This is a genomic window from Variovorax sp. F042 (genome assembly GCF_057814215.1).
In genome coordinates this window covers 1-57,671 of sequence record NZ_JBVASX010000013.1, presented here as the reverse complement: position 1 = coordinate 57,671, position 57,671 = coordinate 1, and the positions used below count along the sequence as shown (strand labels likewise).

The window sequence follows — 57,671 nt, the reverse complement described above, 5'->3', positions numbered from 1 at the left end:
GAAGACTGCCTGGCCTTCGAAGCGCGCGAGGACTCGATCCTGCCGCAGCAGCTGATGTCGTCGCTGCAGAGCGCCATCGGCGGTCGCAATGCCATCGTGTCGACCGACGTGGGCCAGCACCAGATGTGGGCCGCGCAGTACCTGCGCTTCGACAGCCCGCGCCACTGGCTCACCTCCGGCGGGGCCGGAACCATGGGCTATGGCCTGCCCGCCGCCATCGGCGCGCAGATCGGCCACCCTGAAGCGCTGACCGTGTGCGTGAGCGGCGATGCCTCGGTGCTGATGAACATCCAGGAGCTCTCCACTGCCGTGCAGCATCGCGTGCCGGTGAAGCTGGTGCTGTGCAACAACGGCTACATGGGCATGGTGCGGCAATGGCAGGAGCTGAACCACGGCAACCGCCTGAGCCACAGCTGGAACGAGGCATTGCCCGATTTCGTGGCGCTGGCCAAGGCCTTCGGCTGGGGCGCGCGGCGGGTGTCGGACCCGGCCGAGCTGGAAGACGCGCTGGCCGAATGCCTGGCGAGCCAGGGGCCGTTCTTTCTCGACGTGCAGGTGGCGGCGCAGGAGAACTGCTTTCCGATGATGCCCTCGGGGCATGGGCACCACCGGGTGATGCTGGCGAAGGACAGGTGGTACGAGGAATCCTGAGCGCAGGGTTCTAGACGCTCTGCAGGCGCACGTCGTTCGCAGGAATGGCGTTGAGCTCGGCCCAGTCCATCTCTTCTTCCAGCTGGTGGTAGGCGTCGTCCTCGATCTGCCCGCTGTGGCGCAGTGCTTCGAGCGCCTGCCGTTGCGCGCGGATCGCCACGGCGCGCAGCCGGTCGTGCGCCGTCTTCGCCTGCGGCTGGCGCTCGTCTTGCGCCAGCACGCGCGCCGCGCGGTATTCGTCGCGCACGGCGTCGGCCTCGCGGCTTTCTTCGGCTTCGAGGGCCGACAGCGCCGCATCCATCATCGCGGTGCGCGCGAGCGACACCTCCTTGTCGAGCGATGCGTCGGGCTCGATCTTCAATGCCCTGATCAGCGGCCCGATGGTGAAGCCCTGGATCACCAGCGTGCCCAGCACGACTGCGAATGCGCTGAGCACGATGAGGTCGCGCCCCGGAAAATCCGCCGGCAGCGCGAAGGCCGTGGCCATCGTCACCAGCCCGCGCATGCCCGACCAGCCGACCAGCAACCCGATGCGCCTGGACGGCACCGGAATGTCGTGCCCCTGGGCGATCAGGCGCAGCTTGTACGTGCGCATCGCGGCCCCGTAGATCTGCACCCAGACCACCCGCACCGCGATGACCAGCACCAGCACGAGGCCGGCGAACTGCAGGGCATGCACCAGCTGCGGTCCTGACAGCCTTTCGAGGATGCTGCGCGCTTGCAGCCCCATCAGGAAGAAGGCCAGCACGTTGAGCGTGAACACCACCGCGCCCCACACCGCGTAGGAGTGCACGCGGTCGCGCGGCGCATGGTGCTTTGGCGCGAACTGCCCCAGCGTCATGCCGAAGGCAACCACCGAGATGATCGGCGACAGGTGCAGCCGCTCGGCCACGATCCACGCGCCGAAGGTCATCACGAACTGGAAGATGATGGCTGAGCGCGTGCCCGCGAAGAGCGGCGAGCCGAAGTGGATGTTGAGCTTGGCGAACGCGAAGCCGACCAGCGCACCGCCCGGCACCGCGACCAGCAGCATCGGCAGCGAACTCGTCATGGACACGTGCGCGGCGCCGGCTGCCGACACCGCCACGCCGAATACCAGCAGCGCCACTGCGTCGTTGAGCAGGCTCTCGCCGTTGATGATCGAAAGCGTGCGCCGCGGAATGCGGAACTGCTGCATCACCGCAGCCGCGGCCACAGCGTCGGGCGGCGCGACGATGGCGCCGAGCGTGATCGCGGCCGCCAGCGGCAGGCCCGCGAAAGCCCAGCCGGCCCATGCGACCACCGCCGTGGTCAGCAGCACCGCCACCAGCACCAGCGAGATCAGCGGCATCCAGTTGCGCCGCAGCTCGCGTGGAGAGATGTCGAAGGCTGAATCGAGGAGGGCAGGCGCGATGAATAGCGCCAGCGCCAAGTGCGGGTCGAGGCTGATGTGCGGCACCCAGGGCATCGCGCCCAGGCACACGCCGGCCAGCGCCAGCATCGACGGATAGGGCAGTGCGAGGCGCCGCGAGAGCTGCAACAGCAGGCAGGCGGCGATCAGCATGACCAGCACGTTTTCGAAGATGTCCATCGAGGCCCTCGGTCTGGGTGTTGTTTTCCCCGAATACTAAGAGGTGGATCCATCTACGCCCGATGAAAAGAAAAGGGGCCCGGTTGCGGGCCCCTTTTCATCAGGCTGTCGGGACTATCAGGATTTCACGAACGCCAGCAGGTCGGCGTTGAACTTGTCCTTGTGCGTATCGGTCAGGCCGTGCGGTGCGCCGGGGTAGACGATCAGCTTGTTGTTCTTCACCAGCTTGGCCGAGGCCAGGCCGGCAGCGCCGATCGGCACGATCTGGTCGTCGTCGCCGTGAACGATGAGCGTGGGCACGTCGAACTTCTTCAGGTCTTCGGTGAAGTCGGTTTCCGAGAACGCCTTGATCGAGTCGTAGGTGTTCTTGTGGCCGCCCGCCATGCCTTGCACCCACCACGAGTCGATGAGGCCCTGCGACACCTTGGCGCCGGGGCGGTTGAAGCCGAAGAAGGGGCCCGAGGGCACGTCCTTGTAGAACTGCGAGCGGTTCGCGAGTTGCGCGGCGCGCAGGCCGTCGAACACTTCGATCGGCAGGCCGCCGGGGTTGGCGGCGGTCTTCAGCATCAGGGGCGGCACGGCCGAGATCAGCGCAGCCTTGGCCACCCGCTTGGTGCCGTGGCGGCCGATGTAGCGCGCCACTTCGCCGCCGCCGGTCGAGAAGCCGACCAGGATCACGTTCTTCAGGTCCAGCGTCTCGATGACGGTGGCGAGGTCGTCGGCGTAGGTGTCCATGTCGTTGCCGTTCCAGGGCTGGCTGGAGCGGCCATGGCCGCGGCGGTCATGCGCCACGGTGCGATAGCCCTGCGATGCGAGGAACAGCATCTGCGATTCCCAGCTGTCGGAGTTCAGTGGCCAGCCGTGGCTGAACACGACGGGCTGGCCGGAACCCCAGTCCTTGAAATACAGCTGCGTGCCGTCCTTGGTGACGATGGTGTTGCTCATGGTGCGTGTTCCTTTCAAAGAACGATGGATGGCGCCTTGGTTCGGCGCAGAAGTGGAGGCGGCGGACGCCGCCTGGGAAAAGCCGGTCCCCACGAGGGCCCCGGCTGCGACGGAAGCGCCACCGACCAGCAGGCTGCGGCGGGTCGGGGTGGCGGTGGGGTTCTTGCTGTTTGCGGACATGGTGCGCTCCTTGAGTGACGTGGTTGAGATGAGTTTTGTATCGTATGAATTAATATCGCATGCGATGTAATTGGCCTGAAAAAACAGGAACGGCGAAGCGGCAGCGCATCACGCGTTCCTGTCGAGGCTGGCGCGCAGACCCAGCAACTGGGTGCGCAGCGCGCCGATCTGGTCGGGAGACAACTCCATGGCCTGCGCGACGCAACCCGGCAGCCCCTGCGCCTTGGCGCGCAGCGCACGGCCACCGGCCGTGAGCGACACGATGACCTGGCGCTCGTCCCTGGGCGAACGCACGCGCTGGATCAGTCCGCGGGCTTCGAGCCGCTTGAGCAGCGGGGTGAGGGTGGTGGTCTCGAGCGACAGGCGGGTGCAGATTTCGGAGACGTTGATCTCGTCCTTTTCCCACAGCACCAGCATGACAAGGTATTGCAGGTAGGTGAGATCCAGGTCGCGCAGCAGGCCGCGGTACACCTTGTTGAGGCTCAACATCGTCGAGTAGACGGCGAAGCAGAGCTGTTCGTCCAATACCAGTGAATTGCTCGCAGGGGCGTCGACGGGTTGGGCGGTGGAGCGCTTGGCAGGCATGGGCGAATATTAAATCGCATGCGATCTAATGGCAAGCAATATTTCTCCGGCCGCGCGAACCCTTCAGTCCGGCGATCGGCGATAGGCCCCGGGCGGCGTTCCGAACTGGCTCCTGAAGCAGCGGCTGAAATGGCTCGCATCGCCAAAGCCGTTGCGATAGGCGATCTCCGAAACGCTCAGGTGGTCGAGCCGCCGGTTCTGCAGTTCGTCCTTCGCGCGCTCCAGGCGGCGCACCTTGAGGTACGTGCCGTACTGCGTGCGCTGCATCTCGAACAGGCGGTGCGTGAGCCGCTTCGAAATGCCAAGCTCCTTCGAGACCGCATCGACCGACAGCTCCGCATCGCCGAGGTGCGCCTCGATGAACGCTACCAGCCGCTGCCAGCGGTCGCGCTCGCGGCGCTTGCCGTCGGCCGCGTCTTCGGCGACCGATTCGCCCATCGATTCGCAATAGGTCGCGGCCAGCAGCGAGACGAGCGACTGCTCCGAAAAATACGCCAGCGCCGGCGCAGCCTGTGCCGTACCGGGAAACACATGCCCCATGTGCGCGCGGGCGGCCTCGGCCAGGCGCGAGTCGGCCTGCGCGATCGAGGGCACGAAGCGGTCGTGCAGGTCGGCATAGATGCCGAAGAACCGGTCGGAGGGCAAGCGCAGCATCACCAGCTTGCCGGGCGAGGTCAGTGTGCAGGTGGAGGGAAGCCGGGTGGTGCGGAAGGTGATGTCGCCCTTGCGGAAGGGCATGCGCCGGCCGCCCTGGTCGATGGTGCCTTCGCCTTCGACGGCAATCATCGCGAGCACGTCGCCCGTGCCGCCCATACCTCCGGTGGAGGCCAGCGCCGTGTCATGGCGAACCGCCAGCGGCGTCGAGGCGAAGCTGATGGCCAGCCCGCCACCCACGAGGCGGCAGGCTTCGAGGCTCATGCGCGGGTTGCTGTCCTGCACGCTCAGTTCGCCGGGGTAGACCAGCGAATCGAGTGCGTTCGAGTAGCCCTGCACGTCGCCCGGATAGAACGGGCGGAAGCAGGGCGCGAAGCTCAGGCCGGATGCTGCTGTGTCGTGGTGCATGGGTGGGGCTCCTGCCGTTGGCCCGCACGCTTCGTGCCAAGCAGGTGCAGTCGGATGCAGTCTAGGCGGCCATCCGTTGGGCAGGACTTAAGACTTTCCACTAGTTGGCACGCTGGATCAACCCGCGTGCGCCCACGCGCAAGAGCAAACCGCACACCGCTTCTTACATTGGCCGCACCCCGCCGATGCAAAGGAGCCACAGCGTGAACGATACGAGCCCAGGAACCCACGACACCCCCGCGCCGTCTCTCGACGGCCTCAGCTACGGCAACTGGAGCGAGGCCGAAAAGCTCGCGCTCAGCTGCCGCATCCTCGCCAAGGAAGGGCACTCCGAAACCCTGGCCGGACAGGTCACCGTGCGCCAGCCCGACGGCACCTTCCTGACGACACCTCTCGCGCATGCCTTCGCCGAGATCCGCCCGCAGTCGGTCATGCGCATCGACGATTCGCTGCGCGTGCTCGAAGGCCGCGGCGTGCCCAACCCCGCGGTGCGCTTCCACCTGTGGGTCTACAGGCGCAGGCCCGACGTGAACTGCGTGATCCACACGCACCCGCCGTACGTCTCGGCGCTGTCGATGACGGGCGAGCCGCTGCAGATCGCACACATGGACGCCACGCCTTTCTTCGACGACTGCGCGTTCCTGCCCGAGTGGCCCGGCCTGCCGATTGCCGACGTCGAGGGCGAGATCATCTCCGCAGCCCTGGGCAAGAAGCGCTGCGTGCTCCTGGCCAACCACGGCTTCCTGGCCGCCACGGCGACCATCGAGGAGTCTCTCTACATGTCGGTGCTCATCGAGCGCGCGGCGCGCAACCAGTTGATCGCGCAGTCGGCCTATGGGCGGCTCAAGCTGGTGGATCCTGTGCTGGCGAAGGAGTCGCACGACTTCCTTCTGCAGCGCAGCATCGTCAACGCCAGTTTCGCGATGTTCGCGCGACAGATCACGCAGGAGCAGCCATGAACAGCATCGCCTCGCCATTGCAGGCACAAGCGGCTACCACCGTGGAGAGAAAGCACCAGAGCGTGTGGAAGATCGGCGCCGCCACCATGGTCGGCACGGCCATCGAGGCCTTCGACTTCCTTGCCTACGGCACGGCCGCGGCGCTGGTGTTCAACAAGCTCTTCTTTCCCAACTTCGACCCCACCGTCGGCACGCTGGCGGCCTTCGGCACCTTTGCGAGCGGCATGCTCGCCCGGCCGCTGGGCGGCATCATCTTCGGGCACTACGGCGACCGGCTGGGCCGCAAGTCGATGCTCACGCTGAGCCTGCTGCTGATGGGTATCTGCACCGTGCTGATAGGCCTTTTGCCGACCTACGAATCGATCGGCCTGTGGGCCGCGGTGCTGCTGGTGCTGCTGCGCATCGGGCAGGGCCTGTCGTTCGGCGGCGAGCTCGGCGGCGCGATGCTGATGGCCGTGGAGCATGCGCCGCCCAAATGGAAATCGCTTGTCGGCAGCATGCCGCAGATGGGCGCACCCATCGGCGTGCTGCTGTCGTCAGGCGCCTTCGCGCTGGTCACTCAGTTGCCCGAGGCCAGCTTCCTGAGCTGGGGCTGGCGGCTGCCGTTTCTTGCGAGCGCGGTGCTGATCGTGCTGGGCGTGTTCATCCGCATGAAGGTGCAGGAGTCGCCCGAGTTCATGCAGGTCAAGGTTCAACAGAAGACGGCGGCGCTGCCGGCGCGCGAGGTCGTGGTGGCGCACCTGAAGCCCTTGCTGCTGACCATCGGCGGCAAGCTGGCCGAGGTGACGCTGATCTACACCATTCTTGTGTTCTCGATCTCGTATGCGACCAGCCGCCTGGGCTTCTCGCGCTCCGATGCGCTGCACGCGCTGATCGCCGGCTCGACCGTGATGGTCTTCACCATTCCGGCCAGCGGCTGGCTTGCCGACAAGGTCGGCGCGCGGCGGCTCTACGTGTTCGGCGGGCTGCTGCTGGCGGTCATGGCGGTGCCGCTGTTCCAGGCCATTGGCAGCGGATCGCTCACGGCGTACACCGTGGCCATGGTGGTGGCACTGTCGATCAACTACCCGCTGATGTTCGCGCCGCAGTCGAACCTGTATGCGGCGCAATTTCCGGCCGAGCTGCGCTATTCGGGCATCTCGATCGGCATCCAGTTCGCGGCGGCCATCGGCGGCGGGCTTGCGCCGATCATCGCGGCCACGCTGGTGGCGAAGTATTCGAGCATCGTGCCGGTGGGCATCTATGTCGCGGTGCTCGGTGTGGTGGCCGCCGTCTCTGCCTGGCTGATGCGCCCGACCGCGAACGAATGAGCGAAGTGACCGTCGTCAGGAGTGCCCGTCCACCCGCATCTGGAAAAGGAAGTAGGGCGGTATGCACGCGCCGCGCCCTTCGGGCTGGCCCTCGGCCTGCGCGCAGATGTAGTCGTCGCGGCAGGGCTGCTGCACCGAGCAGCTGCGCAGGTTGCCGGGCCGCGTGTGCTTCGCCAGGCATTCGCCGAAGGGCTTCTTCGCGGCGAGGCAGCTGTTGAAGTCGCTGAGGATCGCGATGCCGCCGCAGGTGCCGTTCTTGTCGCCCGGATCGCAGGGGCCCGAGCACATGCCGCCCGGAAAGCCGACCGAGGTTTTCTCGCACACGGAGAGCATGCCTTCGCAGGAGATGCGCGGCAGCTTCTCGGCACGGTCCAGCCATGGATTGGCGGATGCGGTGATGCGGGTGGGTTCGCAGCGCGCGCCGACCGTCGGCTTCTCGGCCACGGCGTTCGCATCGTCGGGCTCGGCCAGCGGGCGGAACGGATCGGGCCGCGGCGTCGACAGCGAGGCCCGCACATAGGTGCCGCGACGTGCCAGTTCGTCTTGCACATGCGGCGAGTGCGGCACCGCCAGCGCGTTGCCCGTGGTGAAGGTCCGCGATGCACCGCGCCGGTCTACTCCGAGCAGGTGAAAGCCCGCGACTGCGCGGCTCTGGTGGCAGCCCGCGCAACTCAGGTCGTCGAGGCGGCGCAGCACTGCCTGCGGTGATTGCAGCGTTCGGCTGCCCTGAACGGCCTGCCATTCGCCTGGCGCGAAGAGCTGCTCGAAGGGGCGGTTCGCCAGCCGTTCGAGCCCACGCGGCGCGACCGAGACGGCTTCGGTCGCGAGGAATTTCTCGGGAATCTGCAAGGTAGCTTCGTCCAGCGCGCGCAAATTGGCGGGCTGCTGCAGCCATTGCTGCAGTTCCCTGCGCAGAGGGGCGCTGGCCTTGAGCTTCGCGATGTCGGGTGTGTTTTCCAGCGGTGCAACGTCGAAGCGCTTCGCGCCTGCATTCCAGCGGAAGGCGCGCAGCATGTATTCGGCATGGCCGCCCAGATCGGGCCGCACCGCCGAGGGCCAGCGAACGCTCTGCAGGTTGGTCGTGACCTGCGCGATGCGCGCGAGCGCCAGGCGCTGCGGCGCTAGCGGACCATTGGCCGACACCAGCCAACGGCCCGTTGCCTCGTCGGTCATCGACGCTTGCGGCGGCTGCCAGCGCTTCGCTGTGCTCGCGCAACTGCCATCGGCATCGGGCGCATCGCCGCGCAGCTCGACGTTGACCATCATCGGCAGCCGCGACTGCATCGCGGCGGTGCGATAGGCCAGGCGGTACACCAGCCGCGTCTCACCGCATGCGTTGCTCTGGAAGGGCCGCCGGTCCATGCGGTTGGCGACGCCCACCAGTTCGAAGAAGGCATCGGGGCTCGCAAGCCAGCGCGCATCGAACAGCCGGTGCGGATATTTGGAGATACCGACGCCGGCCTGCCTGTCGCGCCGCTGGAGGCTGGAGAGGCTCGCGCTCAGCGGCTCGGCGATGGAGCGCCAGGCGGGCGAGCGCATCAGGGCCTGGTTGGTGGCGATGCCGTCGCTACCCGGCGCTTCGCCGGTCCAGTGCGCAAAACCTGCGCCGGACTTTTCCGCGGCCTGCAAGACGGCGGGCGACGTGACGAGTAGCACCGGCTCGGCCGCGGCACCAAGGGCGAACGCCAGCGCGAGGCCGGCAGTCAGGCTGTGTTTGAAGGTCGGCACGCGGGCGATTGTGCCGCGATGAGCCGCTCCGCTTGCGACCGCCGCCTCAACGGCGCGGCGAGATATTCAGCGTCTTGCAGAAGTCGTAGAAGGCTTCGAGCTGCAGTGATTTGTCGAACACCGCATCCACGCCCGCGGACAGCGCGCCTTCGCGCACCTCGGAGGTTGCGTAGTTCATGAGAACCACCGTGCGCTGCGCCGGCGACTTGTGCTCCTGCAGGTACTGCGCCACGGTGAGCCCGTTGCCTTCGGCCAGGAAGATGTCGATGACGGCCGCGTCCCAGCCTTCGGGGTTTTTCTTGAGCCAGTCGATGGCGGCGCCGGAGGTGGTGGCGGTGCCGATCACATTGCATTCGGAAAATTCTTGCAGCCCGTCGGTCAGCGTGGTGGCGATCAGGGGGTTGTCTTCAATCAGATAGATACGGGTCATCGGGGTCATCGTGCGGAGCCGGGAGCTTCTCGTTGTGTTCGTTCGGCTTGTCTCGGCCGAGGCGGTCATTGTGTCTGCCGACGGGGTGGGGCGAGTCGGACAACACCGTCATCTGTCGTAGCGGGATCACTGGCGTACAAGACGCGGCGGTGTATGCGGCCATATCGTGCGGCGGTCTTGAACTTGTCCACATCCGATGCCGCAATCTTTTACGCCTCCTTTCACATCCTCCGGCCGCAGCGCGCTTGTGCAGGCACCGCCCTGGCACTACGCCGGCTGGCTCGTCAACGTAGCCTTCGAATTCGATGCCGCGCTTGGTGCGGCGCTGGTGCCGGCCGAGCTCGGCACGGCCACCGGCAAGGGCTGCGTCCACTTCGCCGACTGGCAGGCCTGTGGTGACGATGGCCGCGAGCTGCTCGACCCCGTGTACGCGCAGTACCGCGAGACCATCGTTGTGCTCGAAATCGCGGCAAAGCCGGGCGTTGGCGATGCGCGCTTGTGCTTCTATTGCCCGCTGATCTACGTGGACCAGGACATCTCGCTGCTGCGCGGCTGGCTCCAGGGCTGGCCCAAGAAGATCGGCCAGACCTGGCTCACGCGCAGCATGCCGCTGATCCATCCGGCGGCTGCGCCGTTGTCGGCCGGCAGCCAATTGGGCGCGAGTCTCAGCGTGAAGGAGCGACGGCTCGTCGACGCTTCGGTCACGCTGTCGGGCGAGAAGGCCGGGCGCCTGGGTTTTCTGGCGGCACCGACCATCGGCGCCATCGGCTGGCCCGACCTGACGCAGCCGGGCAGCGTGGCTGTGCCGCGCTATCTGCGCGCCGACATCATCGACCGCGTCGAGTCGGGTTGGGCCGGTGGCAGTGCGACGCTGCGGTTCCACGATCACCCGGTCGAAGAGCTGGCGCTGCTCGGACCTGTGGACGCCACGACCGCCAGCGCCGGCTGGATGGGCATCACGGTGCGGGGGGCGCTACCCTTGGAGGGATGAACCCGCGTACAAGCTCACCCGCCTCGCATGTGATCGGCCTGCCGATGGAAGACGGCGCGCAGGTCGAGGCGATGTTCGCGGCCGACCCCAAGGCGCGCTTCGAGTTGCATTGGCATGCAGAGTGGAGCGTTGGCGCAATCCTTGAAGGCCGCTGCGAATTCACCTGCGCCGGCGAGCGGCAGGTGGCGCAGGCGGGCGACCTGGTGCTGATGGCGCCCTTCATGCTTCACACCGCCGGCGTGAGCGCGCAGGGCTTTCGCATGGTGATGCTGTATGTGCCGCACGTCTGGGTTGGCGCGCGCTTCGGATGGCCGCAGGGCCAGCGGGGTGTGCTGCGCCGGAGCGTCTGGCAAGACGCGGCCATGGTCGATGCACTGGCTGTCACAGCGCTGGCGGAAGACGGTGCGCAGGTCGGCCGGCTCCTGGAGCAGGTTCTTGGAGCGCAGACCAGCGGCGAACTGGTGGCGGTCGAACGGCATGCGGGCGACGCGCGCGTGGAGGCCGTCTGCGACGCGCTGGCGACCGAGGATGCCTGCCGCATCGATCCGGGCGCGCTGGCCCGGCGGCTGGGCATGTCGCGCGAGCACTTTCATCGCCTGTTCCGCGTGGCCGTCGGCGTGACGCCGGCGCACTATGCGCGGCTCGCGCGCATCGGCAGGGCCAAGGCGCTGCTGCGCGAGGGGTGCGCGGCGGCCGACGTGGCGGCGCAATGCGGCTTCACGGACCAGGCTCATTTCTCGCGCTGGTTCCGCCGCTGCTTCGGCGTGACGCCGGGCAACTACATGGCACGTACATAGCGCCCCGGCGGCATCCCGACATACCGGGTGAACGCGACGTTGAATGTGCTTGCGGAGCTGTACCCCACGCGCTGCGCAACTTCGGCAATGCCAGCTTCCTTGCGCCGCAGCAGGTTCTTTGCCATGGCCATTCGCCAGGCAAGGAGGTATTCCATCGGCGCGACACCCACTGTGCGGCTGAAGCGCTCGAAGAACGTCGAGCGCGAGAGGGCCGCCTCTTTCGCCAGCTGCAACTGTCCAGGGCCGGGTCGGGCTTTCGTGCATCTGCCGGATTGCAACCGCGAGGCGCGGATCGGCAAGCCCGCGAACGAGGCCTGGCGATGCCGCAGTTCCCGCAGTGGACCGGAGGGCTTCGATGAAAAGCACTTCGAGAAGGCGCGACAGGATGACGTCGCGCGCGGGCCGCTGCTCGCGGGACTCTCCCACCACCAATTGCACGAGGGCAGCCAGCCGGCTCTCGTCGCGAACATGGATGAGTTCCGGCAGGAGCGTTACCAGCAGGGCCGCATCCGGCGAGCCGAAGACGCAATAGCCCACCAGCAAGCGAACGTCGGGCGGACCGCCTGGATTGCCATGGCGCGTTTCACCCTCGAGGAAGGAGACGGTCGACGGATCGATCCCTTCGGATGTCGTCGGCGCCTCGAGGCTCGACATCGTGAAGCCATGCGCCGAGGGGATCAGTACAAAGTCTTTCTCCTGGAGGGTGATCGGCTCCTGGCCGTCGACCTCGAGGCGGCACGACCCCTCGACGATCACGCAGTAGAAGGGCCGCCCGGCTTCCGAACGCCGGACGGTCCAGGAGCCCGCGCCGCTGACGATCTTGGAGAGCTGGGCACCCGGTTGAAGCAGCGAGACCACCTCAGTGAGCGGATCGATCATGGTCGGACTATTGAACGATAAATGCGGACGATGGATTGTAGAAAGTCCGGCCTGCGAAGCCTAATCTTCTCGGTATTGCAACCACTGATGGAGTCCCCATTGAAGACCGTTCTGATCACCGGATGCTCGTCCGGCTTCGGCCTCGAGACCGCCAAGTACTTCCTCGAGCGCGACTGGAATGTCGTCGCCACGATGCGCACGCCACGCGAAGACGTTTTGCCCCGTTCCGATCGCCTGCGCGTGCTCGCGCTCGACGTCACCGACCCTGAAAGCATTCGCCAGGCCGTGGAGGCCGCGGGGCCAATCGACGTGCTGGTCAACAACGCAGGCATCGGATTGCTGGGCGTTCTCGAAGGCAGCTCGATGGAGCTTGCCCGCGAAATCTTCGAGACGAACACGATGGGCACGCTGATGTTGACCCAGGCGGTGCTGCCTCAGTTCAGGCAACGCAGGGCAGGTGTCATCGTGAATGTATCGTCGAGCACCACGCTGAAGCCGCTCCCGATGCTTTCCGTGTACACCGCGAGCAAGGCGGCGGTCAACGCATTCAGCGAGTCGCTCGCGCTTGAACTCCGGCAGTTCAATGTGCGGGTGAACCTGGTCCTGCCCGGGCGGTCTCCCGAGACTCCCTTCAGCAAGAACGCACAGCCCCGGATGCAGGCGGGAATTCCGCAGGCGTACGCCGAGTTTGCGCAGGGCGTATTCACGGCAATGGGGCAATCGCCAGGGCCGGTCACGCACGCGCTGGATGTGGCGCAAGCTGTATGGCGCGCGGCGAATGACCCGTCGTGCCCGATCCGGATTCCCGCCGGCGCAGACGCCGTGGCGCTGGCCGAGGCGTTGACCTGACATCGGACGCTCGCGTTGGCAGCGCAACCCGCCCGCGAGTGCCAATAAAAAACCAACACCGGCACCGATTTCAATCGGCAGGCAAGCAACGCTGCGGATCGATAAACGCGCCCGAAAACAGCAGCATCGTTACCAGCTGTTGTTCGTGAGCCTGTCGAACACATCTTGAGACCTGCCTGTGGGCATCGGCGCAAGCCGGGCGCTCGAAATGGCGCCGCCCTCGAATCTCCTGAGAACCTGAACAACGCACTGCGCCGGTCAGCCGGATCGGCCCTGCGTTGTCAATCTCCTTCACTCTAGAACCAATGTAGGAATCTGCCCCGATTCAGCGGCCGAACTGAATGGGAAGTTCGCACATCTTGTTTCTCACGGAAGCAGAACGGATTGCGGTTTAGACGTACTTTTATTGCACTGCAGCATCAAAAAAACGGGCCTCCGGGCTCGTGGTTCGACAGGGTTCTTCGGTCAAGTCCCTTTCATCAATGGGCGATGTGCCGGCACGGTTGCCGGTGCGCGCCGTCGACGTTTCAAGAGGTGGCTATGCGTGCGTCCAAACCGATTTCGTATCTGCTCTTTCGTCGCCCGGCGCGCATTGCCGGCACCATCGACCGCCGCGCCCGATCGCGGCCCGGTCGAAGTCGGCAGAGGGGTTCATTCGTTCCCAAGCTGGCGGCCTACGCGCTGCTGGCTTTCGTGCTGTGGCTCATGATCGCGACCTTGATCCAGCCGCTGCTGTCCGCGCAGGCGACGCGGGCCGTCCTGGAGGCGCCCGTGGGACTGGTCACCTCGCCGATCAACGGCGTGGTGACGCAGATGGCGGTGCATACGCGCGACGCGGTGGTGCCGGGCTCCCTGGTGGCCACGGTGCGCAATCCCACGGTCAGCCAGGAGATCCTCACCACGCTGACAACGCAGCGTCTTGCCTTGCAAAGCCAGCTGTCGCAGCTGGGCAATCAGTTCAAGGCCGACAGCCAGGAGATGAGGTCCGTCGGGCAAGAGGCCCAGGTTCACCGCCAGGCTTCCCTAGCCCAGACATGGGACGCATGGCAGATCGCCCAGCGGCAGCGCGACGTGGCGCACAGCGTGGTGGCCGAGCAGGAGAACAAGGTCCGCACCAACGAGGCATTGCTGAAAGAGGGCGCCATCAGCGAGCAGGTGATGAACGCGGCCGAGGCCCAGCTGAGCACAGCGCGCGCCAACGCGGCGGTGGCCGAGCAGGCCTTTGCCGGGCAGGCGCAGACCGTGGTGAGCGCGGGGCAGGGCGCCTTCGTGGGCACCGGGGGCAGCAACCTGTTCCAGACGCTCTCGAGCCGGCGCGAAGCATTGCGCAACAGCATCGACCGCGCCCAGCAGGACGGCACTGCCATCTTCAAGCAGCTCAAGCAGATCACACAGCTTGAAGACGATGAGCGCCGCCGCGTCGAGAAGCTCGCCGCGTACCAGGTCACGGCCACCCAGCCTGGCCTGGTGCACACCGTGCTGGCGCCCGAGGGCGCGTACGTCACTGCCGGTGCCTCGCTGGTGCGCGTCACCGATTGCAGCCGGATCGGCGTCGTCGCGGTGTTTCCCGCGCGGCTGGCCAAGCGGTTGAGCATCGGCTCCATGCTCGACGTGAAGATCGGCGAGAACAGCACCGCGTTGCCTGCACGTGTCGAGCAATTGCTGCCCGAGGCTTCCGAGGCGCTGCAGAGCACGTACAGCGTGCCCTTCCCCTATGCCGAGCAGGGCTCCATCTATGCCGTGGCACGCATCGAGGACAGCGGGGTGCAACAGGCCGAATCCCGCAGGCAGAGTCTCTGCGTGCCGGGCAAGGTGGTCTCCGCAAGCCTCAAGACCTGAGCACGGGCACGTTGCGCTTCTTCTTCAAGAGAACGACATGCCGATCTCTGTTTTTTCCCGCGCATGGATGCGGTGCATGCGGTGCGCCGTCGCATCGATGGCGCTGGCCTGCGCGGCAGCGGCGACTTCGGCGGCCCAGCCCGGCGCCACGCAGCAGGCGCTCGCACGTGACAGCTGCGACGGGTTGCGGCGCGCGGTCGCGCACGACCAGGCGGGCGTCGCGTCGGGGCCGTTGTTCCTCAACAGCTACAGGCCGACGGACGCCGGACAGGGCGAGCCGCCGTTCGAGTCCGCGCTGGCGGGCGCTGCCTTCACCTACGACAACGCATTGGCCGGCATCGCACTGCTGGCCTGCGGCGACCGTGCCGCCGCCAGGCGCATCGGCGATGCCGTGGTGCGCGCCGTTGCGCACGACCAGAACTTCACCGACGGGCGCGTGCGCAACGCCTATCGCGCCGGGCCTGTCACCGAAGAAAAGCCCGCGCTGCCCGGCCGCTGGGACGCAGGCCGCAAGCAGTGGATTGCCGACGCCTACCAGGTGAGCACCGCCACCGGCAACGTGGCCTGGGCCGCGTTGCTCATGCTGAACCTGTTCCAGGTCGAGCCGTCGCCGGCCTATCTGGCGACCGCACGCAAGCTGCTGGCCTGGACCGAGCAGAACACGCGCGCCACGAACGGCGTGGATGGCTACAACGGCGGGCGTTACGGTTGGGACAACGCGCAGCGCGCCCAGACCTGGAAGTCCACCGAGCACAACATCGACATCGCCATGGCGGCCGCCTGGGCTGCGCGTGCCGCCGGCCAGCAGGGCGGGCCGGAGCAACGACAGGCGCGCACAGCGCTCGACTTCGTGGGACGCATGTGGAATCCGTCGGAGCAGCGTTTCAACATCGGCACCAAGGAAGACGGCGCGACCATCTCCACCGAGAGCTCGGGCCTGGATGCGCAACTGTGGCCACTGCTGGCAGCGCCCGAGGGTTCCTGTGCCTGGGCCCGCGGGCTCGAATGGATGGAGAAGCACCATCGCTTCGAGGTGGGCTACGGCTTCTCGCGCAATCCCGACGGCATCTGGACCGAAGGCAGCGCGCAGGCCGCCGCCACGCTGGTGGCGCGCACAGGCTCGGCGCCCGAGGCGCTGTGGCAATTGCTCGCATCGCAACGCGCCGGCAACGGCCTGTACTACGCAACGCCGAGTTCGCGCATTTCCACCGGCCTGGCCATCGGCCCCGACTCGGCCGGCGCGGACTTCTACTACTACCGCTGGCCGCACCTGGGGGCCACTGCGTGGATCGCCCTGGCTGCCACGGGTTTCAACCCCTTCACCGGCAAGACCGCCGCACCGGGAGTCATTCCATCATGTCCAGCCTGATCGCCACACCGGAATTCCAGCTCAACGCACTCGTCGCGGGGCTCGCGTTGCTCCTGATGACCTGGGCCAGGGTCGATCGCATCACCCATCGCGCGCTGTTCGGCGCGCTGACCGCGCTGCTGCTGCTGCGGTACGCAGCCTGGCGCGTGGTCGCCACCATGCCGCCTTCGGACCTCGGCTTCGAAACACTGTTCGCCTGGGTGTTCCTTTGCTTCGAGATGACCGCCATCGTCTACACGCTGATGTCCATCCACATGCTGGTGAAGCGTCGCGACAACCAGTCATTGGCCGACCGGGGAGAGGCCCTGCTGCGTGCTCGCGGCGGGCAGGTGCCAGCGGTGGACGTCTTCATCTGCACGTACAACGAAGAGCTGGCCGTGCTGGAGAAGACCATCATTGCCGCCCAGGCCATCGACTACCCGCAGCTGAAGGTCTGGGTGCTCGACGACACCCGGCGCGACTGGCTGCGCGACTATTGCGAGCGCCGCGGCGTGCACTATGCGCGGCGGCCCGACAACAGCCACGCCAAGGCCGGCAACCTGAACAACGGGCTGCGCCTGTCGGCGGACGTGACCAATGCGCCCTACATCCTTGTGCTCGACGCAGACTTCGCGCCGCAGCGCGAGATCGTCTACCGCATGCTCGGGCTGTTCGGGGACCGCCGTGTCGGGCTGGTGCAGACGCCGCAGTTCTACTACAACGCCGATCCCATCCAGCACAACCTGCGCGCCACCGACAGCTGGGTCGACGAGCAGCGCGTGTTCTTCGACGTGCTGCAGCCGGCGAAGGACGCGGCGGATTCCGCCTTCTGCGTGGGCACGTCGTTCATCGTGCGGCGCGACCTGATCACTGCCGCGGGCGGCTTTCCGGTCGGCAGCGTGTGCGAAGACATCCACACCACCTACCTGCTGCTGCGGCACGGCCACGTCACGCGCTGGCTGGGCGAGCGGCTGTCGAACGGGTTGTCGGCCGAGAGCATCGTCGACTACATCAACCAGCGCAGCCGCTGGTGCCTGGGCACGGTGCAGCTCGCGTTGCTGCCCGAAGGGCCGTTGCGCGGCAGCGGCTACAGCCTCTCGGCGCGGCTGCATTTTCTGCACGGGGTGCTGCATTGGCTCGGCAAGCCTTTCATGGCGTTGATCGTGCTGGCGCCGGTGCTGTACTGGTATGCCGGCGTCTCGGTCTTTCACGCCACGCCGCAGGCCTTCGCCGCCTACGGGCTGCCGCCGCTCATGATGTTCTGGGCCTACAGCTACTGGATCAGCCAGCGGCGCTGTCTGCCCGTGTTCAGCGAGGTGAGCCAGCTCGTGGCGGCGATGGCCGTCACCGGCACGCTGGCCAGCGCGATGCTGCGGCCCTTCGGTCGCCCGTTCAAGGTGACGGCCAAGGGGCTCGATCGCACCAGGACCGTCGTGCACTGGAAGCTGGTCGCCGTGTTCGGCGGGCTGCTGGTTGCGCTGCAGGGCGGGGGCGCATCGGCTGTGATGCGCGGTGCGGCGCTCACGCCCGGCGACGAGCTCAATCTCGTGTGGACCGGCATTGCGCTGATCCTCTGCCTGGGTGCGCTCATCGCCTGCATCGACCTGCCCCGGCCGGAGCAGGAGGAGCGCTTCCCCTGGCGCGCTCGCACCCGTATCCGCACCGCGGCGGGAGAGGGCGATTCGCGCTTCGTCAACATCGCTTCGGACGGCGCACTGATGGAGGGGGGGGGCTTGTTCAAGCGCCTGCACATCGGACAGCTGCTGGAGGTCTACATCGACCCCGTCGGCTGGCTACCGGCCCGCCTTGCTGGCCGCAGCCGTGCCGGCGCCGAACTGCGGTTTGCCGGCACCGAGGCGCAGCGCGAGCACCTGGTGAGCCACGTGTTCAATGTGCCTCCGAGCCACGTTGCCGTTCAGGTGCGGCCATGGCGGGCCGCGTCGGCGCTGCTCGCGAGCGCGGGCTTCCGGTCGCCCGAAGCAGGGTTCGTGCGCCTGAGCCTGCGGCTGTTCCTGCTGGTGCTGGCGGTGTGCATCCTGCTGGTGGTGAGCGGATGCAATTTCACGCCGCCGCTCAAGCAGCCCGACCTGTCGATGCCTTCGCAATGGCCGGCCGGCGCGACGCGGCCGGCCGCGGATCCCGTGGACTGGCGCGGCTTCGTGCAGGACGACGAGCTGCGGGGGCTGATAGCAACCGCGCTGGATCGCAACCGCGACCTGCGCGTCTATGCCGCGAAGGCACGCGAAGCGCGGGCCGTGTATGCCGGAAGCCGCGCCTCGCTGTTCCCGCCACTGGGACTGTCGGCCCATGCCCAGCGGGCGCAGACCACGCCGCAGGGCTCGCTCAGCCCGGTCGGCAACCTGCCGTCCGACGGGAGCGTTTCCAACAGCTTCGACATCCAGGCCGGCGTGACCTCGTACGAGCTCGACTTCTTCGGCCGCCAGCAGAGCAGCGCGCAGCAAAGCGGCTCCCTGGCCGAGGCCGGCGACAAGGACTACGCGGCAGCGCGCATGAACCTGGTGGGCGAGGTGTCGAATGCCTACCTCACGTTGCGCGCAGACCGCGCCTTGCTGAGTCTGGCCGATACCAACGAGGCCGCGCTGAACGCCAATGCCGACATGATCGGACGCGCCAAGGCGGTCGGCGGTGCTGCGCAGCTGGACGTCTATCGTGCGCAATCGCTGTTGCAGAACGCCCGCGTGCGGCAGGAAGAGTTCCGCATGCGCGTCGCCCAGGATCTGCAGGGGCTGAACGTGCTGGTAGGCCAACCCGTGCCGCCGGACACGGGCGCCGCCCGGCCCTGGCCGCAGCGTTCCACCGCGCAGGTCGCGCCCGGGTTGCCCTCCAGCCTGCTGCAGCGTCGGCCCGACCTGCTGGCGGCCTATGCGCGCGTCGAAGCCGCCAATTCGGGCGTGGGCGCGGCCAAGGCCGCCATGCTGCCGACCATCTCGCTGACGGCCCTCACGGGCGGCGTCAGCCGGGAGCTGTCGACGCTGCTGAATGGCAGCAACAGCAGCTGGGCCGGTGTGCTGGGCGTGTCGTTGCCCCTGTTCGACTGGGGGAGCCGGTCGGCCAACGTCAAGGGCAACGAAGCGCGGCTCGCGGCAGCAATGGCCTCTTACGAATCCGCGGCGCAAGTGGCTTTTCGCGAAACTGCCAACGCCCTGATTGCCGACGACCATCTGCTCCCGCAACTCGAGGCGCAGCAGGCACGCGTGCAGGCGCTCGAGAAGGTGGCCAGCATTTCGCGCACGCGCTTTCGCAGCGGCATGGAGGACTACTTCTCCAGCCAGGACGCGCAGCGCGAACTCTATGCCGAGCAGCAGCAGCTGATCGAACTGCAACTCAAGGCGGCCGTGAACACGGTCAATCTGTACAAGGCCCTTGGAGGCGGATGGGGCAGTGCTGCTTAGGCGGGGGCTTGGCCGGGGGCGTCAGTAAGCCGCCCCGCCGCCCAGCAAGGCTCGCCGGGCGAGCAGGAAGGTCGCGGCATTCCAGCTCTGCCCGGCCATGCCCATGGGCGCCAGCGTCCGGCCGTGGAACCACTCGGTGAAACGCCAGTCGTCGAGCGCGTTGACCTGCGCCAGCTGAACGAGCTCGGACCAGGCCTGTTCATGCAAGCCCAGCCTGGCGAGCGCCATCACCCAGAAGCCGCCCACGAAGGGCCAGATGCCACCGTTGTGGTACTGGTGCACGATGTTCTGCTGATGGCGCCCCATGTAGGCCCGCCACAGCGGGTGCTGGCGCGACAGCGGATGCAGCACCACGCGCACGGGGTAGGGCTCGCCGGCATGCGCCTGCGTGATGGTGTCGACGATGCGATGTGCCATGGCCGGATCGGCCAGCCCGCTTTGAATGGCCAGCACGTTGCCGAACACGTCCCCTTCGTCGCCGACCACGGCCAGGTTGACGAAGCTGAGGTACAGGCCCGGGTCGCGCCGGCCGCGGCGCGCATAGTGCTGCAGCAGCCGGGCCCGGTGGTATTCGGGCAGGTCGCGCTGGAACGGATTGAACAGGTGGTTGAAATGGTGCTGCGTCTCCTCGGCATGATCGAGCGCATAGCGGCGCTTGACCTCATACCAGAGCGCGTTGCTGTACAGCACGTAGCCCGAGCGCGGCATGATGTCGGCCCAGTCGCTGGCTTCGTTCTGCTGCAGCAGCCGGAAGTGCTGGTGCTCCTGCGCCAGCAGCCAGTCGACCGCGCGGCTCACCTCGCGGGCCCAGTGCGACGGGCCGACCTGCCCATGGCGGCGCACGTGGTCCACGGCAATCAGCCACCACAGGGTGGCGTCGATGCAGCCCAGGTACCAGAAGTCGGCATCGCGCCCTTCGGGGTCGACGTATTTGGGAATCTGCCCGTTGGCCGCCTGTTGCGCCGCGAGCGCGTCGAGGCTGGCCACCGCACCTTGTTCCAGCGCGGGCACGCCGCTGCCGCACATCGCGATCACGCATATCGCAGCGTCGCGTCCGAAGATTCGCGTGTAGCGCCGGGCCTCGGCGGCCTCGGTCCGAAGCGCCGCGAGGATGCCGTGCGGCGTCAGGTTTCGTTCGAGAAGCGCGAGAGAAGCCTGCGAGCAGGTGTCGAGCAATGCGAGCGCGGGGGCATCAAGGTCGGTCATGAACACACATCGTGGCCTGGGGCTGTCTTTTTATCACCCGCCGGCGTGCGCACCGGCGGGCGACTCGGGCAACTCTCCGACACGGCGAGGCGGCGCAGACCGTAACCGCGGCGTGCCGCACGCCTGCAAATTGGCACAGGCCATGCGAGAACCGAAGTCGGTCTTCGAACAACAGTTCCGCAGGCCTTCAACAGGAGCGCCGGTGCAGTCGAACCATTCACTCCAGAGCGAGCGAGACGCTTATCTTTTCCGCGAGGGAACCCACTCCCGCCTGTACGACCTGCTGGGTTGCCACCCTCTGGAAGAGGGCGGCGCCCGGTTCGCGGTGTGGGCGCCGAACGCGGAGTCCGTCTCGGTGGTCGGCGACTGGAACTACTGGTCCGGCGACGCCGACCCGCTGGCACCGAGTCCCGACGGCACGGGCATATGGCAAGGGCAGGTTTCCCATGCCGCGATCGGCCAGGCGTACAAGTACCGCATCCGTTCCCGCCATGGCAGCTACACGGTCGACAAGGCCGACCCTGTCGCCTTCAGCGCGGAGCCGCCGCCCGCCACTGCATCGCGCATCTGCGAACTTTCTTACGAATGGGGTGACGCCGAGTGGATGGCCACGCGCGGGCCGCGCAATGCGCTGGACGCCCCCATGTCGGTCTACGAGGTGCACCTGGGCTCGTGGCGGCGCCGCGATGGCCTGTTTCTCGACTATCGCGAGATGGCGCACCAGCTTGCCGCCTACGTGAACGAGATGGGCTTCACGCACGTGGAGCTCATGCCCGTGACCGAGCATCCCTTCTACGGTTCGTGGGGCTACCAGACCACCGGCTACTTCGCGCCCACCGCGCGTTTCGGGGCGCCGCAGGACTTCATGTACCTCGTCGACCACCTGCACCAGCAGGGCATTGGCGTGTTGCTCGACTGGGTGCCTTCGCACTTTCCGACCGACGAGCACGGGCTCGGGTACTTCGACGGCACGCACCTCTACGAACACGCCGATCCGCGCCAGGGCTTTCACCCGGAGTGGAACTCCAGCATCTTCAACTACGGCCGGCCCGAGGTGCGCAGCTTCCTGGTGTCGTCGGGGCTGTTCTGGCTGAACGTGTACCACCTCGACGGGCTGCGCGTGGACGCCGTCGCGTCGATGCTGTACCTCGACTACGCGCGAGAGCACGGCGAGTGGATTCCCAACCGCCACGGCGGCCGCGAGAACCTGGAGGCCATCGACTTCCTCCAGACGCTGAACCGTGCCGTGTACCGCGAGCACCCCGACACGATCACGGTGGCCGAGGAATCGACCGCGTGGCCGCGCGTGTCACGGCCCACCGACATGGACGGCCTGGGCTTCGGCGAGAAATGGAACATGGGCTGGATGCACGACGTGCTGGCCTACATGAAGCAGGAGCCGGTCCACCGCAAGTACCACCATCACAAGCTGACCTTTGCGCTGGTGTACGCCTTCCACGAGAACTTCGTGCTGCCGCTCTCGCACGACGAGGTGGTGCATGGCAAGGGCTCGCTGCTCAACAAGATGCCCGGGGACGCCTGGCAGCAGTTCGCCAACCTGCGCGCGTTGTACGGCTTCATGTGGGCGCATCCGGGCAAGAAGCTGCTCTTCATGGGCGGCGAGTTCGGCCAGCGACGCGAGTGGACACACGACGGCGAACTCGAATGGTGGGTCTGCGAGCAGGAAGGGCACCGCGGCCTGCAGCGCCTTGTGGCCCAGCTCAACCGCGTCTACCGCGGTGCGCCCGCGCTCCACCAGGTCGACTTTTCGTCCTCGGGGTTCGAGTGGGTCGCGGCCGACGACACCGACACGAGCGTGTTCGCCTTCCTGCGCAAGGCGAGCGACGGCAGTCCGCCCTTGCTGGCGGTGAGCAACATGACCCCGGTGCCGCGCACCAACTACCTGCTCGGCGTGCCGCTGGGCGGCCACTGGCGCGAGCTGATCAACACCGACGCGGCGGAGTTCGGCGGGGCGGGCTGGGGCAATTTCGGGGGCGTCGAAGCGGCGCCCGTGCGTTCCCATGGCCGCAGGCAATCGGTGTGCATCACCTTGCCGCCGCTGTCCACGCTGATCCTGGAGCACCGTCCCTGATGAAGAACATTTTCTCGACCAAGCCCGCCCCCACAGCGGCCGGAACCGACATCGGCTTCGACGACGGCGCGGTCCGCGCGGTCATCGACGCCGTGCTGCCGTGCGTGGACAACGGCCGCTTCCCGGTGAAATGCGTGGCCGGCGAGCGGGTGCGGGTTCGCGCCCATTGCTTCACCGACGGGCACGATGTGCTGCGCGTGCAGCTGTGCTGGCGCGCGCACGACCAAGCCCAGGCCGCATTCCGCGAAGTGCCGATGAAGTCGCTCGGCAACGACGTGTGGGAGGCCGTGTTCTCGCCGCCATCGATCGGGCGCTACGTCTACACCGCAGTCGCCTGGGTGGACCCGTTCGAGTCGTGGCGCAGCGAGATGACGCGGCGCGTCGACCCCGATGACGTGCGCATTGCCGCGCAGGTCGGTGCGCTGGAAATCGCTGCCGCCGCCGCGCGCGCCGAAGGCGCCGACCGCACCGCGTTGAACCGCTGGGCCACCGAGCTCGATGCCGTGGCGGCCAGCCCCGCGTACGACGTCGTCTCGCTGAAGGCGCTGGCGCTCGACGACGAGTACGCCGAGCTGGCGCGCCGCCATCCCGACCGCCGACATCAGGTGCGCCACCCGGTCGAGCTGCCGCTGGTCGCCGACCGCGAGCGCGCGCGCTTCAGTACCTGGTACGAGCTGTTCCCGCGCTCGACCGGCCCCGCGCCCGGCGTGCACGGCACCTTCAGGGACGTGGAGGCGCGCCTGCCGGCCATTGCCGCGATGGGCTTCGACGTGCTGTACTTTCCGCCGATCCACCCCGTCGGCCGCGAGCAGCGCAAGGGCCCCAACAACGCGCTCGAAGCCGCTCCCGGCGACGTGGGAAGCCCGTGGGCCATCGGTGCGGCCGAAGGCGGGCACAAGTCGATCCTTCCGGAGCTTGGCACCGAAGAAGACTTCAGGCACCTGCTCGCACGCGCGGCGGAGCACGGCCTGGAGATCGCGCTGGACATCGCCTTCCAGTGCGCGCCCGACCACCCCTACGTGAAGGCGCACCCCGACTGGTTCCGCTGGCGCCCCGACGGCAGCGTGCAGTACGCCGAGAACCCGCCCAAGAAGTACCAGGACATCTATCCCTTCAACTTCGAGTGCGAAGACTGGCGCGGCCTCTGGGCCGAACTCAAGAGCGTGTTCGACCACTGGATCGCGCAGGGCGTGCGCATCTTCCGCGTGGACAACCCCCACACCAAGGCCTTTCCGTTCTGGGAGTGGGCCATCGGCGAGGTGAAGCGCGTGCACCCCGACGTGATCTTCCTGGCCGAGGCCTTCACGCGGCCGAAAGTGATGCACCGGCTCGCGAAGCTGGGCTTCTCGCAGTCGTACACCTACTTCACCTGGCGCAACACGAAGGAGGAGTTGCAGGAGTACTTCACCGAACTCTCGAGCGGCCCCGGCGTCGACTACTTCCGACCCAACGCGTGGCCCAACACGCCCGACATCCTGCACGAGCAGCTGCAGGCCGGCGAGCCCGCCATGTTCATGTCGCGGCTGGTGCTGGCCGCCACGCTCGCAGCCAACTACGGCATGTACGGGCCGGCCTATGAGCTGCTCGAGCACCTGCCGCGCGGACCCGGCAGCGAGGAATACCTTGATTCCGAGAAATACCAGCTGCGCCACTGGAACCACGACGACCCCGCAAGCCTCGCCCCCTTCATCGCGCGGGTGAACCACATCCGCCGCGAGAACCCGGCGCTGCACCGGGACAGGGGCCTGCGCTTCCTGCACATCGACAACGACCAGTTGCTGGCCTATGCCAAGGAATCGCCCGACGGCGACAACGTGATCGTCACCGTGGTCAACCTCGATCCGCACAACATGCAGTCGGGCTGGCTCGGGCTGGAACCCGGCAGCGTGGGCGTGCCGGCCGGGCGCAGCTTCCAGATGCACGACCTGCTCAGCGGCCAGCGCTTCACCTGGCAGGGCGACTGGCACTACGTGCGGCTCGATCCCCACAGCGTGCCCGCGCACATCTTCGTGGTCCGTCGCCGCCACGGCGACGAGCGCGACTTCGATTACTTCCTGTGAGGTCGCCTGCCCATGAACGCACCCGTCTCCCACATCGCACTAGAGACCGTCGAGATCGACACCAGCGACGATCCGCTGTGGTATCGCGACGCGGTGATCTACCAGCTCAACGTCAAGGCCTTCTTCGACTCCAACAACGACGGCATGGGCGACTTCAAGGGTGTCACCGCCAAGCTCGACTACGTGAAGGAGCTGGGCGTCAACACCATCTGGCTGATGCCGTTCTATCCCTCGCCGCTGCGCGACGACGGCTACGACATCTCCGGCTACGAAGATGTGCACCCGCAGTACGGCACGCTCGACGACTTCCGCGAGATGCTGGCCGAGGCGCACAAGCGGGGCCTGCGCGTGATCACCGAACTGGTCATCAACCACACATCGAACGAGCACCCGTGGTTCAAGGCCGCGCGTCTTGCGCCGCCCGGTTCGCCCGAGCGTGACTTCTATGTGTGGAGCGACACCGACCAGCTCTACCAGGGCACGCGGATCATCTTCACCGACACCGAGACCTCGAACTGGACCTGGGACCCGGTGGCCAAGCAGTACTTCTGGCACCGCTTCTTCAGCCACCAGCCCGACCTGAACTTCGACAACCCGAAGCTGATGGAGGCGATCCTGAAGACCATGCGCTTCTGGCTCGACATGGGCGTGGACGGCTTCCGGCTCGACGCCATTCCCTACCTGGTCGAGCGCGACGGCACCAGCAACGAGAACCTGCCCGAGACCCACGCGGTGATCAAGCAGCTGCGCGCGGCCATCGACGCCGAGTACAAGAACCGCTTCCTGCTGGCCGAAGCCAACATGTGGCCGGAAGACGTGCGCGAGTATTTCGGCGATGGCGACGAGTGCCACATGGCGTATCACTTCCCGTTGATGCCGCGCATGTACATGGCCATCGCGCAGGAAGACCGGCACCCCATCGTCGAGATCATGGCGCAGACGCCCGACATTCCCGAGGGCTGCCAGTGGGCCATCTTCCTGCGCAACCACGACGAGCTCACGCTCGAGATGGTGACCAGCAAGGAGCGCGACTACATGTACACCATGTACGCGGCCGACATGCGCGCGCGCATCAACCTGGGCATTCGCCGGCGCCTGGCGCCGCTGATGGAGAACGACCTCGACCGCGTGAAGCTCATGAACGGCATGCTGCTGTCGATGCCGGGCTCGCCGATCATCTACTACGGCGACGAGATCGGCATGGGCGACAACGTGTTCGTGGGCGACCGCAACGGCGTGCGCACGCCCATGCAATGGAGTCCCGACCGCAACGCCGGCTTCTCGCGTGCCGACCCGCAGCGCCTGTACCTGCAGCCGATCATGGACCCGATGTTCGGCTACGAGGCGCTCAACGTCGAGACGCAGGCGCGCGACAGCAGCTCGCTGCTGAACTGGACCAAGCGCATGCTCGCCGTGCGCAAGACCAGCCACGCATTCGGGCGCGGCAGGCGGCGCTTCCTGAAGCCGGGCAACCGAAAGATCCTGGCCTACCTGAGCGAGTACGACGGCGACGTGATCCTCACGGTGTTCAACCTGTCGCGCGCCGCGCAGCCGGTGGAACTCGACCTGTCGGAGTTCAAGGGCTTCGTGCCGATCGAGATGCTGGGCCGCGCGCCGTTCCCGCCCATCGGCGAGCTGCCATACCTGCTCACGCTGGCCTCGTACGGCTTCTACTGGTTCAAGCTCACAGCAGAGGCCGACGCGCCGAGCTGGCACGAGCAGGGCGTGGCGCTGCAGGAGTGGCCCACGCTGGTGCTCTTCGACGGCTGGACCAGCTTCTTCCGCGACCGCGTGATGCCGTGGCGCATCGGCATGTCCGAGCGCATGCGCAACCAGTTCGAGCTGGAGACGCTGCCGCGCCACATCGAGATCCAGCGCTGGTACGCCTCCAAGGGAACAGCCATCCAGCGCGCACGGCTGTTCGACCACGCCGTGTGGGACGTGAATGGCCTGAGCTGGATGCTGTCGCTGCTCGACCTCGAAGGCCCGGCCGGGGGCGCCACCTACTTCATGCCGCTTGCGCTGGCCTGGGAAGAGCGTGACGAGGAGCGCATGGCCGGCGTGGCGCAGGCCGCGCTCGCCAAGGTGCGGCAGCAGGCGCAGGTGGGCCTGATGGGCGATGCCTTCTACGACGAGGCCTTCTGTCGCGCGCTGGTGCACGCCATCGCAAGCGGCACCGAGCTGCCGACGCTGAACGGCAAGCTGGTCTTCAGGCCGACGGCCGCCTTCGCGGAGATCGCCGCCGACATCGACATAGACGCGCTGCCCGTCGGCCGTCCGAGCGGCGTGAGCAGCAACACCGTGGTCACGCTGGACGAGACCCTGTTCCTCAAGGGCTACCGCCACGTGCGCGAAGGCATCAACCCCGAGCTGGAGATGGGCCGCTTCCTGACCGAGGTGGCGCGCTACCCGCACTGCGTGCCGGTGCTCGGCGCGCTCGAGTACATGACCAACGACGGGCGCACGATGACGCTCGCGATGGTGCAGAGCTACATGGCCAACCAGGGCGACGGCTGGGACTACACGCTCGGCTACCTGGAACGCTTCCTGCGCGATGTGGCCACCACCGACGGTGACATGCCCGACGTGTCCGCGGTGCACGGCGGTTTCCTCGCACTCATGGCCACGCTGGGGCGGCGCACTGCCGAGCTGCACCGCGCGCTCGCGATGCGCACCGGCTCGGCCGCCTTCGACCCCGAGCCGCTGGCCGCAGCCGACTTCGCCAGCTTCAAGACGCACGCTGCGAACGACGCCACGACCACGCTCGCGCTGTTGCGCGAACGGCTCGAACTGCTGCCGTCCACCGCGCAGGCCGATGCGCGCAACCTGCTGGAAGCGGCCGATGCGCTGCACGCCGGCATCCAGGCGCGCCACCCGGTGGAAGGCGGCGGCATCAAGAGCCGCTACCACGGCGACTACCACCTGGGCCAGGTGCTGGTGAAGGACAACGACTTCGTCATCATCGACTTCGAGGGCGAGCCTGCCCGCAGCTTCGAGGAGCGCCGCGCCAAGAGCTCGCCCCTGCGCGACGTGGCGAGCATGCTGCGCTCGTTCAACTACGCCCGCTGGTCGGCGCTGCGCCGGGTGGCGCAGAGCACTGACGAAGCCGAGCGGCTGGCCGCGCCGGCCATCGCCTGGGAGCGGGCGACGCGCGCCGCCTTCCTGTCCGGCTACGGCGCCACATTGGCGCCACCCGACGGCGCGCCGCTCGATGCCGAACTGCTCTCGCTGTTCGAGCTCGACAAGGCCCTCTACGAGCTGCGCTACGAGCTCGGCAACCGCATCGAATGGGCGCAGGTTCCGCTGCACGGCGTGCTCGCGCTGATCCAGCCGGCCCGCGCCTGACACCACCGACGCCACCCCTTCAACGGAAGACACACCATGGAAAATTTCGGCATTCACCTGGAGCCGCTGCGCGCCATCCTCTACCAGGTCGGCGCCTTCATTCCGCGCCTGCTGATCGGGCTGGTGGTGGTATTCGTCGGCTGGCTGGTCGCCAAGGCGGCCCGCTTCGCGGTGACGAAGGCGCTGCGCGCAATCAACTTCAACGTGCTCACCGAACGCGCCGGCCTCGACAACTTCCTGCGCCAGGGCGGGCTGGCGGGGGACACCAGCAGCCTGTTCGGCATCCTGACGTACTGGCTGGTGATCCTGGCTTCGCTGCTCATCGCCTTCAATGGCATGGGGCTGAGCTACATCGCCGATCTGCTGGGGCGCATCGTCTGGTTCGTGCCGAACGTGTTCGTGGCGCTGCTGGTGCTGGCCTTCGGCTCCTACTTCGCGCGCTTCGTTGGCGAAGCGGTGGGCAGCTACTTCCGCGGCGTGAAGATGCAGGACGCGGTGCTCTTCGGCAAGGTCGCGCAGTACGCGGTGATGGCCTTCGTGATTCTCATCGCACTCGACCAGATCAAGGTGGGCGGCGACATCGTGCGCGAGAGCTTCCTCGTGATTCTGGCGGGCGTGGTTTTTGCGTTGGCCCTGGCATTCGGGCTGGCCGGCAAGGATTGGGCAAAGGCCCAGATCGAGCGCTGGTGGCCGCGGCAGATCAAGGACGCCAAGGCACCGCCGAGCGTGACCACCGTCGGCAGCAGCAGTCCCACGCGTTTCGACAACGACCGTCCACCCCGCTGAACCCCGCTGAACCCCGCTGAACGCACCCGAATGACACGAAAAACCAATCCGACGATCAACGCCGTGTGGCCCGGCCGGCCCTATCCCCGTGGTGCGACCTGGGACGGGGAGGGCGTCAACTTCGCCTTGTTCTCGCAGCACTCGGACAAGGTCGAGCTCTGCCTGTTCGACGAGCGCGGCCGCCAGGAGCTGCAGCGCATCCTGATGCGCGAGCGCACGGACGGCGTATGGCACTGCTACCTGCCCGAGGCGCGCCCCGGGCAGGCCTACGGCTACCGCGTGCATGGGCCCTACAAGCCCGAGGAGGGGCATCGCTTCAACGCCCACAAGCTGCTGGTCGACCCGTACGCCAAGGACCTGGTGGGCGACCTGCGCTGGGGCGATGCGCTCTACGGCTACACCGTGGGCAGCAAGCGTGAAGACCTCTCCTTCGACCGACGCGACAGCGCACCGCTGATGCCCAAGGGCCGCGTGCTCGAAACCGCGTTCACCTGGGGCGACGACCGCCGCCCCTCGGTGCCGTGGCAGGACATGGTGATCTACGAGATGCACGTGCGCGGCTTCACCATGACGCACCCCGACGTGCCGCCCGGGCTGCGCGGCACTTATGCCGCACTCGGCTGCGCGCCGGTGGTCGACTACCTCAAGCGCCTGGGCGTGACCACGGTCGAGCTGCTGCCCGTGCACAGCTTCCTCAACGACCGGCACCTGGCCGAGAAGGGCCTGCAGAACTACTGGGGCTACAACACGCTGGCCTACTTTGCTCCCGAGATGCGCTACAGCGCCTCGGGCAAAGTGAAGGAGTTCAAGACCATGGTGAAGACGCTGCACTCGGCGGGCATCGAGGTGATCCTCGACGTGGTCTACAACCACACCTGCGAAGGCAACCAGCTCGGGCCCACGCTGTCGATGCGCGGCGTGGACAACGCCTCGTACTACATCGCCAACGCCGAGAACCGCCGCTACTACGACGACTTCACGGGCTGCGGCAACACCGTGAACCTGGAGCATCCGCACGCGCTGCAGCTGGTGATGGACTCGCTGCGCTACTGGGCCGAGGAGATGCACGTCGACGGCTTCCGCTTCGACCTGGCCTCGGCGCTGGCGCGCGAGGCCGGCAAGGTCGAGAACCTCGGCGGCTTCTTCGATGCGATCCGCCAGGACCCCACGCTCAACCGCGTGAAGCTCATCGCCGAGCCCTGGGACCTGGGCCACGGCGGCTATCAGGTCGGCAACTTTCCGCTGGGCTGGGCGGAGTGGAATGACCAGTACCGCGACGGCCTGCGCGGCTTCTGGAAAGGCGACGGCGGGCTCATTGGCGAAGTGGCCAAGCGCGTCACCGGTTCCGAGGACCTGTACGGCTGGTCGGGCAAGCGGCCCAGCGCCAGCATCAACTTCATCACGGCGCACGACGGCTTCACGCTGCACGACCTGGTCTCCTACAACGACAAGCACAACGAAGCCAACGGCGAGGACAACCGCGACGGCAACAGCCACAACGTCTCATGGAACTGCGGCGTCGAGGGCCCCACCGACGACCCTGAAGTTGTGGCCCTGCGCGAGCGCCAGAAGCGCAACCTGCTGGCCACGCTGCTGCTGTCGCAGGGCGTTCCGATGCTGCTGGCGGGCGACGAGCGCGGCCACACGCAGCAGGGCAACAACAACGTCTACTGCCAGGACAACGAGCTCGGCTGGATCGACTGGACCTCCACGCCCGAGCGGCTGGCGCTCGCGACTTTCGTCGAGCGCATGGTGGCGTTGCGCCGTGCGCACCCTTCGTTCCGGCGCCGCACCTTCTTCGCCGGCAGGCCCGCCGAAGGCGAGACCGTGACCGACGTTCACTGGCTCAAGCCCGACGGCCAGGAGATGCGGCCGGAAGACTGGAACGACGCGAACGCACGCTGCATTGCGATGTATATCCCCGGTGGCGGCATTGCCGACCGCGGGCCGCGTGGCGAGGTGCAGCACGACGACGACTTTCTCGTGCTGCTCAATGCACACCACGACGAGATCGCCTTCACGCTGCCGCCGATGCCGCACGGCGCGTGGCGGTTGCTGGTCGATACGGCCAGCAGCACGCCGCCGCTCGCCACCGAGGACGCAGCCGCGCTCGCCCCGGCATGGGCGCAGCCCAGCTATCCACTTCAATGCCGCTCGCTCGTGGTGCTGAGCCGGCCGGATGTGCGGCCATGAGCGCAGCGCCGGGCCGCCCCAAGCAAGCTCGCACCGCAGTGCGAAGCACGGAGGTTCGCCAATGAGCACGCATGTACATCGCATGCCGTTCGGCGCCACGGTGCATGCCGATGGCGCGGACTTCGCGCTCTGGGCCCCGTCGGCGGAAATCGTCATGCTCGAACACCACGCGGTGGCCGGCGAAACCTCGTCGCAGCCGATGACGCGCGACGGCAAGGGCTGGCATCGCCTGGCCGTGCCCGGGGTGGGGCATGGCGACAGCTACCGCTACCGGCTGCCCGACGGCACGCGCGTGCCCGACCCGGCGTCGCGCTTCAACCCCGAGGACGTGCACGGCCCGAGCGTGGTCATCGACCCGCAGCGCTTCGAGTGGACCGACGGCGCATGGCGCGGCCGCCCCTGGGAAGAAGCGGTGGTCTACGAGCTGCACGTCGGCACCTTCACCGAAGAGGGGAGCTTCAGCGCCGCGCGCGAACGGCTGGGCGAACTTGCCGAGCTCGGCATCACCGCCATCGAACTCATGCCGCTCGCAGACTTTCCCGGGCAGCGCAACTGGGGCTACGACGGCGTGCTGCCGTTTGCGCCCGACGCCTCGTACGGCGCACCCGACGAACTCAAGGCGCTGGTCGACGCGGCGCATTCGCTGGGGCTGATGGTGCTGATCGACGTGGTCTACAACCACTTCGGGCCGGAAGGCAACTACCTGCATGCGTACTGCCCCGAGTTCTTCAACCCCGGACACCAGACGCCGTGGGGCGCTGCGATCAACTTCGACGGGCCGGGCTCGCGCGCGGTGCGCGACTTTTTCATTCACAACGCGCTCTACTGGGTGGAGGAGTTTCGCTTCGACGGCCTGCGCATGGATGCGATTCATGCCATTCACGACGAGACGCGGCCGCACATCGTGAACGAGATCCGCGAGGCGCTCGATGCCGGGCCGGCCCGCGAGCGCCACGTTCACCTGGTGCTGGAGAACGACGCCAACCAGGCCTCGATGCTGATGCGCGACGGCCGCGGCATGCCCGTGGCCGGCACGGCGCAGTGGAACGACGACCTGCACCACGCGGTGCACGTGCTGGCCACCGGCGAGCGCGATGGCTACTACGCCGACTATGCCGACGACCCGGTGTGCCGCTTCGCCTGCGCGCTGGCCGAGGGCTTCATCTACCAGGGGCAGCCGTCGGCTTTCAGGCATGGCGAGCGGCGCGGCGAGCCGAGCACGCGGTTGCCGCCGCAGGCGTTCGTGTCCTTCCTGCAGACGCACGACCAGGTCGGCAACCGCGCCTTCGGCGAGCGCATTCACGCGCTCGGCGATCCGGTGCTGGTGCGCGCGGCGCTGGCCTGCCTGCTGCTGTCGCCGCACGTGCCGATGCTGTTCATGGGCGACGAGTTCGCGGCCTCCACGCCTTTCCAGTATTTCTGCGACTTCGGGCCGGAGCTTGCGGCGGCGGTGTCCGAAGGGCGGCGAGCGGAATTCGGCGGGTTCGCGATGTTCGCGGACGAAGCCGCTCGCGCGCGCATTCCGGACCCGAATGACGAAGCGACCTTCCTGGCGTCGAAGCTGCGCTGGCGCGAGCGCGGGACACGCGCGCATTTTTCGAGGCTCAGCGAGGTGCAGCAGCTGCTGGACCTGCGTCATCGCCTGATCGTGCCGCGCCTGGCCGGCATGGCGGGCGCGGGTGTCTACCGGTGCGAGAACGACATGCTCCAGGTGCAGTGGGACATGGAGTCGGCGCGCTTGCATCTGCTCGCTCATTTCGGGGCGCAGCCTGTGGAGGGCGCTACGGCGCCACCCGGCGAGGTGGTCTACAGCGACGGGGCGACGACCGGCCGTGAGGGCGCGTTGCACCACCTGGCGCGCGGCGCAGTGCGCGTGACGCTGGAAGCGCTGCATGGCGGATGAAGCAGGCCGCGGCCCTGTGACGGGCGATCTCGGGCGGCTGTGCGCGCACTTCGGCATCGCCACCGGTTATTTCGATGCCTTCGGCGCGCGGCGCGAGGCTTCCGCTGAAAGCCTGATCGCGCTGCTGGCCGAGTTCGGCGTGCGGCTCGATGGCGCGGCCGACGCGGGGCGCGCATTGGAGGCCGCACACCGCGCGCGCTGGGCACAGGCGCTGCCGCCGGTGCGGGTCGTGCAGGCCGGCAGCGCTGCGTGGTCTGTGTCGTTGCGGCTGCCGGCGTCCATGCGGCGGCTGCGCTGGCAGCTCGGTGAAGAGCAGGGGCGTGAACTGCAAGGCGAGGCCGATGCCGAGGAGTTGCCCGAGACCGGCCGCATCGACATCGACGGCATCTGGCTGTGCGAGCGCGTTCTGCCAATGCCGCTGGCGCTCGAAGCGGGCTACCACCGGTTGCGCATCGAAGGCCTGCGTGGCGAGACGCTGGTTCTTGCAACGCCCGGCCGCTGCTACCGGCCGCCCGCAGTGCGCGATGGCGGTCGCGTCTGGGGCGCGGCAGTGCAGCTCTACAGCCTGCGCTCGCCGCGAAACTGGGGCATCGGCGACTTCAGCGATCTGGAAGAACTCGCCGTGCGCATGGCAGCGCAGGGCGCGGACATCATCGGCCTGAACCCACTACACGCGCTGTTCGCGAGCACGCCGTCGAATGCGAGCCCGTACAGCCCGTCGTCGCGCCAGCAGCTCGACGTGCTCTACATCGACGTGGAAGCGGTGGATGGCTTTGCAGACTGCGACCCGGCCCGCGAGCGGGTGCATTCGCCCGACTTCCAGGCGCGGCTCGCCGCGCTGCGTGCAACGCAGCTGGTGGATTACGCGGGCGTGGCCGCGGCGAAGTTCGAAGTGCTCGAATTGCTCTTCGGCCACTTCTGCGCGCGGCACCTGCCTCCGGAGGGCGCGCCCGACGAGGCGGGCAGGGAGTTTCTGGCCTTCGTCGCGGAGCGCGGCGAGGCGTTGCGGCAGCACGCTCTTTTCGAAGCACTGCAGGCGCACTTTCTTGCAGCCGAAGGCGGCGCGTGGGACTGGCATGCATGGCCGGTCGCCTACAGGAATCCGGATTCCGCCGAGGTGACCGCATTCGCCGTGGCGCACGCGCAGCGCGTGCAGTTCCACCAGTACCTCCAGTGGCTGGCCACCCGGCAACTGGCACGGGCGGCCGCGCGCTGCGATGCGCTCGGCATGGGTGTCGGCCTGTACGTGGACCTGGCGGTGTCGGTCGACCGCGCCGGCTCCGACACCTGGGGCGCGCAGGAGGTGTTTGCGGAAGGCGCCAGCGTCGGCGCGCCGCCGGACGAGTTCAACCCCGCCGGGCAAGGCTGGGGCCTGCCGCCGCTGCGCCCTGACCGCCTGCGCACCGATGGCTATCGCTTCTTCATCGAAACGCTGCGCGCGGGCATGCGCGGCGCCGGTGCGCTGCGCATCGACCACGTGATGGGCCTCATGCGCCTGTTCTGGATTCCGCAGGGCCGCGGTGCGCGCGAGGGTGCGTACGTCTACTACCCGCTCGACGAGATGCTCGCCATCGTGGCGATCGAGAGCCACCGCCACCGCTGCATGGTCGTGGGCGAGGATCTCGGCACGGTCGAAGATACGGTGCGCGATGCGCTGGCGCAGGCCGACGTGCTGTCTTACCGGCTGCTGTATTTCGAGAAGCAGCGCGATGGCCGTTTCACGCAGCCCGCAGCCTATCCGCCGGCCGCCCTGGTCGCGATCAGCACGCACGACCTCGCGACCTTCGCTGGCTGGTGGACGGCCGACGACCTGCGCGAGCGGCTCGCGCTGGGCCTGTTTCCCGATCCGGCGATTTTCGACAAGCAGCTGATGGACCGGGCGCAGGAGCGCATCGAGTTGATGCAGGCCTTGCAGCAGGCGGGCCTGCTGTTGCGCGAGGAAGTGGCGCAGGCGGCCGGGCTCGCAATGCCGTCCGCGCGCATCGTGGAGGCGGCGCACGCCTTTCTGGCGGCTGCACCGTCGGCGCTGATGATGGTGCAGCTGGAGGACGTGGCGGGCGTGGTGGCGCAGGCCAACATGCCCGGCACGGTGGACGAGCATCCGAACTGGCGGCGCAAGCTGCCTGAGCCGGTTGCGGCGCTGGCCGGCGGCGAGCGCATGCGCGGGCTGGGCGAGGCCCTGCGTGCGGCGCGGCCGCGCCAGGTCGAATCGGCCGGGCGGAGTGCATCGCCGGGTCTGACGACTCGCGTGCCTCGCGCCACCTACCGGCTGCAGTTCCACAAGGACTTCGGCTTCGACGACGCGATCCGTGTGCTGCCGTATCTCGCGAAGCTCGGCGTGAGCCATGTGTACTGCTCGCCGATCCAGCGCGCCCGCGCGGGCAGCATGCACGGCTACGACGTGGTGGCGCATGCGGAGATCAACCCCGAACTCGGTGGCGAGGAAGGCTTTGCGCGCTTCGTCGCGGCGCTGAAGGCCAACGGCCTCGGGCAGCTGCTGGACATGGTGCCCAACCACATGGGCGTGTTCGGCGCCGACAACGCGTGGTGGATGGACGTGCTGGAGAACGGACCCGCATCGCTGTTCGCGCAGCACTTCGACATCGACTGGCAGCCACTCAACGTCGAGCTGACCGGCAAGGTGCTGCTGCCCGTGCTGGGCGTGCACTACGGCGAGGCGCTGGAGAACGGCGAACTGATCTTGCGCTTCGAGGACGCGAGCGGCAGCTTTGCCATCGGCTACTACGACCACCGGTTTCCGCTGGCGCCCGAGAGCTATCCCATGGTGCTCGAACGGGCGCTGGCGCGGCTGGGCGATGCAGCGGCGTCGGGGCGGCTGGCGAGCCTGTCGACGGCTTTCGGTCATCTGCCGGGGCGCGGCACGGCCTCTGCGCAAGAACAGGCAGAACGCGTACGCGACAAGGAATTGCTCAAGGCCCGGCTGGCGCGGCTGGCACAGCGCCATCCTTCGGTGGCACAGGCGCTCGTGGCGTCGGTGGCGGAACTGAACCTCGCATTGCCGGAAGCGCGCGACGCACTGCACAAGCTCATCGAGCTGCAGGCGTACCGGCTCGCGCACTGGCGGGTGGCGGCGGACGAGATCAACTATCGGCGCTTCTTCGACATCAACGATCTCGCGGCCGTGCGCATGGAGCGCGAGGAGGTGTTCGAGGCCACGCAGTCGTTCGCGCTGGACCTCGCCGCATCCGGCGTGGTGGACGGCCTGCGCATCGACCACCCCGACGGGCTCTACGACCCGGCCGAGTACTTCCGCAAGCTGCAGGAAGGCTATGCGCGACGCGCCGGACTGGTGCTGCCCACGCACGACGCGCAGGGGCGGCCCGCGCGGCCCCTGTACGTGGTGGCCGAGAAGATCGCCGGCGCGCACGAGGAAGTGCCCGAGAGCTGGCATGTGCACGGCACCACCGGCTATCGCTTTGCGAACGTGGCAAACGGCGTGCTGGTCGACACCGCGGCCGAGGCGAGCGTGGTGCACGCGTGGCAACGCTTCACCGGCGAGATGGAAGACTTCGCCTCGGTGTCGCGTGCCGGCCGGCGCGAGGTGATGCGCAATGCGCTCGCGTCGGAGCTGAACGTGCTGTCGACCGAGCTGCTGCGCATCGCAAGGGCCCACCGCAGCACGCGCGACTACACGCTCAATGCGCTGCGCCGCGCGCTGGCGGATGTCGGTGCGTGCATGCCGGTCTACCGGACCTACATCGTCGAACGGCCGTCGGAACAGGACGCGCGCTTCATCGACGAGGCCGTCGACGAAGCCGCCCGGCAGAGCGGGGATGCCGACCGGTCGATCTTCGATTTCGTGCGGTGTGCGCTGCGGGGGGAGGCGGTTGCCTCCGCTTCGCCGGCGCTGGGCGAACGGGTGCGCCGCTTCGCATTGCGCTTCCAGCAGTTCAGCGCGCCGGTGGCGGCGAAGGGCGTGGAAGACACGGCTTTCTACCGCTACTTTCCGCTCAGCTCGCTCAACGAGGTGGGCGGCGAGCCGGACCTGTTCGGCATCGAGGTCGACGCATTCCACGCGGCGAGCGCCGACCGCGCGCTGCGCTGGCCCCACACCATGCTGGCGACTTCGACGCACGACAACAAGCGGTCGGAAGACGTTCGCAACCGGATCGACGTGCTGTCCGAAATGCCCAACGAGTGGGTGCTGGCGCTGACGCGCTGGCATGGCCTGTGCCGCGGCACGCGGAAGAAGCTGGCCGGCGGCGAGGCGCCGTCGCGTGCCGACGAATACCTGCTGTACCAGACGCTGCTCGGCACCCTGCCTCTGGGTGGGCTCGACGCCGGCACCGCGCCGGGCTACAGCGGCCGCATCTGGCAATACATGCAGAAGGCCGCCCGCGAGGCCAAGTTGCGCACGCGATGGTCCCAGCCCGATGCGGACTACGAGGCCGCGCTCGAGCGTTTCGTGCGCGAGCTGCTGGCCGATCCGGAAAAGGGCGAGTGCCTTGCGGACATCCAGCGGCTGGCTGACACGCTGTCATGGTTCGGCGCATGGAACAGCCTCACGCTCACGCTGCTGAAATACAGCTCGCCCGGTGTGCCCGATCTCTACCAGGGCAGCGAGCTCATCGAGCTGAGCCTGGTCGATCCGGACAACCGGCGCCCGGTGGACTACGCCCTGCGCCAGCGGCGGCTGGCCGCGCTGAGGGCAATGGTTGGCCAGGAAGGGGTTGGCCTGGCATCGCGGGTGCGCTCGATGGTCGAGGCGCCGCACGACGGCCGCGCCAAGCTCTGGTTCATCTGGCGCCTGCTGTCGTTGCGGCGGGAGCAGCCTTTGCTGTTCAGCGAAGGAAGCTACGAGCCGCTGGCGGTCGAGGGGCCGCTGTCGAGGCACGTCGTGGCCTTTGCGCGCAGGCATGAGGATCAGGTGCTCGTGGTTGTGGCGGGGCGGTTGTTCGTCGATCTCTCGCGCCGCAGCGCGGATGAGGATGCGATTCCGGCGCTTCCTGAGGCGACGAGATGGAAGGGCACGACGGTGTGTCTTCCCGCAGGCGTTCGCTCAGTGATGCTCGAGAACCTGCTGACTGGAGAGTCGCTGTCGGTCGGGGAGGGGGCTATTCGCCTGGACGACGCACTGCGATGGATGCCATGGGCTGTCTTCAGCCGTACAGCGCCGCGGGAGAAATACGCATGATCTGCACCTGCTGGGCGGCGTCGATGACGCGAGCGACCGGCTCCCAGACGCTCGCATAGTCCGGCAAGGCGTCAGGCGCGAAGCTCGTGTGCGGCCAGTCGGAGCCCCACACTGTGCGGCCGGAGAGCCAGCCCTGACTCGCCTCGCGCCATCAACTTGGCAGCGCCGGTGGCCTACCGCATTTACATGTCACCGATATCACTATTTCGGGTGATGCCTAGAGAGAAGTAAATCGATTCAATCAAATCTGTGCACTTTTGCGTGCACAGCCAAGCTGCCGTAGCTGATCGACCGACGTCGATCTCCTCCATCTGGCGGTGTCGGGACGAATGCTTTTCGCCCAGATGTCTTTGATTACGTGAGGCCTGATTGCTGTTGCATTTCCGGGCTCGCGTGATCACGTCTGATCGGCAAGGCCCGAAATCCGGAAGCCGAGGACTGCTTGGGACATTCCAAAAAATCACCTAGGAAAAGTAATGGACCGTAGAAAGTTTTCGCTCACGATGGTGGGCGCGGCAGTGTTGGCCGGGTGCGGAGGAGGCGGGGGAAGCAGTGGTGGGTTTGCGTTTCCCCCGATTGCGAGTGCGCCGCCCGCTCCTGCACCCGAGGTGGCGCCTCCTGTGCCAGCGCCGGTGCCCGATCCCGGCCCTGTCGTACCTACGGCACCCGAGCTTGCAACGCCGACGTCCCTGCCGGCCGGCACGGCGTTCCTGCAAACCGTTGCCGCGACCGATGGTGATCGTTCCATCGCGCCCGGACAGGCCAATATCTGGGACCTGAATGAGGACTTCTCGATCGAGGATGGAGGTGACGACCAGTTCGACGGGACCTTGCATCTGCTCGTGGACGTCGGCGGCGTGCAGGCCGGATTCCCTTCAGACCAGACCTACGCGGAACTGACCGCACTGGGCCCGGAGATGGGGCCTTCGGACGGCGTCAAGGCGGTGACCTTCACCTCGGATACCAATTTCCTGCAAACCACAGGTGGGTACGCCTATCTGCACGCGGGCGCCGAGGTTCGTCTCCAGCAGACCTTGAACCTTGGCAGTGCCGTCGGACCCGGGATCTCGCTGGTCTGGGATGGAGTTCCCAGTCCAGGCAATGCCGCTGCTCCGATGTCGGATCCGGGCCAGTTCGGCCAGGTGGTTGTGCGCGATACGGCGGGCGCGCTGTTGGCGACGCTCTTCAAGGTCGATCTCAATGGGGTTTCCGGAACGTGGGGCTCGGCCTCGCTGGCAGCGTTTGTCGGCCAGACCGTGGTGCTGTCGTTCGAGCAGCGGGTATGGGTTAGCGGTTCGGCCATTGACAACGTGTCCGTCAAGGACGGTGCCAACACGGAATTCGTCGTCAATGGCGACTTCGAAGCCGCAGGCACGGGCTGGACGGTTTCGGCCTCGAAGATCGTGCAGAACGTGCGCACTGGCGTGAGAACCTTCAACGGACTCGAGGTGCAGCGCACGTTCTATACGCAACCCAACCTGCTGTGGGCGCGCATGACCGATGTCTTCCGCAATACCACCGCCGCGCCTATCGATGCCGTGGTGTCCTACGCGACCAACCTCGGCTCCGACAGCTTGGGCATCATCTACCCCACGCCGGGCGCAACCCAGAAAGCGCTGAGCACGTGGGACTACAAGTCGAACAGTGGAAATGTCGGAGATCGGGATGTCGGTTTTGCATTCGGCACTGCGGATGTCGTCAACTACAGGTCCGACACGGCACTTGGCGTTGGAGCCGGGACCGATGACGTGCTATTCCAGTTCAACATTTCGGTCCCGGCAGGCGGCAGCGTCACGCTGATGAACTTCCTGGTGATGTCGGGCACGGACACGGGCCTCGTTGCCACGGACATCACGGCAAGGGCGACCGAAGTGGATACGCAGCTTGCGGACATTGCCAATAATTTCCGGACCAACTTCGCGTACCAGCGGGGCCTGACCCAGGCTCAACTGGACACGGTGAAGAACTTCTAGCCGGTCGGCGGGCAGGCGGACTACTTCATCCGCCTGCCCGAGGGCAGCGATCTCCTGTCGCGCACGAATCCCCTGAATCGTTGCCGCGTGAGAAACTACCGGCTTGATGTAGCCGATGCCCGTGCAGATGCTGACAGGACCGGCGAGCGAGGTCGGATCCCTGGTCTTCGAACGGTTGGCGGGGTTCCAAGTGTATGAGTGACAACGCTAAGCCATTGAATTTAAAAGAGAAAACCATCTCGGTCGCCCCGATGATGGATAAATCGGAAACCTGAGAAAAATCAAATACTTAGAGATGCTCGTGTGCACTTTGTGTGCACCGGATTTGACAGATTCGATCTTTTTTCCAATGAGCCAGGTTCGGCGACTACGAGTACGGGTGCAGGAGGTTGAAGGTGGCCGTCGCCTCCCTGAACACGGATTCGTTTTCGTCAAACGAAGCTGCGACGATGGATTGCAGCTTCCCCTCGCCGCTCAGCAACTGCAGCAGCGTGTGCTGGCTGCTTGAGCATATGGAGACCTTCTCCTCTCGCATCGGCACACGGATCACGCGCCTTGAGTGGCGGGCGCAACTGCGTGACAGCGGCGAGGTTCAATGGTGGGCCCCTCCACCGAGGCCGAGTTCACTGCTATAGAGAATTCGCTCGGCGTCTGCATCCGCGGATCGCTTCGGGACGTCATCTTGCGCACCGGCCGTAGCTTGCAACGCGGGTTCCATTCACGCCCCGAGTGCCTGCCCTTAGGCCACCACCGACGGAACAATCCGATTGCGCATGTGACGCGCCATGAAATCCCGTGCCTCGTCGGCAGGCACTGGCTTGCACAGCCAGTAGCCCTGTGCTTCGTCGCATCCGCGGCTGTGCAGGTAGTTGAACTGGACGGGCGTCTCCACGCCCTCGGCCACCACCTTCATCCGCAGCCCGTGGGCGAGCGTGATGATCCCGTCGATGAGCGCGCGCGCGTCCGCATCCTGCGAAAGGTCGTTGATGAAGGCTCGGTCGATTTTGACCGTCGACAGCGGAAAGTGCTTCAGGTACGACAGCGAGGAGTATCCCGTCCCGAAGTCGTCGATGGCGAGGCCCACGCCCATGTCGCGGATGGTCCGCAGCAACGTCACCGCGTGTTCGGGGTCTGCCATCATCGCGCTCTCAGTGATCTCCAACTCCAGCAGCGACGGATCGAGGCCCGAGGACTCCAGAACGGCCTTTATGTCGGCGATGAGTGTGCGACTTTCGAACTGGCGCGGCGACAGGTTGACGCTGGTCAACACCTCCGGCAGGCCGTGCTTCTGCCATGCGAGCGCGTCGGCGCAGGCTTTCTCCAGCGCCCATTTGCCCATCGACACGATCAGGCCGAGCTCCTCGGCGATCGGGATGAACTGCACCGGCGGAATCATCCCCAGAATCGGATGGTGCCAGCGCATCAGCGCCTCGACGCCGACGATGCGCTGAGTCTGCAGGTTCATCTTCGGCTGGTAGTACATCTCCAACTCGCCACGATCCAGGGCATGGCGCAGCGCGCTTTCCAGCATCAGCTGTTCGGTGCTCTGCGCATTCATCTTCGCCGCGTAGAAGCGGTAGGTGTTGCGACCCTTCTCCTTGGCGCGGTACATCGCGGTGTCGGCGTTCTTCAAAAGCGTTTCGGCATCCCCGCCGTTCTCCGGATAGATGCTCACGCCCACGCTGGCGGTGACCTGCAACTCGCGCCCCTCGATGACGAAGGGCTCGGCGCACCGCTCGAGAACCCGTTCGGCGACCACGGCGGCGCCGTTCGCGCTGTCCAGGTCCTCCAGCAACAGGACGAACTCGTCGCCGCCGAAGCGCGTCACGACATCGGTATTGCGCAGCAGCGCCATGAGGCGCCGGCCGCAGCCCTTGATCATCTCGTCGCCCACGCTGTGGCCCAGCGTGTCGTTGATGTGCTTGAAGCGGTCCAGGTCGACGAACATCACGGCGAACTGCTTCTGGCTGCGGTTGCTGCGCTTGATGGCGCGATCGAGCTCGCTTTGCAGCGCGGAGCGATTGAGCAGCCCCGTCAGTTCGTCGTGGCTGGCCATGAAGCGAAGGCTGTGCTCGGCCAGCTTGCGCTGCCTGTACTGAGCGATCTGCAAGGCGATCACACGCAGCGACTCCAACGTCTCCGTGTCGGCAACGGACGGATCGGAGCCAAAGAGTTCCAGCGCTGTGGTCGCATCGGCAGAGGCCATCGGCACGATGAGGCCAGTGATCAGCCCCGCCTCACGGGCCATCGCATCGCGAGCGAAATGGGCTGGCGAGGCCTGCGTATCGATGCGCACGACGCCGCCGATGCCCAAGGCGCGACCCAACGAACCTTCGTCGGGCCGGTATTGGCGCGACCGGCTGTCGCCGGCGAACTGCGTCAGCGCAGGCCCCTTGTCTTCCGCATGCCAGACGGCGTCGCAACGAACCAGGCCGTCCTCGCTGGCACTCCACAGCGCGCCGCAGTCCCAGCGCAGCTCGGTGCATATCGCCTCCAGCGCCAGCGCGATCACCGTCTCGGTCCTGCCGTCGCCGGCCAGCAGCCGCGCGACCTTGTATTCGAGCTTCTGCCGCAACGCATCCTTGCGCGGCCGCGTGGCATCGCGCACCGTGCCGCGCACCAGCTTCTTTCCCCCGTGTTCTCCCGACTGCGCGATGACGTGGAGCCAGCGCTCGGTGCCGTCCGGCAGACGCAGGCGGTGCTCGAATTCGCTTCGCTGCGTAGACTCGCAGGCCCATGTGATCTGCTGGTGGACTGCGGCGCGCTCCGAGGCCGGCACACGCGAGAGCAGCGCGTACAGGTTCGGTGGCGAGGGATCGTCCGCGAAGCCCAGGATGCGCCGGGCTTCCTCGGAGCATTCGAGGGCGCCGGTCTCGGGATCGAGGGTCCAGCCGCCCAGGTTGGCCAGGTGCTGAGCGTCCTTCCACTGCCGTTCGCTGACGCGCAGGTGGCCGGTCATCTCGGTTGCAAGGACCTGGGCCCGGCTGCGCGAGGTGGTCAGCGAAAAGACGATGGCCGCGAGCAGCGTGCTGGTGGCCAGGCCGCCGAGAACGACGAACCACGGGATGGCCTTGTCGAGCGGGCCGAAGACCTCGCTTTCGTCTTGCTCGACCTCGACAAGCCAGGAATGGCCACCCAACTCGAAGCCGAGCATGCGCCTGAGGCTGTGCCCGGGCGTGGCGAGCGCAACTGCGGGCTTCACCAGGGCGGCGCTGTCGAACAGCAACTGCTGCTCGTCGAAAGCCGTGGGCGTCACAAACCTGACCTCGACGCGCGTTCCGATCGCCGCTTTGCCCGGTCCGGCATCGGCAAGGCGCAATCGCAGCATCCGGGAGCGATCGGGGCTGACCACATCGCGCAGCATCCCGGCGATGCTCAGGCCTGTACCCACCGAGCCCATGTAGGCGCGGCGCCGCTGCTCGAGCGTATCGAGCGGCGTTTGTGGGCGATAGACCGGCAGCCGCATCGCCAATCCGATGTCAGCCTCGCGCCCCGGAATGCGGACCTTGCGACCCGAGGTGACGAGCCCGCCAGTGTCGCGCCCCTGCTCGAGCGCATTCCCCCGATCAGGCATTGCGCCCAGGTCGTTGCCCAGCAGCATCTCGTTGCCGGCCTGGGGTTCGATATAGAGCAGCGGATAGTAGATGTCCCGCTCGCCGGATGGCTTGATGGCAAAAGTGGAGGCCACGCCGACTCCGAGGCTCGCATCGCGGCGGACCTGCGCCTCGAAAGCGCCCTTCTCGTCGGCACTAACGAGGGGTGCATAGGTGGCAGCCTGAAACCCGGGGTACGCGCTCGCCAGGTTCAGCCCCGCGACGTAATTCCTGAAATCGCTTCGCGTCACGGCCTCAGGGGTATTGAACCGCGCCCGCAGCCCGGTCAGGACGGCGACATAGTCGTCGAAGCGGTCCTCGATTTTTCTCGCCAAGTCGAGGGCGTTGGCGTCGAAGCGCATCCGTGCGCTGCGCCCAATCTCCTGATGGACAGAGACACCGAGCGCGATCGAGATCGCGACGCCCAGCACAAGAATCGCCAACGGCAGGCGAACCTTGACCCAGATGGACACTGACATTGGACTTGCCCCAGTTGTTGGCTCAGGCCATTACATCGTTGCCGCAATATATAGAGGCAGCGCAGGAGCGTCACGGAATTCGTCACGAGGATGCCAAGGTCTGACTCGGACGATTCATTCAGAATTAAGTAATAAGGATTGATTCAAACAGGGTGATGCTTGCGCTCCAGGGAACAAACGGCAAGCGGTTCCTCCTGGAGGGGACCATCATCGGCTCTGATCGGTTCGCGCGAAGGCGTTCCAACTCGCAGGTGCGCTATTCAGGAAGCTGGCGGATGCGCCGCAGCACACACGCGATCACGACCTTCGATCTTGGCCTGATAGAGGGCCTTGTCGGCCGCTTCGATCAGTTCCTTCGACTGTCCGCTCGACGTGGAAGGCCTGAGCGCCTCCACACCAGCGCTGAGCGTCACGAAGCCGTTCGCCACACCCGCATGCGCGATCTTCAGATCGCGCACTGCATTGCGAATCCGCTCCGCCAGGAGGACCGCGCTCTGTACGTCGGTGTCAGGCAGCAGTACCGCCAGTTCCTCTCCGCCGTAGCGAGCCGCCAGATCCCCTGGGCGCTTGGCAGCGACAGCGGCAACCGTACGCCCGATGACTTGCAAGCATTCATCACCCGCCGCGTGGCCGTAGATGTCGTTGTACTGCTTGAAGCAATCCACATCGATCATGATCAGCGCCAGAGTACTCGCCTCCCGGATTGCACGACTGAATTCCGTATCCAAAGTGACGTCAAACTTTCGGCGATTTGCAAGCCCGGTCAGCCCGTCTTCCATCGCGAGCGCATTGAGGGTCTGGTTCAGCGTCTCCAACGCATCTCGCGCCCGCCGCAGCTGCGCCTCCGTTTGAATCTGCAGCTCGAACTGCTTGACCAGCCGCCACCCGACGGCACCGACGACCAACACCAGAAGAACGACGCCTCCCGAATGCCAAAGCGTTTCGCGCCACCAGTCGGCCAGGATCTCCTCCTTGGAAAGGGAAGCGGCGACGAACAGCGGATAGTGGGAAAGGCGTCGGAAGCTGTTGAGTCGCAGGACCCCATCTTGCGCAGACCGGATATAGGCTGTTCCAACCGGTCCTTGCGAACGGTAGGCTTGAAAGAGGTCGCTGCCGCGCATGTCGCGCCCGACCACGCTGGGGTTGTAAGGCCGACGGGTGATCATCGTTCCGTCTTCGCGTATCAGCCCCAAGGCGCCGGCCTGCCCGATATCGAGGCTGTCGTAAAACTTCCCAAAGAAATCGACCCTCATCGTTGCGAGTGCAACCCCGGCAAAGCTGCCGTCGGCATGGTTGATGCGCCGCGAAATGGGAATCAGCGACCGGCCGTTGGTTCGACTCGTCACCGGCACACCGACGTGGGGCCCGCGGCTCACATTGGCGCGATGGAACTGGAAATACTCTCTGTCGGCGTTGTTCAGGTTTTGCGGCCAGATCTGCCGGGAGTTCGCAACCCAGTTGCCGGCCTCGTCGTAAATATGAAGCCCGTCCAGCTGCGGAAGCTGCGCGACGCGTAGCGCGAGAAAGTCGCGAAGCCTCGCGACCTCGGCAGGCCCTGTCCCATCCGATTCGATGCGCTCGACGAGGCCGACCAGCACCGTGTCGGCCATCTGGATCTGATCGTCTGCCTGCTGCGCCATGGCTTGTGCGAGGTTCGATGTCGCCACACCCATCTGGCGCAGGTGGAGCAGGCGAGACTGCCAACTGTTCCAGCCATCTATCGCGACCAAGCCCAAACACACGATGGCCACGAAGACCACCGTCCTGGATGTGATGGATGGTCGTCGCAGCACTGCTTACTTTTGCGGTGAGAAGGCCATGAACGGACTTTGACACATTCACGGCAATTTGGAGTCCCGTGAATGAAGGAGTCTCGCGCCTGCTGGTCCACCGTTCAGAACGAGGGCGGGGCGTAAGTGGATGGCACTACTTTCCCGAGCCACAGCTCGCTAGCAGTCCCTACCCCCCAGGGCCGCACGTGGCCGTCGACATCGGCGGACCCGGCATGCAGGTGCTGCGGTGAGGATTGCAGCACGGCAGCAGCGCACAGAAATCGCTGCTTCCGAGTTTGCGCAGGCCAGTGAACGCTCGGCGCGCGGGCAAACCTTCCTCATGAAATCCGGAGGGAAGCACAGACGCATCGGCGGGGTGCCTCATCAATCTCATGCAAGGGCACGCACCGCGTGAGGATCGCCACTGGCGGGCACTTATGTAGGGTCGACGCGCATCGGCCGCTGTACAGTTGGCTGGCTCGAGGACGTCGAAGAAGGAGAATGAAGTGCAGCACCTCGCCAGGAATTCCAGTGAATCGATCTTCGTTCAAGCGCCGACCACCTCACCAAGAATGGAAGTGCACGCGTTCGAACAGCAATTGCTGCGCCTGAAACGGATGCTAGGCGTTTCCGCCGACGGAGAGGTCGCCAAGGCCCTCGGCATGAGCAAGGCTGCTTTTTCCGAGCGAAAGCGGCGCAACGCATTTCCCAAGGACAAGCTGCTGGCCCTCGCCGGCCTTCAGCCGGAGTTGAAGCTGGATGCGATTTATGTGCTGACCGGAATACCAACGTCGGCTCCGACGACACCGGAATCCGGCAGAGCCGCAGTGCAGAAGGCGGTGTTCGAACAACTGCGACAGGATCTGTCGGTTGATGAGCAACTGCTACTAGAAGCATATCGCGCATTGGACGATCGAGCCAAGAAGCGGTTGCTCAGCCAAGTGATTTCCGCTTGGTCCCACTCCTCGAAGTGTTTTCACACAGCCTCCGCCCGAAGCGGTCGTTAAGCGAGCTTTCGCTGGTCACTTCCAAGTAGCGACATGAAAAATGGCGAAGGCACGGGCAACCTTCTACTTAATCGACAGTTCAGAGTAGTTCAATGAAGTGTCTCCGTCTCTGGCAGTGCAGTTGACGCCAGACCAAGGGCGTGGCGAGACGAATCTGCAGCCCTGTCTGTGCATGCGCGACTCGTCGCTATTCTCCCCAGCGGCCGGGGTTCCTGCCTGAAGGGTGGACATGCTGGCTGGAACTGAAGCAGGCGCCCGACGGGACGTTCTCCGGGAAGGCCGACCACCGTACACGATGCGCGCCTGTCCTAACGCAGTGCCCTACACGAGAAGCCGCGTTGGACGAACTGCAAGCTAGCCTACCTCAGGCGTCCCGCAACGTAGCAATCCCATGCAGGTCGATCACGAGAATCCCGTCCTCGCAACGATGTGACTGCACCGCGCGCACGAACGCGGCGATATCCAAAGTCACGGTGGTGATGCGATGATTCGCATCTGACGATGGGGGTGCGAAACGCATCGTTGTGGGCGTCACGAACAGTTCGCAGCGCTGCGTTCTCGGAACATCACCGATACCCCGCGAGCCCCAACGTACCGCTGTCGTCTCCGTGCGCATCTCGCACAGCAAGGCGTTCACGCACAGGCGCTGCATTCGCAAGAGCGTGGCAACAAACTCGGGGTTGACCTGAAGCGTTGCAAACGACGGGTCCAGGTCAAGCGCCGTCGGCATCCCGATGAAAACCTCCATTGTCTGGATCCCAGCCGCTTCAGGACGCCTCGACTGCTCAGTACGCGAGTACAGCACCTGGGACGCCAGCCACGAGCATTTGTGCGTGGGCGCCTTACTGCGCAGCGCTTGCAAAACCTCTGGAGGATGGTCTGTCGCGCGCCGGTGGAACACCAATGCCGACGCGGGGTCCTTGTCCCATGCTGGGATGCCGGGTTGCGAACTGTGACTCAGATACAGCATCTCTTCCTCTTCGGCGCAGGCCACGCATTGCAGATCGAAGATCGTGCCGCCCCGCTGTAAGCGACGGCCTGTGCTCCATGACTGCGCCATGATGGCGCTCGCATAGTCTACCGCCTCGAGACAACTGGAAAAATCCGCAACGCGCGTGACCCCTGCGGCGTTCAGCCGCAGAAACACCGAGTACACGACAGCGGCATCACGGTGAGAGGTCACGACCCGCATGGGCCAACTTTCCTCATCGCCGCGTGTCGCTGCCATGGCAGGCGTCAGTGCTTCGATTTCTATCCCGACGCATTCGTTGGCATCGAAGTCGGCAATGACCGGATATCGCCGCGCGGTCGCCCGTGGTTCGGTGCCGATCGCCTCGCACAGCGGCCAATGCAAATTGGTATGGCCTTCGCTCTCACCATGGTTTCGAAGGTTGAATCCGCGCTCGTCAAATTTGAGCAGGAAGAGCGATTCGTACGCTTCGCCGCAAAGAACTGACGCGGGCTGGACGATCTGCGGTGGGAACACGGTTGCTGTTTGTTATGCGACGGGTTTGTGCTTACGATCCTAAGCTCCGTACTGCAGTACGCAGTCAACAGTGATGAGCAGTAAAAGCGACAATCTCAGCATCGGCGGCTTTGCCGCGTCGGCGGGCGTGAATGTGGAGACGATCCGGTTCTACCAACGCAAGGGACTGCTGCCGACGCCGGACAAGCTCGGTAGCGGCAGCATCCGCCGCTACGGCGAAGCGGACGTTGCGCGCGTGCGATTCATCAAGTCCGCGCAGCGCTTGGGATTCAGCCTCGGCGAGGTGGCTCACCTGCTCGAACTGGAGGATGGCACGCACTGCCGTGACGTGCGTGACCTGGCGCAACAGAAACTGGTCGATGTCAGGACCAAGCTGGCGGACCTGCGCCGTATCGAGGCGACATTGGCCGCGTTGGTCCGGGATTGCGGCGAAAGGCGCGAAGCAGCGCCATGTCCCCTGATCGTGTCCCTGCAGCGATAGCAGCGCCGGTCGCGTGATGTCTCGGGCCCGAACCGGGACGGGCGACTGGTGCAACCGGATGCTGCATTCGGATGAGATTCGATGGCCGCACACTCAGTATGCCGTGCCCACACTCGGAGCTCCATGTGATCGGACGGCGCTCCAGGATGCATTTGCTTGGGATCAGGTGCCAGCACTGCCTGCCGATCTTGTGATGAGGAGGTTCTGGTCGGGCGTGCTCACTGTGATGGTTTCCTTGAGCGTGTTTTTGCGGCGGGATATCCGGCGATCAAGCTCGGCGCCAGTGATTTAAAATAAAAGTGTTAATAAAAGCGGGTGCATGCAATCCGGTTTCTGAGAGGCTGGGATGGATCGAACAGAGGTTTTGGCGACGACGGTCAGCATGGCACGCGCGGGTGTCGGATTTACGCCGGCCGCTGCGCTGGACTGCATCGCCGCCATGATCGGTGAGGAAGATCCGCGCAGCATCTCCTACGATGCTCGCGTCGAGAGACTGCTGCGCGTGGCCGCGTGCATCTGGATGCTGAGACACGAAAAGTACCTGCCGGCTGTATCGCAGGCGACGAGTTCCCGAGATCCCGATCCACAGTCCTGACCCACAGTCCCAAGCTTATTCCGTTCGCATCTGGTCCACGGTTCCCTGGGCTCATCAATACATTCCATTCCCAGAGCGACCAAGGCCTTCGCAGCAACTTGGATCAGCGCACGACCCGTAATCGTTCGTTGGCCTGAATCACCATCAAAAAGGCGATGGCCCCTCGCGCATGTGTCTTGAGGGTGCCAAAACTCAAGCGCTGCTCGCTTTTCCGATTGCACCACTTTGTAGCAGAATTAAACGAACTACAACGAGGGAAGAGGTGCGTCAGATGCGTCTTTCGGGCGAGAACTATGGCTGTTCCTCGATCACCGCGAGCGGGCCACGGCCACGGGCAGCGGCGGACGAAGGTGCGTTCGGTGGTTGGATTCCTAGGGATGGTCTGCAAAACAGGCCTGAGCCTTGCATGATCTGAACCCATGATTGCCAAACGCGTAATGCCGCCGAGCCAGCTCGGCTTGGGTCTGAACCTGTCGACGAAGAAGACGCGCAAGCGCGAGTTCCTCGATGAAATGGATCGGGTGGTTCCATGGAGCGCGCTGGTGCAGATCGTCGAGCCACACAGCCCGCGAGCCAAGACTGGCCGCCCGCCTGTCGCCATCGAGACGATGCTGCGCATTCACTATCTGCAGCAATGGTTCGGACTGAGCGACCCGGCCATGGAAGAGGCGCTGCACGACGTGCCCCTGTATCGGGAGTTTGCTGGCCTGGGTGATGGCGCGAGCCGTCTGCCCGACGAGACCACCATCCTGCGATTCCGTCACCTGCTGGAAGCTCATGACTTGGCCGTCGACATGCTGCGCGTGGTCAATGACATCCTGCAGGCCAAGGGCCTGATGCTGCGCACGGGAACGGCGGTGGACGCCACGCTGATCGCGGCACCCAGCTCGACCAAGAATGCTGAAGGTGAACGTGACCCGGAGATGCATCAGGTCAAGAAGGGCAACCAGTGGTACTTCGGCATGAAGGCGCACATTGGCGTCGATGCCGCATCAGGCCTGGTGCATACGGTGGTGGGTACAGCGGCGGACGTCAGCGACATCAACGTCGCCGGTGTGCTCCTGCATGGCGAGGAACACGCAGCATTCGGTGACTCGGGCTACCAGGGCGTGCACAAGCGAGCGGAGGCCGCGGGGCCGACCTGGCACGTGGCGATGCGCCCAGGCAAACGCAGGCGGCTGAATCCGTTCATCGAACCCGAGTTCGTGGCCGAGCGAGTGGAGAAGATGAAGGCCAGCATCCGAGCCAAGGTCGAGCACCCGTTCCGAGTGATCAAGCAGCAGTTCGGGTTCACGAAGGTTCGCTACCGAGGTTTGATGAAGAACACCGCGCAGATCGTCACGCTGTTTGCGCTGTCGAACCTGTGGATGGCGCGCAGGCGGTTGATGCAGACCGAGGGGTGAGTGCGTCTGCAGCACTCGAATCGGGCCCACCAAGCCCACGTGATGGGTGTCAGGCGCAGAAGATCGATGCCGGGGCTGATCGTCTGAATGGCTCGCCATCACGCGATTCATTTAGCCGCGATCGAAAATCGCGTTCTGCAGACCATCCTTAGTGCGTCGTCTCGGACTTCAATGCGCTGTCTCAGACACTAATGGCAAAGAACACCCGGAGTGGAAATGGTTGAAATATGCCCGGACTCACTAGCCGGAGTTACGCATCGTCGACTTTGGCAATGCGTGTGGCACTTTGGTAGGTCACGAATGGATCCGCTACTACAAGATGGATCGAATCAAATTCGGGACAGGAGGATTGCGTCCTGTCGACTACCGGACGAAGTACGCTGCTGCGCTGGCATGACCTAAAACAGTGTCCAAGGCCTGGGGGGACGGTTCATTCCCTGGGGCACCTGCTGCGCTGGAGCACGAGCAGCAGTTGCGGCCCCACCGACTTCAGAAGCTGGGTCGGCAACGCGCTCGTGAACCGATAGCGAGCGGCATAGGGCTCGTGCACGTAGGCCATGATGGTGCCGAAGTAGCGGTCGCCGATCATGAACACGAAGGTGGCCGAGCGGTCGATCTTGCGTTCCGAGATCACCCGTCCGCCGCGGCCGGTTTGCTCGTAGCGATGGTCGCCGGTGCCGGTCTTGCCGCCGATCTCGATCGCGCGGCCGTTCTCGTCCACCAGTGCGCCCTTCAGACGCCGTGCCGTGCCGTCGTTCACCACCCCGACCAGCGCGCGCCGCAGCGTCGCGGTCAGCTCGGCGGGCAGCACCCGTTCAGCGCTCGCGTTGTGTGGCTCCAGCCGTGTCTCGTAGGGCGTGTCGCGCCCGAAGTGCAGTGCACCGACCCGTTGCGTGGGCAGCCGCACGCCGTCGTTCGCGATGATGCCCATCAGCTCCGCCAGCGCGGCCGGCCGGTCGCCCGAAGCGCCGATCGCGCTCGCGTACGACGGCGTCAGCGATGCGAATGGGTAACCCACGCGCTGCCACGAGCGATGAATCTGCGCGAAGGCGTCGAGCTCGATCAGCTCGCGCACGCGCTTGTCCTGCGCGCTCTTGTGGCGCGTCTTGAAGAGCCAGGCGTAGACCTCCTGGCGTTCGCTCGCGCTCGCGGCCAGCACCTCGGTCAGCGAGGCGCCCGGGTGGCGCCGCAGGTAACCGACCAGCCAGAGCTCCAGCGGATGCACGCGCGCGACATAGCCGCGATCGGCGAGCGACAGGCCGGCGTAGGTTTTGCGCAGCGCTCCCAGTGCGCGCGGCGAGTCGGCGCCGCGGCCCAGCCGCTGCACCAGAAGCGCGTCGAGCCGTTCGTCGCTGGCCTCGGGCTCGATCGTGAACAGCACGCTCGCCAGGCGCGGCGCCGACGGCCTCAGGCCGCGCAACAGCAGCGCTTCGGCGCCCGCGGTCGACTGGCGCTGGTACTTGCGGTGGAAGCGGATGAGAAAGGCCGAGCCTTCGCGGTCCGCAAAGCGTGCGAGCAACTCGCGCCGGCCCGGCGCGGAGGGGTCCTTCAGCAGGCGCTCGGCGTCAGACGCGCCGCCGAACATGCGGTGGCGCACCAGGTCGCGCATCAGGCGGATGAACACCAGGTTGACCGAATGCTTGAAGCCCTCCCGCACCGTCATCGAACTGCCGTTGCTCGAGCGCTCGAAGTTCGCGAACTGATGCATGCCGCCGCCGGTAAAAAAAGACTCGCCCGGGTTCGCCGAATACTTGCGCTCCATCGCCGCTTCGAGCATCGGGGCAAGGCTGCGATCCTTGGCGCGCAGGAGGTACTGCTTCGCCCACGCGCCCAGCGGGTCGCGCGGGCTCGGCGCCAGCGCCGACAACTGGGCCGTGCTCAAGTCAGCCCAGCCCGCGTGCAGCTCAGCCACCAGCTCGAGGTAGCTCACCAGCGTGCGCAGCTTGGCCGTCGAGCCCAGGTCCAGCCGCGCGCCCTGGTTCACGTCGAACGGCTGGTCGATGTTGTCGGCCTGAACGCGCAGCAAGTTCGCTCCGGCGCTGCGCTCGAACAGCGTGAAGCTGTAGATCAACGGGCTCGGGTCCGCACCAGGGTCGAGCAGGTGGGAGCCGTACAGCCCTGCCGCCTTCGCCGCGGCGGGCGTCCGCAGGCCGGCCAGCACCCGCGCCACCAGCGCCTGCGCCTCTCCGTCCAGGCTGGTTTCGGCGTCGAGGTCCAGGCGCTCCAGGTCGTAGGCACGCGGCACGTCGAGCAGCGTGGAGATGTGGGTGCGCAGCGCGCTCGCGGCCTTGCGCTGCACGAAGTCCGGGCGGGGCGTGGGCGGCAGTGGGGGCTGCAGGTGCAAGGGCAGCGGCAGCGCCGCATCGCGCAGCGCGGGCGTGATCAGGCCCGCCTCGGCCATCAGCCGCAGGTAGCTCTCGGTCAGCCGCGCCAGGCCTGCGCCGTCGCCGAGCAGGTGCTGCGATGGGCGGCGCTGCGCGATCATCAGCGACAGCGCCTGCTTGAAGGCCTCGGCCTGCTGTCGGAGCGCTTCGTCGGTGGGCGCTGCTGCTTCTTCCGCGTTGTCGGCGAGCAGGCGGTTGACCTCGCCGAAATCGCGCCCGTACCAGGCCCACAGGCCGTCGCCCAGGCCGTGCACCTCGCCCATGCCCGGGCGTGCGGCCAAGGGCACCGTGTCGAGGTAGTCGACGACGATCTGGCGGCGCCGCGCCTGCGTGTCCTCGCCGTCCTGGTAGGCGCGCAGCGAGGCCGATGCCATCTGGCGCAGCTTGTCGCCTACCGACCCGGTGCGGCCTTGCGGCGAATGTCGGTACTTCTCGATCTGCGTGGCCAGCGTGCTGCCGCCCGTTGCCGACTGGCCCAGGCTGACCGCCCGCAACGCCTGCTCGAGCGCCGCCTTGGCAAAGCGTTCCGGATCGAGCGCGGGGTTGCGCTGCGGCGGCTCCGCGTCCAGCAGGTGGCGGTCTTCGACGAACAGCAGGGCGCTCACCAGCAGCGGCGGCACCTCCTCGAAGCGCTCGTACGCCCGCTTGGGCACCCGCGAGTGCAGCAGCGCCGCATTGCGGCAGTCGCGCACCGTCAGGCCGGCCTGGTTTTTCTCGCGGTAGGGCGCGTAGAGCCCGTACTCCTGCAGCTCGATCAGCCGCGGCGACATGCGGGCTTGGCGGGTGACGACATAGCCCTGGGGCTGCAGGCGCTCGATGTAGTGGGGCAGATCGTGGTAGCCCAGCCGCTCGTCATAAGGCCCGGTGTGAGGGAAGCGGATGGCATCGCTGGCACCGGCGTCGACGCTGAAGCGGGCATCGTTGGCGAGGTCGCGCCACAGGGCCGATTGCAGCCGGGAGGTCTTCAATTCGTCCACCACGAATACGGCAAACGCACCCCCCACGGCGAGACCAGCGCCGACCCAGAAAAGCTTCTTGAACCATGCCATGCTCTGCCTCGCGAACAGTCTGCACCGTGGGTTCGTCCACCACGATGATGCACCTTTCGCGGCCGTTTGGGTTGGGCATGACGAGGCCGGGAGGCCGCCCGGCGATCCAGCCTCAGGGCACCGCGTGGCCCGGGGTGGCCAACGCCGAGGTGATCGAGCTCTACTGGCGCATCGACCAGTGTTGGCGCCGACCGGAAACTGAGCCAATGGGGGTGCGGACGAAAACTTGGACTACCTGGAGGTAGTTCATGTATTCATACGAAGACCGCATCCGAGCGGTCACGCTCTACATCAAGCTGGGCAAGCGCACCGGGGCGACTATCCGCCAGTTGGGCTATCCAACGAAGAACTCTTTGAAGAGCTGGCATGAGGAGTACGAGGGGCGCCTGGACCTGTCGTCCGGCTACGTGCGCTCGAAGCCGAAGTATTCTCAAATTCAGAAGGAGCAGGCTGTCAAACACTACGCCGAGCACGGGCGCTGCATCGCCTTCACGGTCAAGGCGTTGGGCTATCCGTGCCGCGATTTGCTGCGTGCCTGGATTGATGAACTGGACCCCGACTCCCGGCAGCGCGTTGTCGGCAGGGCCGTCAGTGCACCTCGGCCGCCGCAACTGAAGAAGCTGGCGGTCCTCGAACTGTGCACTCGTGAGGGAAGTGCGCAGGTGGTTGCTCAGAAGCTTGGCGTGAGCAGGCCGACGTTGTACAACTGGAAGAACCAGCTTCTGGGACGTGAGGCACCCGCATCCATGAAACACACCAATCAGTCCCCGCGGGCTCAAGAGCGCGACGAGCTCGAGCGCGAGGTTGAGGCGTTGCGCCGCGAAGTCAGGCAACTGCGCCTTGAGCAGGACCTCTTGAACAAGGCCAATGAACTGTTAAAAAAAGGCCTGGGCGTCGATCTGCAGCTCCTGTCCAACCGGGAGAAGACACTGCTGATTGACGCCCTCAAGGAGCACTATGACTTGCCAGAGCTCCTTGGACAGTTGGGTCTTGCACGTAGCTCGTACTTCTACCATCGGGCCCGCGCAGCGGTGGGTGACAAGTACCTCGAAGTGCGTCAGTCCATCACCGAGATCTTCGAGTCGAACCACCGTTGCTACGGCTACCGCAGGCTGCAGGCCTCTTTGACCAGGCAGCAGGTCAACATCTCGGAGAAGGTGGTGCAGCGGCTGATGAAGCAGGAGCGCCTGGTTGTTCCAATGCACAAGAAGCGCAGATACGCCTCGTACCTGGGGGAGATCAGTCCAGCACCAGAGAACATCATCAACCGCGACTTCCAGGCTGCGGCACCCAATGAGAAGTGGCTCACGGACATCACAGAGTTCCAGATCCCCGCCGGCAAGGTTTACCTGTCGCCGATCATCGATTGCTTCGACGGGATGGTAGTGAGCTGGACCATTGGCACGAGCCCGGATGCTGAGCTGGTTAACACCATGCTGGATGCAGCCATCGAGACGGTGACGGACACCGCTGACCGGCCTGTGGTCCACTCCGACCGCGGCGGCCACTACCGCTGGCCAGGCTGGCTATCGAGAATGAGCGATGCCAACCTCATCCGCTCGATGTCCCGCAAGGCCTGTTCTCCGGACAATGCGGCTCGCGAAGGCTTCTTCGGTCGCCTCAAGAACGAACTGTTCTATCCTCGGGACTGGAAGGGCACGACCATCGAGCAGTTCATTGAAATGGTCGACTCGTACATCCGCTGGTACAACGAGAAGCGGATCAAGATCTCCCTGGGGGCCCTCAGCCCGATCGAATACAGGGTGAGTCTTGGACTTGCGGCATAAAACCAGTCCAAGTTTTTATCCGCACCCCCGGTGGCTCAGTTCTACTTCGGCGCGGACAATCATGGACGCTGCATTGCATTCACCATCAAGGCGTTGGGCTATCCGGTACGCGAATCGCTGCGTTCCTGGATTCACGAATCGCACCCCGAGCTGCACGTGCGCATTGTCGGTCGATCTAACGCGATAGCGCGGCCGCCAGCGATGAAGCAGGCAGCTGTCATCGGGTTGTGCACGCGCCAGGAGAGTGCACAAGCCGTGGCCCAAGAGCTGGGCGTGTGCAGGCCAACGTTGTACTGGAAGAACCAGCTAGTCGACCGTGAGGTCCCAGCATCCATGAAGCGCCAACACGATCTACCGCCAGGCCCGGAACGGGAGGACCTGGAGCGCCAACTCGAAGCCCTGCGACGCGACATCCGACGATTGATGTTGCTGGTTGATGCCCTGAGACATACACCCTCGTGGAACTGCTCGACGGAGTGGGCCTGGCACGCAGTTCCTATTTCTACCAGCGAGCCCGGCTCGATGCTGCGGACAAGTACGCCGAGGTGCGTCGAACCCTCACCGACATCTTCGAGCGCAACCACCGTTGCTATGGCTACCGCCGGCTGCAGGCTTCGCTGGCCAGGCTGTGAGTTTCCGCACTCGATTGATCCGAGTTTCCATCGAGGGCTGACCCGCCGCAATGTCTTTCGGCCGTTGTTCATCAGGCAGGTTGCGTGCTGCATGCAGATCAAGGACTCATGGAAAATTGGGGCACTTCGAAGGGGAGATCAACAGTACTGGGGGGTTGCGAGAACGATGAAGGCGATGTGGCTGGCGGAGGCGTGAGCCTCTTTAAGCTCTCGTTCGCGCCTCGATGACGCGAGGCGATTGCCATGGAAAATGAGCGAGTGAATTCCATTTTCAAGGCCAATAAAAGCAAACAAATGTGAACGAGTTGGCGTTCATGGCCGAAATCGAATTGCGCCGGGCATTCGCGAACTTTTGTTTAGCGAATTTGCAATCAGTTGCACTAGAGTCCGCCCCCGGGTCGGGCAGGCACACAGCACCAGCCACACCCGTGCCGCGCACGCAGTTCATGCCAGTGCGCCATTCGCTCTCGACCATCAGGACTCACGATATGAATAAGGTATTCCGCGTCGTTTGGAACGACGCACTCGCTCTCTGGACCGTTGCATCCGAACTGGGGCGCGGTCATTCGAAAGCACACGCCGTTGCCGGCGCGGCAGGCGCAGCGGTGACACTGGCTCTGGCCACGATGTCAATGCCGGCCGCGGCGGATTGCGTGGCCACGGGTGCGGCCATCGCCTGCAGTTCGGCGGGAGGAACGCAAGGCACGACCGTCGGGACGGGACCGGCCACGGCTGACAACACCTCGGTGGATGT

At 66.0% G+C, this 57,671-nt stretch carries 35 protein-coding genes and 2 pseudogenes (1 of these 37 running past the window's edge); 24 read left to right on the top strand and 13 right to left on the bottom strand.

Annotation, left to right across the window (positions count from 1 at the left end; translation table 11 throughout):
- A protein-coding gene (gene ilvB, locus ACZYSP_RS28560) for a biosynthetic-type acetolactate synthase large subunit (RefSeq protein ID WP_093080404.1) crosses the window boundary here: on the top strand, window positions 1-651 show its final stretch. Its footprint begins 1,131 nt before the window's first position; the window shows 651 of its 1,782 coding nt (coding positions 1,132-1,782); its start codon lies beyond the left edge, outside the window; its stop codon occupies window positions 649-651.
- Between the two features lie 10 nt (window positions 652-661).
- Here the strand turns inward: ilvB and ACZYSP_RS28555 are convergent, their stop codons facing one another.
- From ACZYSP_RS28555 to ACZYSP_RS28540, 4 genes are all read right to left on the bottom strand, one after another.
- The gene (locus ACZYSP_RS28555; RefSeq protein WP_093080407.1) at window positions 662-2,221 is read right to left on the bottom strand and encodes a cation:proton antiporter; all 1,560 of its coding nucleotides are present in this window, start codon (window positions 2,219-2,221) and stop codon (window positions 662-664) included.
- 117 nt (window positions 2,222-2,338) lie between these two features.
- Window positions 2,339-3,166 (bottom strand): alpha/beta fold hydrolase, encoded by an 828-nt coding sequence (locus ACZYSP_RS28550; RefSeq protein ID WP_093052466.1) that lies wholly within the window; start codon window positions 3,164-3,166, stop codon window positions 2,339-2,341.
- 288 nt (window positions 3,167-3,454) lie between these two features.
- Entirely contained in the window at window positions 3,455-3,931 is a 477-nt protein-coding gene (locus tag ACZYSP_RS28545; protein ID WP_093080409.1) for a MarR family winged helix-turn-helix transcriptional regulator, read from the bottom strand.
- Between the two features lie 63 nt (window positions 3,932-3,994).
- Window positions 3,995-4,993, bottom strand: a complete 999-nt coding sequence (locus tag ACZYSP_RS28540; protein WP_093080412.1) for an AraC family transcriptional regulator — start codon at window positions 4,991-4,993, stop codon at window positions 3,995-3,997.
- 203 nt (window positions 4,994-5,196) lie between these two features.
- Here ACZYSP_RS28540 and ACZYSP_RS28535 point away from each other — a divergent pair, with 203 nt between their 5' ends.
- Both ACZYSP_RS28535 and ACZYSP_RS28530 read left to right on the top strand, forming a co-directional pair.
- Window positions 5,197-5,952, top strand: a complete 756-nt coding sequence (locus ACZYSP_RS28535; protein ID WP_256216937.1) for an aldolase — start codon at window positions 5,197-5,199, stop codon at window positions 5,950-5,952.
- The gene (locus tag ACZYSP_RS28530) at window positions 5,949-7,262 is read left to right on the top strand and encodes an MFS transporter (RefSeq protein ID WP_093080414.1); all 1,314 of its coding nucleotides are present in this window, start codon (window positions 5,949-5,951) and stop codon (window positions 7,260-7,262) included. Before ACZYSP_RS28535 ends, ACZYSP_RS28530 begins: the two co-directional genes overlap by 4 nt.
- Window positions 7,263-7,277: 15 nt before the next feature.
- Here ACZYSP_RS28530 and ACZYSP_RS28525 read toward each other — a convergent pair whose 3' ends face one another.
- Together ACZYSP_RS28525 and ACZYSP_RS28520 are read right to left on the bottom strand one after the other, a co-directional pair.
- Complete coding sequence (locus ACZYSP_RS28525; protein WP_256216938.1) at window positions 7,278-8,990, bottom strand: hypothetical protein; 1,713 nt, start codon at window positions 8,988-8,990, stop codon at window positions 7,278-7,280.
- Window positions 8,991-9,036: 46 nt separating this feature from the next.
- Window positions 9,037-9,420, bottom strand: coding sequence for a response regulator (locus ACZYSP_RS28520; RefSeq protein ID WP_093052451.1), 384 nt, complete (start codon window positions 9,418-9,420; stop codon window positions 9,037-9,039).
- A 196-nt stretch (window positions 9,421-9,616) separates the two neighbouring features.
- On the opposite strand from ACZYSP_RS28520, the gene ACZYSP_RS28515 reads away from it, so the two are divergent.
- Both ACZYSP_RS28515 and ACZYSP_RS28510 read left to right on the top strand, forming a co-directional pair.
- Entirely contained in the window at window positions 9,617-10,411 is a 795-nt protein-coding gene (locus ACZYSP_RS28515; RefSeq protein ID WP_093080419.1) for an acetoacetate decarboxylase family protein, read from the top strand.
- Window positions 10,408-11,208 carry a helix-turn-helix transcriptional regulator gene (locus ACZYSP_RS28510; protein ID WP_093080422.1) on the top strand — a complete coding sequence of 267 codons (801 nt, stop codon included), beginning with the start codon at window positions 10,408-10,410 and terminating at the stop codon, window positions 11,206-11,208. Before ACZYSP_RS28515 ends, ACZYSP_RS28510 begins: the two co-directional genes overlap by 4 nt.
- Here ACZYSP_RS28510 and ACZYSP_RS28505 read toward each other — a convergent pair.
- Window positions 11,190-12,087: pseudogene (locus ACZYSP_RS28505) on the bottom strand (AraC family transcriptional regulator). The gene ACZYSP_RS28510 and the pseudogene ACZYSP_RS28505 sit on opposite strands and share 19 nt — an antisense overlap.
- A gap of 99 nt (window positions 12,088-12,186) precedes the next feature.
- Between ACZYSP_RS28505 and ACZYSP_RS28500 the strand changes: the two are divergent.
- From ACZYSP_RS28500 to ACZYSP_RS28485, 4 genes are all read left to right on the top strand, one after another.
- Window positions 12,187-12,936, top strand: a complete 750-nt coding sequence (locus ACZYSP_RS28500; RefSeq protein ID WP_093080428.1) for an SDR family oxidoreductase — start codon at window positions 12,187-12,189, stop codon at window positions 12,934-12,936.
- Between the two features lie 540 nt (window positions 12,937-13,476).
- Window positions 13,477-14,775: an HlyD family secretion protein gene (locus ACZYSP_RS28495; RefSeq protein WP_093052436.1), complete on the top strand. Its 1,299-nt coding sequence runs from the start codon at window positions 13,477-13,479 to the stop codon at window positions 14,773-14,775.
- Window positions 14,776-14,851: 76 nt separating this feature from the next.
- The gene (locus ACZYSP_RS28490) at window positions 14,852-16,144 is read left to right on the top strand and encodes a hypothetical protein (RefSeq protein ID WP_489017877.1); all 1,293 of its coding nucleotides are present in this window, start codon (window positions 14,852-14,854) and stop codon (window positions 16,142-16,144) included.
- Window positions 16,132-19,536 carry an efflux transporter outer membrane subunit gene (locus ACZYSP_RS28485; protein WP_093080433.1) on the top strand — a complete coding sequence of 1,135 codons (3,405 nt, stop codon included), beginning with the start codon at window positions 16,132-16,134 and terminating at the stop codon, window positions 19,534-19,536. Before ACZYSP_RS28490 ends, ACZYSP_RS28485 begins: the two co-directional genes overlap by 13 nt.
- 21 nt (window positions 19,537-19,557) lie before the next feature.
- On the opposite strand, the gene ACZYSP_RS28480 is transcribed toward ACZYSP_RS28485, so the two are convergent.
- On the bottom strand, window positions 19,558-20,742 hold the full coding sequence (locus ACZYSP_RS28480) for an amylo-alpha-1,6-glucosidase (RefSeq protein ID WP_093080435.1): 1,185 nt from the start codon (window positions 20,740-20,742) through the stop codon (window positions 19,558-19,560).
- 142 nt (window positions 20,743-20,884) lie between these two features.
- Between ACZYSP_RS28480 and glgB the strand changes: the two genes are divergently transcribed.
- From glgB to ACZYSP_RS28445, 7 genes are all read left to right on the top strand, one after another.
- On the top strand, window positions 20,885-22,834 hold the full coding sequence (glgB, locus tag ACZYSP_RS28475) for a 1,4-alpha-glucan branching protein GlgB (RefSeq protein ID WP_489017874.1): 1,950 nt from the start codon (window positions 20,885-20,887) through the stop codon (window positions 22,832-22,834).
- A complete protein-coding gene (locus tag ACZYSP_RS28470; RefSeq protein ID WP_093080441.1) occupies window positions 22,834-24,894 on the top strand; it encodes an alpha-1,4-glucan--maltose-1-phosphate maltosyltransferase in 2,061 nt (686 codons plus the stop codon). The genes glgB and ACZYSP_RS28470 overlap by 1 nt, the downstream gene beginning before the upstream one ends.
- Before the next feature lie 12 nt (window positions 24,895-24,906).
- Entirely contained in the window at window positions 24,907-28,239 is a 3,333-nt protein-coding gene (gene treS / locus ACZYSP_RS28465; RefSeq protein WP_093080443.1) for a maltose alpha-D-glucosyltransferase, read from the top strand.
- A 36-nt stretch (window positions 28,240-28,275) separates the two neighbouring features.
- Complete coding sequence (locus ACZYSP_RS28460) at window positions 28,276-29,025, top strand: mechanosensitive ion channel family protein (protein ID WP_093080446.1); 750 nt, start codon at window positions 28,276-28,278, stop codon at window positions 29,023-29,025.
- A gap of 30 nt (window positions 29,026-29,055) precedes the next feature.
- Window positions 29,056-31,218 (top strand): glycogen debranching protein GlgX, encoded by a 2,163-nt coding sequence (gene glgX, locus ACZYSP_RS28455; protein WP_093052412.1) that lies wholly within the window; start codon window positions 29,056-29,058, stop codon window positions 31,216-31,218.
- Window positions 31,219-31,279: 61 nt separating this feature from the next.
- A complete protein-coding gene (treZ, locus tag ACZYSP_RS28450) occupies window positions 31,280-33,121 on the top strand; it encodes a malto-oligosyltrehalose trehalohydrolase (protein WP_489017870.1) in 1,842 nt (613 codons plus the stop codon).
- Complete coding sequence (locus tag ACZYSP_RS28445; protein ID WP_093080451.1) at window positions 33,111-38,276, top strand: malto-oligosyltrehalose synthase; 5,166 nt, start codon at window positions 33,111-33,113, stop codon at window positions 38,274-38,276. Before treZ ends, ACZYSP_RS28445 begins: the two co-directional genes overlap by 11 nt.
- Here ACZYSP_RS28445 and ACZYSP_RS28440 read toward each other — a convergent pair.
- Window positions 38,242-38,388, bottom strand: a complete 147-nt coding sequence (locus ACZYSP_RS28440; protein WP_256216939.1) for a hypothetical protein — start codon at window positions 38,386-38,388, stop codon at window positions 38,242-38,244. The two genes, ACZYSP_RS28445 and ACZYSP_RS28440, sit on opposite strands and share 35 nt — an antisense overlap.
- A gap of 520 nt (window positions 38,389-38,908) precedes the next feature.
- Here ACZYSP_RS28440 and ACZYSP_RS28435 point away from each other — a divergent pair.
- Entirely contained in the window at window positions 38,909-40,249 is a 1,341-nt protein-coding gene (locus ACZYSP_RS28435) for a hypothetical protein (protein WP_093080454.1), read from the top strand.
- 739 nt (window positions 40,250-40,988) lie between these two features.
- Here the strand turns inward: ACZYSP_RS28435 and ACZYSP_RS28430 are convergent.
- Together ACZYSP_RS28430 and ACZYSP_RS28425 are read right to left on the bottom strand one after the other, a co-directional pair.
- Complete coding sequence (locus ACZYSP_RS28430) at window positions 40,989-44,321, bottom strand: bifunctional diguanylate cyclase/phosphodiesterase (protein WP_489017867.1); 3,333 nt, start codon at window positions 44,319-44,321, stop codon at window positions 40,989-40,991.
- Between the two features lie 260 nt (window positions 44,322-44,581).
- Window positions 44,582-46,072, bottom strand: coding sequence for a sensor domain-containing diguanylate cyclase (locus tag ACZYSP_RS28425; protein ID WP_256217039.1), 1,491 nt, complete (start codon window positions 46,070-46,072; stop codon window positions 44,582-44,584).
- Between the two features lie 527 nt (window positions 46,073-46,599).
- Here ACZYSP_RS28425 and ACZYSP_RS28420 point away from each other — a divergent pair.
- On the top strand, window positions 46,600-47,100 hold the full coding sequence (locus tag ACZYSP_RS28420; RefSeq protein WP_218149818.1) for a helix-turn-helix domain-containing protein: 501 nt from the start codon (window positions 46,600-46,602) through the stop codon (window positions 47,098-47,100).
- Window positions 47,101-47,464: 364 nt separating this feature from the next.
- On the opposite strand, the gene ACZYSP_RS28415 is transcribed toward ACZYSP_RS28420, so the two are convergent.
- A complete protein-coding gene (locus ACZYSP_RS28415) occupies window positions 47,465-48,586 on the bottom strand; it encodes a hypothetical protein (RefSeq protein ID WP_143062671.1) in 1,122 nt (373 codons plus the stop codon).
- 73 nt (window positions 48,587-48,659) lie between these two features.
- Between ACZYSP_RS28415 and merR the strand changes: the two genes are divergently transcribed.
- The 3 genes from merR (at window position 48,660) to ACZYSP_RS28400 (ending at window position 51,065) form a co-directional block, all read left to right on the top strand.
- Entirely contained in the window at window positions 48,660-49,067 is a 408-nt protein-coding gene (gene merR, locus ACZYSP_RS28410) for a mercury resistance transcriptional regulator MerR (RefSeq protein ID WP_093082938.1), read from the top strand.
- A gap of 346 nt (window positions 49,068-49,413) precedes the next feature.
- Window positions 49,414-49,662, top strand: a complete 249-nt coding sequence (locus tag ACZYSP_RS28405; protein WP_093082936.1) for a hypothetical protein — start codon at window positions 49,414-49,416, stop codon at window positions 49,660-49,662.
- Between the two features lie 437 nt (window positions 49,663-50,099).
- Window positions 50,100-51,065 carry an IS5 family transposase gene (locus tag ACZYSP_RS28400; protein ID WP_143062672.1) on the top strand — a complete coding sequence of 322 codons (966 nt, stop codon included), beginning with the start codon at window positions 50,100-50,102 and terminating at the stop codon, window positions 51,063-51,065.
- A gap of 430 nt (window positions 51,066-51,495) precedes the next feature.
- Here ACZYSP_RS28400 and ACZYSP_RS28395 read toward each other — a convergent pair whose 3' ends face one another.
- Entirely contained in the window at window positions 51,496-54,498 is a 3,003-nt protein-coding gene (locus ACZYSP_RS28395; protein ID WP_093082930.1) for a transglycosylase domain-containing protein, read from the bottom strand.
- A gap of 248 nt (window positions 54,499-54,746) precedes the next feature.
- Here ACZYSP_RS28395 and ACZYSP_RS28390 point away from each other — a divergent pair, with 248 nt between their 5' ends.
- The 3 genes and pseudogenes from ACZYSP_RS28390 to ACZYSP_RS28380 all read left to right on the top strand — a co-directional run.
- Entirely contained in the window at window positions 54,747-56,285 is a 1,539-nt protein-coding gene (locus ACZYSP_RS28390) for an IS3 family transposase (protein WP_093082927.1), read from the top strand.
- Between the two features lie 57 nt (window positions 56,286-56,342).
- Window positions 56,343-56,911, top strand: a pseudogene (locus ACZYSP_RS28385) (IS3 family transposase); the annotation flags it as partial.
- Between the two features lie 320 nt (window positions 56,912-57,231).
- Window positions 57,232-57,671 (top strand): ESPR domain-containing protein (locus tag ACZYSP_RS28380; RefSeq protein WP_489017863.1); only part of this gene is annotated, 440 nt, incomplete at its 3' end.

Bases quoted from the DNA above. Each gene is read 5' to 3' on its own strand.
- ACZYSP_RS28555 (WP_093080407.1), bottom strand. From the start codon at position 2,221: ATGGACATCTTCGAAAACGTGCTGGTCATGCTGATCGCCGCCTGCCTG.
- ACZYSP_RS28550 (WP_093052466.1), bottom strand. From the start codon at position 3,166: ATGAGCAACACCATCGTCACCAAGGACGGCACGCAGCTGTATTTCAAG.
- ACZYSP_RS28545 (WP_093080409.1), bottom strand. From the start codon at position 3,931: ATGCCTGCCAAGCGCTCCACCGCCCAACCCGTCGACGCCCCTGCGAGC.
- ACZYSP_RS28540 (WP_093080412.1), bottom strand. From the start codon at position 4,993: ATGCACCACGACACAGCAGCATCCGGCCTGAGCTTCGCGCCCTGCTTC.
- ACZYSP_RS28530 (WP_093080414.1), top strand. From the start codon at position 5,949: ATGAACAGCATCGCCTCGCCATTGCAGGCACAAGCGGCTACCACCGTG.
- ACZYSP_RS28520 (WP_093052451.1), bottom strand. From the start codon at position 9,420: ATGACCCGTATCTATCTGATTGAAGACAACCCCCTGATCGCCACCACG.
- ACZYSP_RS28515 (WP_093080419.1), top strand. From the start codon at position 9,617: ATGCCGCAATCTTTTACGCCTCCTTTCACATCCTCCGGCCGCAGCGCG.
- ACZYSP_RS28510 (WP_093080422.1), top strand. From the start codon at position 10,408: ATGAACCCGCGTACAAGCTCACCCGCCTCGCATGTGATCGGCCTGCCG.
- ACZYSP_RS28495 (WP_093052436.1), top strand. From the start codon at position 13,477: ATGCGTGCGTCCAAACCGATTTCGTATCTGCTCTTTCGTCGCCCGGCG.
- ACZYSP_RS28490 (WP_489017877.1), top strand. From the start codon at position 14,852: ATGCGGTGCGCCGTCGCATCGATGGCGCTGGCCTGCGCGGCAGCGGCG.
- ACZYSP_RS28485 (WP_093080433.1), top strand. From the start codon at position 16,132: ATGTCCAGCCTGATCGCCACACCGGAATTCCAGCTCAACGCACTCGTC.
- ACZYSP_RS28480 (WP_093080435.1), bottom strand. From the start codon at position 20,742: ATGACCGACCTTGATGCCCCCGCGCTCGCATTGCTCGACACCTGCTCG.
- glgB (WP_489017874.1), top strand. From the start codon at position 20,885: ATGCGAGAACCGAAGTCGGTCTTCGAACAACAGTTCCGCAGGCCTTCA.
- ACZYSP_RS28470 (WP_093080441.1), top strand. From the start codon at position 22,834: ATGAAGAACATTTTCTCGACCAAGCCCGCCCCCACAGCGGCCGGAACC.
- treS (WP_093080443.1), top strand. From the start codon at position 24,907: ATGAACGCACCCGTCTCCCACATCGCACTAGAGACCGTCGAGATCGAC.
- ACZYSP_RS28460 (WP_093080446.1), top strand. From the start codon at position 28,276: ATGGAAAATTTCGGCATTCACCTGGAGCCGCTGCGCGCCATCCTCTAC.
- glgX (WP_093052412.1), top strand. From the start codon at position 29,056: ATGACACGAAAAACCAATCCGACGATCAACGCCGTGTGGCCCGGCCGG.
- treZ (WP_489017870.1), top strand. From the start codon at position 31,280: ATGAGCACGCATGTACATCGCATGCCGTTCGGCGCCACGGTGCATGCC.
- ACZYSP_RS28445 (WP_093080451.1), top strand. From the start codon at position 33,111: ATGGCGGATGAAGCAGGCCGCGGCCCTGTGACGGGCGATCTCGGGCGG.
- ACZYSP_RS28430 (WP_489017867.1), bottom strand. From the start codon at position 44,321: ATGTCAGTGTCCATCTGGGTCAAGGTTCGCCTGCCGTTGGCGATTCTT.
- merR (WP_093082938.1), top strand. From the start codon at position 48,660: ATGAGCAGTAAAAGCGACAATCTCAGCATCGGCGGCTTTGCCGCGTCG.
- ACZYSP_RS28405 (WP_093082936.1), top strand. From the start codon at position 49,414: ATGGATCGAACAGAGGTTTTGGCGACGACGGTCAGCATGGCACGCGCG.
- ACZYSP_RS28400 (WP_143062672.1), top strand. From the start codon at position 50,100: ATGCCGCCGAGCCAGCTCGGCTTGGGTCTGAACCTGTCGACGAAGAAG.
- ACZYSP_RS28395 (WP_093082930.1), bottom strand. From the start codon at position 54,498: ATGGCATGGTTCAAGAAGCTTTTCTGGGTCGGCGCTGGTCTCGCCGTG.
- ACZYSP_RS28390 (WP_093082927.1), top strand. From the start codon at position 54,747: ATGTATTCATACGAAGACCGCATCCGAGCGGTCACGCTCTACATCAAG.